Source organism: Sporosarcina sp. G11-34, from assembly GCF_026931025.1.
This window is the reverse complement of sequence record NZ_JAHNZW010000008.1, coordinates 57,672-115,342: the sequence shown is the minus strand read 5'-3', so window position 1 is coordinate 115,342 and position 57,671 is coordinate 57,672. Positions and strand designations below refer to the sequence as shown.

At 38.1% G+C, this 57,671-nt stretch carries 51 protein-coding genes, 1 other RNA gene, 2 pseudogenes and 1 other annotated feature (2 of these 55 cut by a window edge); of the genes and pseudogenes, 36 read left to right on the top strand and 18 right to left on the bottom strand.

Translation table 11 applies throughout. The features are described 5' to 3' along the window. Window positions 1-136: the final stretch of a zinc metallopeptidase gene (locus tag KSU66_RS13250; RefSeq protein ID WP_269051936.1), read on the top strand. The gene continues 533 nt to the left of window position 1, outside the view; 136 of the gene's 669 nt are visible here — the last part of the coding sequence; its start codon lies beyond the left edge, outside the window; it ends in the stop codon at window positions 134-136. Between the two features lie 61 nt (window positions 137-197). On the opposite strand, the gene KSU66_RS13245 is transcribed toward KSU66_RS13250, so the two are convergent. Then, a complete protein-coding gene (locus KSU66_RS13245) occupies window positions 198-1,067 on the bottom strand; it encodes a YitT family protein (RefSeq protein ID WP_269051935.1) in 870 nt (289 codons plus the stop codon). Window positions 1,068-1,175: 108 nt separating this feature from the next. Between KSU66_RS13245 and KSU66_RS13240 the strand changes: the two genes are divergently transcribed. The 7 genes from KSU66_RS13240 to dtd all read left to right on the top strand — a co-directional run bounded on the left by KSU66_RS13240 (window position 1,176) and on the right by dtd (window position 8,579). After that, a complete protein-coding gene (locus tag KSU66_RS13240; RefSeq protein WP_269051934.1) occupies window positions 1,176-1,514 on the top strand; it encodes a nucleotide pyrophosphohydrolase in 339 nt (112 codons plus the stop codon). Then, entirely contained in the window at window positions 1,511-2,311 is an 801-nt protein-coding gene (gene dapB, locus KSU66_RS13235; protein WP_269051933.1) for a 4-hydroxy-tetrahydrodipicolinate reductase, read from the top strand. Before KSU66_RS13240 ends, dapB begins: the two co-directional genes overlap by 4 nt. Window positions 2,312-2,350: 39 nt before the next feature. Beyond that, window positions 2,351-3,484, top strand: coding sequence for an N-acetyl-alpha-D-glucosaminyl L-malate synthase BshA (gene bshA, locus KSU66_RS13230; protein ID WP_269051932.1), 1,134 nt, complete (start codon window positions 2,351-2,353; stop codon window positions 3,482-3,484). Then, window positions 3,481-4,671 (top strand): CCA tRNA nucleotidyltransferase, encoded by a 1,191-nt coding sequence (locus KSU66_RS13225; RefSeq protein ID WP_269051931.1) that lies wholly within the window; start codon window positions 3,481-3,483, stop codon window positions 4,669-4,671. The genes bshA and KSU66_RS13225 overlap by 4 nt, the downstream gene beginning before the upstream one ends. Continuing rightward, on the top strand, window positions 4,649-5,632 hold the full coding sequence (locus tag KSU66_RS13220) for a biotin--[acetyl-CoA-carboxylase] ligase (protein WP_269051930.1): 984 nt from the start codon (window positions 4,649-4,651) through the stop codon (window positions 5,630-5,632). Before KSU66_RS13225 ends, KSU66_RS13220 begins: the two co-directional genes overlap by 23 nt. Before the next feature lie 290 nt (window positions 5,633-5,922). Then, window positions 5,923-8,121, top strand: coding sequence for a RelA/SpoT family protein (locus KSU66_RS13215; RefSeq protein ID WP_269051929.1), 2,199 nt, complete (start codon window positions 5,923-5,925; stop codon window positions 8,119-8,121). 17 nt (window positions 8,122-8,138) lie between these two features. Continuing rightward, window positions 8,139-8,579: a D-aminoacyl-tRNA deacylase gene (gene dtd, locus KSU66_RS13210; RefSeq protein WP_269051928.1), complete on the top strand. Its 441-nt coding sequence runs from the start codon at window positions 8,139-8,141 to the stop codon at window positions 8,577-8,579. 40 nt (window positions 8,580-8,619) lie between these two features. Here the strand turns inward: dtd and KSU66_RS13205 are convergent, their stop codons facing one another. Further along, window positions 8,620-10,149, bottom strand: coding sequence for an N-acetylmuramoyl-L-alanine amidase (locus KSU66_RS13205; protein WP_269051927.1), 1,530 nt, complete (start codon window positions 10,147-10,149; stop codon window positions 8,620-8,622). 120 nt (window positions 10,150-10,269) lie between these two features. Beyond that, window positions 10,270-10,505 (top strand) — a binding site (T-box leader). Between the two features lie 73 nt (window positions 10,506-10,578). Here KSU66_RS13205 and hisS point away from each other — a divergent pair. The 4 genes from hisS (at window position 10,579) to KSU66_RS13185 (ending at window position 14,771) form a co-directional block, all read left to right on the top strand. Beyond that, entirely contained in the window at window positions 10,579-11,853 is a 1,275-nt protein-coding gene (gene hisS / locus KSU66_RS13200) for a histidine--tRNA ligase (RefSeq protein ID WP_269051926.1), read from the top strand. 21 nt (window positions 11,854-11,874) lie between these two features. Next, window positions 11,875-13,638, top strand: coding sequence for an aspartate--tRNA ligase (gene aspS, locus KSU66_RS13195; protein ID WP_269051925.1), 1,764 nt, complete (start codon window positions 11,875-11,877; stop codon window positions 13,636-13,638). Between the two features lie 90 nt (window positions 13,639-13,728). Continuing rightward, a non-coding RNA gene (gene ssrS / locus KSU66_RS13190) (6S RNA) lies at window positions 13,729-13,909 on the top strand. 94 nt (window positions 13,910-14,003) lie between these two features. Next, on the top strand, window positions 14,004-14,771 hold the full coding sequence (locus tag KSU66_RS13185) for a tRNA threonylcarbamoyladenosine dehydratase (RefSeq protein ID WP_269051924.1): 768 nt from the start codon (window positions 14,004-14,006) through the stop codon (window positions 14,769-14,771). A 104-nt stretch (window positions 14,772-14,875) separates the two neighbouring features. Here the strand turns inward: KSU66_RS13185 and KSU66_RS13180 are convergent, their stop codons facing one another. The 3 genes from KSU66_RS13180 to modA all read right to left on the bottom strand — a co-directional run bounded on the left by KSU66_RS13180 (window position 14,876) and on the right by modA (window position 17,077). Beyond that, on the bottom strand, window positions 14,876-15,520 hold the full coding sequence (locus KSU66_RS13180; protein WP_269051923.1) for an ATP-binding cassette domain-containing protein: 645 nt from the start codon (window positions 15,518-15,520) through the stop codon (window positions 14,876-14,878). A 68-nt stretch (window positions 15,521-15,588) separates the two neighbouring features. Then, window positions 15,589-16,263: a molybdate ABC transporter permease subunit gene (modB, locus tag KSU66_RS13175; protein WP_269052050.1), complete on the bottom strand. Its 675-nt coding sequence runs from the start codon at window positions 16,261-16,263 to the stop codon at window positions 15,589-15,591. Between the two features lie 25 nt (window positions 16,264-16,288). Beyond that, the gene (gene modA / locus KSU66_RS13170; protein WP_269051922.1) at window positions 16,289-17,077 is read right to left on the bottom strand and encodes a molybdate ABC transporter substrate-binding protein; all 789 of its coding nucleotides are present in this window, start codon (window positions 17,075-17,077) and stop codon (window positions 16,289-16,291) included. 125 nt (window positions 17,078-17,202) lie between these two features. Between modA and KSU66_RS13165 the strand changes: the two genes are divergently transcribed. The 5 genes from KSU66_RS13165 (at window position 17,203) to KSU66_RS13145 (ending at window position 23,072) form a co-directional block, all read left to right on the top strand. Continuing rightward, complete coding sequence (locus KSU66_RS13165; RefSeq protein ID WP_269051921.1) at window positions 17,203-18,129, top strand: substrate-binding domain-containing protein; 927 nt, start codon at window positions 17,203-17,205, stop codon at window positions 18,127-18,129. A gap of 160 nt (window positions 18,130-18,289) precedes the next feature. After that, window positions 18,290-18,991: a response regulator transcription factor gene (locus KSU66_RS13160; protein WP_269051920.1), complete on the top strand. Its 702-nt coding sequence runs from the start codon at window positions 18,290-18,292 to the stop codon at window positions 18,989-18,991. Continuing rightward, window positions 18,988-20,460 carry a sensor histidine kinase gene (locus KSU66_RS13155; protein ID WP_269051919.1) on the top strand — a complete coding sequence of 491 codons (1,473 nt, stop codon included), beginning with the start codon at window positions 18,988-18,990 and terminating at the stop codon, window positions 20,458-20,460. The genes KSU66_RS13160 and KSU66_RS13155 overlap by 4 nt, the downstream gene beginning before the upstream one ends. Beyond that, entirely contained in the window at window positions 20,453-21,547 is a 1,095-nt protein-coding gene (locus tag KSU66_RS13150) for a LolA family protein (RefSeq protein WP_269051918.1), read from the top strand. The genes KSU66_RS13155 and KSU66_RS13150 overlap by 8 nt, the downstream gene beginning before the upstream one ends. 415 nt (window positions 21,548-21,962) lie before the next feature. Further along, window positions 21,963-23,072 carry an amidohydrolase gene (locus KSU66_RS13145; RefSeq protein ID WP_269051917.1) on the top strand — a complete coding sequence of 370 codons (1,110 nt, stop codon included), beginning with the start codon at window positions 21,963-21,965 and terminating at the stop codon, window positions 23,070-23,072. Window positions 23,073-23,182: 110 nt separating this feature from the next. Here KSU66_RS13145 and KSU66_RS13140 read toward each other — a convergent pair whose 3' ends face one another. Then, complete coding sequence (locus tag KSU66_RS13140; RefSeq protein WP_269051916.1) at window positions 23,183-23,620, bottom strand: peptidase dimerization domain-containing protein; 438 nt, start codon at window positions 23,618-23,620, stop codon at window positions 23,183-23,185. A gap of 169 nt (window positions 23,621-23,789) precedes the next feature. On the opposite strand from KSU66_RS13140, the gene KSU66_RS13135 reads away from it, so the two are divergent. Beyond that, window positions 23,790-25,532, top strand: coding sequence for a M48 family metalloprotease (locus tag KSU66_RS13135; protein WP_269051915.1), 1,743 nt, complete (start codon window positions 23,790-23,792; stop codon window positions 25,530-25,532). A 65-nt stretch (window positions 25,533-25,597) separates the two neighbouring features. Here the strand turns inward: KSU66_RS13135 and KSU66_RS13130 are convergent. Together KSU66_RS13130 and KSU66_RS13125 are read right to left on the bottom strand one after the other, a co-directional pair. Then, window positions 25,598-26,038 (bottom strand): annotated as a pseudogene (locus KSU66_RS13130) (replication-associated recombination protein A); the annotation flags it as partial. A gap of 296 nt (window positions 26,039-26,334) precedes the next feature. Then, window positions 26,335-27,540 carry a DUF3800 domain-containing protein gene (locus KSU66_RS13125; RefSeq protein ID WP_269051914.1) on the bottom strand — a complete coding sequence of 402 codons (1,206 nt, stop codon included), beginning with the start codon at window positions 27,538-27,540 and terminating at the stop codon, window positions 26,335-26,337. A gap of 472 nt (window positions 27,541-28,012) precedes the next feature. Here KSU66_RS13125 and KSU66_RS13120 point away from each other — a divergent pair, with 472 nt between their 5' ends. Both KSU66_RS13120 and KSU66_RS13115 read left to right on the top strand, forming a co-directional pair. Continuing rightward, the gene (locus tag KSU66_RS13120) at window positions 28,013-29,041 is read left to right on the top strand and encodes a DUF5677 domain-containing protein (protein WP_269051913.1); all 1,029 of its coding nucleotides are present in this window, start codon (window positions 28,013-28,015) and stop codon (window positions 29,039-29,041) included. A 103-nt stretch (window positions 29,042-29,144) separates the two neighbouring features. Then, window positions 29,145-29,399 carry a DUF3888 domain-containing protein gene (locus tag KSU66_RS13115; protein WP_269051912.1) on the top strand — a complete coding sequence of 85 codons (255 nt, stop codon included), beginning with the start codon at window positions 29,145-29,147 and terminating at the stop codon, window positions 29,397-29,399. Between the two features lie 310 nt (window positions 29,400-29,709). Here KSU66_RS13115 and KSU66_RS13110 read toward each other — a convergent pair whose 3' ends face one another. From KSU66_RS13110 to KSU66_RS13100, 3 genes are all read right to left on the bottom strand, one after another. Continuing rightward, window positions 29,710-30,006 (bottom strand): hypothetical protein, encoded by a 297-nt coding sequence (locus KSU66_RS13110; RefSeq protein WP_269051911.1) that lies wholly within the window; start codon window positions 30,004-30,006, stop codon window positions 29,710-29,712. 173 nt (window positions 30,007-30,179) lie between these two features. Next, window positions 30,180-31,526 (bottom strand): nucleotide-binding domain-containing protein, encoded by a 1,347-nt coding sequence (locus KSU66_RS13105; RefSeq protein ID WP_269051910.1) that lies wholly within the window; start codon window positions 31,524-31,526, stop codon window positions 30,180-30,182. Continuing rightward, the gene (locus tag KSU66_RS13100) at window positions 31,519-32,628 is read right to left on the bottom strand and encodes an SAVED domain-containing protein (protein ID WP_269051909.1); all 1,110 of its coding nucleotides are present in this window, start codon (window positions 32,626-32,628) and stop codon (window positions 31,519-31,521) included. Before KSU66_RS13100 ends, KSU66_RS13105 begins: the two co-directional genes overlap by 8 nt. Before the next feature lie 796 nt (window positions 32,629-33,424). Between KSU66_RS13100 and KSU66_RS13095 the strand changes: the two genes are divergently transcribed. The 5 genes from KSU66_RS13095 to KSU66_RS13075 all read left to right on the top strand — a co-directional run bounded on the left by KSU66_RS13095 (window position 33,425) and on the right by KSU66_RS13075 (window position 36,928). After that, a complete protein-coding gene (locus KSU66_RS13095) occupies window positions 33,425-33,949 on the top strand; it encodes a DUF2199 domain-containing protein (protein ID WP_269051908.1) in 525 nt (174 codons plus the stop codon). A 151-nt stretch (window positions 33,950-34,100) separates the two neighbouring features. Continuing rightward, a complete protein-coding gene (locus KSU66_RS13090; RefSeq protein ID WP_269051907.1) occupies window positions 34,101-34,529 on the top strand; it encodes a hypothetical protein in 429 nt (142 codons plus the stop codon). 240 nt (window positions 34,530-34,769) lie between these two features. Further along, window positions 34,770-35,525 (top strand): phosphorylase family protein, encoded by a 756-nt coding sequence (locus KSU66_RS13085; RefSeq protein WP_269051906.1) that lies wholly within the window; start codon window positions 34,770-34,772, stop codon window positions 35,523-35,525. 164 nt (window positions 35,526-35,689) lie between these two features. Beyond that, on the top strand, window positions 35,690-36,289 hold the full coding sequence (locus KSU66_RS13080; protein ID WP_269051905.1) for a hypothetical protein: 600 nt from the start codon (window positions 35,690-35,692) through the stop codon (window positions 36,287-36,289). Window positions 36,290-36,430: 141 nt separating this feature from the next. Beyond that, the gene (locus KSU66_RS13075) at window positions 36,431-36,928 is read left to right on the top strand and encodes a GNAT family N-acetyltransferase (RefSeq protein ID WP_269051904.1); all 498 of its coding nucleotides are present in this window, start codon (window positions 36,431-36,433) and stop codon (window positions 36,926-36,928) included. Window positions 36,929-37,215: 287 nt separating this feature from the next. Here KSU66_RS13075 and KSU66_RS13070 read toward each other — a convergent pair whose 3' ends face one another. Beyond that, window positions 37,216-37,455 carry a helix-turn-helix domain-containing protein gene (locus KSU66_RS13070; protein WP_269052049.1) on the bottom strand — a complete coding sequence of 80 codons (240 nt, stop codon included), beginning with the start codon at window positions 37,453-37,455 and terminating at the stop codon, window positions 37,216-37,218. Between KSU66_RS13070 and KSU66_RS13065 the strand changes: the two genes are divergently transcribed. Then, window positions 37,456-37,665, top strand: coding sequence for a hypothetical protein (locus KSU66_RS13065; protein WP_269051903.1), 210 nt, complete (start codon window positions 37,456-37,458; stop codon window positions 37,663-37,665). Window positions 37,666-37,752: 87 nt separating this feature from the next. On the opposite strand, the gene KSU66_RS13060 is transcribed toward KSU66_RS13065, so the two are convergent. The 6 genes and pseudogenes from KSU66_RS13060 to KSU66_RS21335 all read right to left on the bottom strand — a co-directional run. After that, a complete protein-coding gene (locus KSU66_RS13060; protein ID WP_269051902.1) occupies window positions 37,753-39,060 on the bottom strand; it encodes a replication-associated recombination protein A in 1,308 nt (435 codons plus the stop codon). A gap of 93 nt (window positions 39,061-39,153) precedes the next feature. Then, complete coding sequence (locus KSU66_RS13055) at window positions 39,154-39,894, bottom strand: hypothetical protein (RefSeq protein WP_269051901.1); 741 nt, start codon at window positions 39,892-39,894, stop codon at window positions 39,154-39,156. Continuing rightward, complete coding sequence (locus tag KSU66_RS13050) at window positions 39,887-41,623, bottom strand: hypothetical protein (RefSeq protein ID WP_269051900.1); 1,737 nt, start codon at window positions 41,621-41,623, stop codon at window positions 39,887-39,889. Before KSU66_RS13050 ends, KSU66_RS13055 begins: the two co-directional genes overlap by 8 nt. Continuing rightward, on the bottom strand, window positions 41,620-44,976 hold the full coding sequence (locus KSU66_RS13045) for a hypothetical protein (protein WP_269051899.1): 3,357 nt from the start codon (window positions 44,974-44,976) through the stop codon (window positions 41,620-41,622). The genes KSU66_RS13050 and KSU66_RS13045 overlap by 4 nt, the downstream gene beginning before the upstream one ends. Further along, window positions 44,879-46,246 (bottom strand): site-specific integrase, encoded by a 1,368-nt coding sequence (locus KSU66_RS13040; protein ID WP_269051898.1) that lies wholly within the window; start codon window positions 46,244-46,246, stop codon window positions 44,879-44,881. The genes KSU66_RS13045 and KSU66_RS13040 overlap by 98 nt, the downstream gene beginning before the upstream one ends. A gap of 360 nt (window positions 46,247-46,606) precedes the next feature. Next, window positions 46,607-47,458 (bottom strand): annotated as a pseudogene (locus KSU66_RS21335) (AAA family ATPase); the annotation flags it as partial. Window positions 47,459-47,652: 194 nt separating this feature from the next. On the opposite strand from KSU66_RS21335, the gene cymR reads away from it, so the two are divergent. The 10 genes from cymR to mltG form a co-directional block, all read left to right on the top strand. Further along, window positions 47,653-48,072 (top strand): cysteine metabolism transcriptional regulator CymR, encoded by a 420-nt coding sequence (gene cymR, locus KSU66_RS13025; RefSeq protein ID WP_269051897.1) that lies wholly within the window; start codon window positions 47,653-47,655, stop codon window positions 48,070-48,072. Window positions 48,073-48,084: 12 nt separating this feature from the next. Beyond that, window positions 48,085-49,227: a cysteine desulfurase family protein gene (locus tag KSU66_RS13020; protein WP_269051896.1), complete on the top strand. Its 1,143-nt coding sequence runs from the start codon at window positions 48,085-48,087 to the stop codon at window positions 49,225-49,227. Window positions 49,228-49,249: 22 nt separating this feature from the next. Beyond that, a complete protein-coding gene (mnmA, locus tag KSU66_RS13015) occupies window positions 49,250-50,371 on the top strand; it encodes a tRNA 2-thiouridine(34) synthase MnmA (RefSeq protein ID WP_443028973.1) in 1,122 nt (373 codons plus the stop codon). 13 nt (window positions 50,372-50,384) lie between these two features. Beyond that, window positions 50,385-51,044 (top strand): tetratricopeptide repeat protein, encoded by a 660-nt coding sequence (locus tag KSU66_RS13010; protein WP_269051895.1) that lies wholly within the window; start codon window positions 50,385-50,387, stop codon window positions 51,042-51,044. A 12-nt stretch (window positions 51,045-51,056) separates the two neighbouring features. After that, window positions 51,057-53,483, top strand: coding sequence for an SF1B family DNA helicase RecD2 (gene recD2 / locus KSU66_RS13005; protein ID WP_269051894.1), 2,427 nt, complete (start codon window positions 51,057-51,059; stop codon window positions 53,481-53,483). Between the two features lie 339 nt (window positions 53,484-53,822). Then, entirely contained in the window at window positions 53,823-56,456 is a 2,634-nt protein-coding gene (gene alaS / locus KSU66_RS13000; RefSeq protein ID WP_269051893.1) for an alanine--tRNA ligase, read from the top strand. Window positions 56,457-56,537: 81 nt separating this feature from the next. Continuing rightward, entirely contained in the window at window positions 56,538-56,810 is a 273-nt protein-coding gene (locus tag KSU66_RS12995) for an IreB family regulatory phosphoprotein (protein WP_269051892.1), read from the top strand. Then, on the top strand, window positions 56,807-57,226 hold the full coding sequence (gene ruvX / locus KSU66_RS12990) for a Holliday junction resolvase RuvX (RefSeq protein ID WP_269051891.1): 420 nt from the start codon (window positions 56,807-56,809) through the stop codon (window positions 57,224-57,226). The genes KSU66_RS12995 and ruvX overlap by 4 nt, the downstream gene beginning before the upstream one ends. Window positions 57,227-57,237: 11 nt before the next feature. Then, complete coding sequence (locus KSU66_RS12985; protein WP_269051890.1) at window positions 57,238-57,525, top strand: DUF1292 domain-containing protein; 288 nt, start codon at window positions 57,238-57,240, stop codon at window positions 57,523-57,525. Between the two features lie 100 nt (window positions 57,526-57,625). Continuing rightward, window positions 57,626-57,671: the beginning of an endolytic transglycosylase MltG gene (gene mltG / locus KSU66_RS12980; protein WP_269051889.1), read on the top strand. 1,091 nt of this gene lie beyond the right edge of the window; 46 of the gene's 1,137 nt are visible here — the first part of the coding sequence; it begins with the start codon at window positions 57,626-57,628; the stop codon falls past the right edge of the window.

Sequence of the window (57,671 nt, the reverse complement as noted above, 5' to 3'; positions counted from 1 at the left end):
AGGAATTGTCCGTAACGAAGAGGAGCCGGATGCGAAGAAGGTTTTAAATGCAGCGGCGATGACATATGTTGCGGCAGCTGCAGTAGCTGTACTTGAATTAGTACGTCTACTTCTTATCTTTACAAGCAGAGATTGATTATTGAAACACAAAAAGCCTGACTCATTTTTTACGAGTTCAGGCTTTTTGAATAGAGTTCTTACTCAATCGGGCGTTTTTGCTCGTCAAGCGTAAATCCTTCGCCCATGACATCATTTACTTCTGTCACTGAAACAAAGGCGTGCGGATCAACCGATGTGATTGTATTTTTCAAACGGACAATTTCATTTTTGCCGACAACACAATACAAAATCTCGCGGTCGGTTTTTGTGAAATGGCCATACCCGCGGAAAACAGTAACACCGCGGTCCATCTCAATCGTAATTTTTGCGGCAATTTCATCTTGCTTCCCTGAAATAATGAAAGCACCCCTTGCCGCATAAGCACCTTCTTGTACAAAGTCAATAACTCGGGCGCTCACAAAAAGCGCTACAAGTGTGTACATCATGGAGCGATGATTTAGATAGACTGCCCATGAAACAAGAATGACGAACGCATCGAAAAGAAACATCGTTTTTCCCATACTCCAACCGACATACTTATGTACAAGACGTGCAATAATATCAACACCACCTGTTGTGCCTCCGAATCTAAAAATGATGCCGAGCCCGACGCCGATAAACACACCCGCAAAAAGTGCAACAAGGAACATATCATCTTTTAGATGGATATCGATTTCGTAAATCATAAAAACTTTAATGAATATCGAGACAGCAACTGTTCCGATAACCGTATAAACAAAAACTCGTTTGCCTAGCAGCTTCCATCCGATAACGAACATTGGAATATTTAAAATTAAGTTCATCAAGGCAGGATCCCACTTGAAGGCAAAAAGAAGAATTAACGTAATTCCTGTAAATCCACCTTCAGCAAGTTCATTTTGAATGTTAAAATGGACAAGACCGAAACTAAATATTGCCGAACCTAAAAGAATAAAAAAGATATTTTTAAATTTAATTCCTTTAAACATTTGTTCACACCTTTCTGAAACAAACAATATTCCCATTATCCGTTATTATTATTTTTTTGACAATAGTTAGTCTGATTATATACGATGGAAGAGAAGGAGCTGAATAATTTGGAAAATGAACCGACAATGTCATACTTACAAGAAGAAATAGATACATACATAAATGGCTTTGAAGAGGGCTATTTCCCTCCCATGGAACTTTTGGCTCGACTTACTGAGGAGCTCGGAGAACTTTCAAGGGAAGTGCAACATGTTTATGGCGCCAAGAAGAAAAAACCTGAAGAAGCAATTCGTTCTCTTGAGGAAGAGACAGGAGACTTATTTTTTGTGCTTATTTGCTTTGCGAACTCGCAAGGGATTAGCCTTGCACAGGCACTCACATCTGTTTTGAATAAATATAAAGAGCGCGATGCAAATCGCTGGACGAAAAAGGAGCAAACAAAATGACGATAAAAATAGCAATCGCTGGAGCAAGAGGTCGAATGGGAACAGCTGCGGTACAAGCGATAAATGAAGCATCCGACATGGAGCTTGTAGCGATATTGGATTACAAATATGAAGGAATGTATCTCCACGGTTCAGACGTAACGGATACGCCCGGTGGAGTTCCAATTTACGAAACATTAGAAAGTTTAACGGCTGATACATTACCTGACGTTCTTCTTGAACTAACAAACCCAGACGCTGTTTACAAAAATATGCACGATGCACTTACGTACGGCATTCGCCCCGTTGTTGGAACATCGGGCCTATCATTAAAAAGCATTAGCCAACTAGCTGAACTTGCGGATGAAAAACGAATTGGTGGCATTATTGCCCCAAACTTTTCAATTGGTGCCGTCTTAATGATGAAGTTTTCAGCAATGGCAGCACGGTATTTAAATGACGTAGAAATTATTGAAATGCACCATGACCAAAAAATCGATGCGCCTTCAGGAACCGCCATGAAAACAGCAGAAATGATAATGGATGTTAGAGAGCCACATTGCCAAGGTCATCCGGGCGAGAAAGAGACAGAAGAAGGTGCAAGGGGTGCCGACATCGACGGTATGAAAATACATAGCGTTCGACTTCCGGGCTTCCTAGCGCACCAACAAGTACTCCTAGGGGCTCCAGGGGAGATGCTGACGATTCGTCACGACTCTTTTGATCGTAAATGTTTCATGCCTGGCGTTTTACTAGCGATTCGGGAAGTCATGAAGAAAGAAAGCTTGATTTACGGTCTCGAAAATATAATCGAATAAATGAAAGCGTTGACGAACGTTAAGAAAAGGTGGTAGGACATGAGAAAACTAAAAATAGGTGTCATCTGCTACCCCTCACTTGGAGGTTCCGGCGTAGTTGCAACGGAACTTGGTATTATGATGGCGAAACGTGGACATGAAATGCATTATATTACGTCCAGCATGCCATTTAGATTTGATGAAGCACACCCAAATATTTATTTTCATGAAGTAACAATTGAAGGCTACTCCGTATTTAAATATCCGCCATATGATATTGCGCTAGCCAATCGAATTGCGCAAGTTATCGAATCGGAAGGCCTTGATTTGCTTCACGTGCATTATGCGATGCCTCACGCTGTGTCTGCCGCACTTGGTAAAGATATGGCGTCATCGGATATCGGCATTATTACAACATTGCACGGCACGGATGTAACAATTTTGGGGTATGATCCGGGACTTAAGAATACAGTCCGCTACGGCCTTAACAAATCGACAATTGTTACTGCCGTTTCTGAATCCCTTCGGCAAGAAACGATTGAAATTATTAACCCATCAATTGAAATACGTACCATTTACAACTTCATCGATGAAAAAAAATACCATCAAGTAAATCCTGGGACACTCAAAAGTGATCTTCATATTCATCCCGATGAAAAAGTAGTTATTCATATTTCAAACTTCAGAGAAGTGAAGAATATTCCCGATGTAATTAAAGGATTTAAAAAAATAAGAAGTAAAATTAAGGCGAAACTATTGCTAATTGGCGATGGGCCGGAGAAGCAAAAGATGAAAGTACTTACTAGGAAGCTAAACATTGAAGCTGACGTGGTTTTTTTAGGAACACGTGCGGATTTACCAGAACTTCTTGCAATCAGTGACATAATGTTTCATTTATCGGAAAAAGAAGCATTTGGTTTAGTACTTCTCGAAGCGTTGGCTTGTGGTGTACCGTCAATTGGAACAGATATTGGAGGGATCCCCGAAGTGATTGAAGATGGGGTCAACGGCTTCGTTGTTCCTTTTGGTGACATTGATATGGCAGCGGAAAAAGGGCTTCTTCTACTTCAAAACAAGGAATTGCATGAGACGTTTAGTCGAAATGGACTTCTTACTGTTAAAGGGAAGTTTTCTTCGCCGGAAATCGTTTTACAATATGAAAATTTGTATTATGAAGCGGCGGGAGAAAAATGAGCGAACTTTTTACAAAAGGTGCAGGTTATGAAGTAATTTGTGCGCTTGAACAAGCAGGCTATGAAGCTGTATTTGTTGGCGGTGCAGTTCGTGATTATTTGCTCGGTAATGCTGCAAAAGATATTGACGTTGCAACATCGGCTGAACCTTACGAAGTAAAAGCTGTCTTCCGTAACACCATAGATGTTGGTATAGCGCATGGTACCATCCTCGTATTGTTCGAAGGTGAACCAATTGAAGTAACAACTTTTAGAACGGAAGGCACTTACACCGATCATCGTCGACCTGATAAAGTACAATTTGTAAAATCGCTTCACGAAGATTTACTTCGCCGTGATTTTACAATGAATGCAATCGCCTTAACAAAAGAGGGGCAACTTGTGGATCCTTTTGGAGGTAGGGAGGACATGGAGAACCACTGCATTCGGGCAGTTGGAAATCCAGCGGACCGTTTTAAGGAAGATGCACTCCGGATGCTTCGGGCGATTCGTTTCTCATCTGTGCTTAACTTTACAATCGAAAAGGAGACATTACTTGCTATCTGTAATTATGCAGAGCAAATTCGTCACGTCTCCATTGAGCGGTTAAAAATAGAGATGGACAAATTATTCATGGGAATGAACCCAGTAAATGCATTTCAGTATATGGGTAAGTCGGGATTAGATATACACTTACCACTAATTCCTTCTAAACGAGATAATTTGCAGCGGGCGATTCCATTCGCGACAGCCGTTGAAGGTTGGGTATATCTAACGATTGAGGGCGAATTCCACCCGTCAGAAATGGCGAAAGTCTATAAACTTTCAAACAATGAACGGCACATAATTTCTTCTGTTATTGAATTATACGAAAAAAGAACCGTTCGCGCTTTTACAATCGAAGATTATTACTTATATGAATTAGATGAACTTAAAATGGTGGAAAAGTTCTTTCGCACATTTCAACAGAATTGTTCTTTCATAGATGACGATGAGATTGAAAAAAGAAAAACAGCTTTGCCAATTCATTCAATAAAGGATTTAGCCGTTAACGGGACAGACCTCATTCAATGGGCGGCACTAAAAGGTGGACAATGGACGGGCGAATGGATAAAGAAAATCGAATTTGCGGTTTTACATCAAACATGCAAAAACGAACCAACTCAAATAAAGGAATGGTTTTGCTATGAATTTAATCGTGAAAACTGAGCTATTAAAACGACTTTTTGAAGCAAATGGGCAACCTGTATCTGGTCAAGAAATTGCTGATCAATTTCAGTTGTCACGAACTGCAATATGGAAGTATATAAAAGAACTTGAACAAGATGGCTATGAAATTGGGACAATACGAAAAAAGGGGTATTACTTAATAGCAACACCAGACAAAGTAAATGCCGCAAATATAAAAAAGTATTTGAAAGCGACGAAATACGGCCAACAGATTCATTACTTTGAAACATGTGAATCGACCCAGCTAATTGCACATGATGAAGCGCAAAACGATGCACCGGATGGGACAGTTGTCATTTCGGAAGAACAAACATCCGGTAAAGGAAGAATGTCACGCCCTTGGGATTCAGCGGTAAGTAAAGGGATTTGGATGAGCGTTATTGTTCGTCCATCCTTGACCCCGCAACAAGCGCCTCAAATGACACTTGTAGCAGCTGTGGCGGTTACTCGTGCAATTCAGGACATAACCGGAATTCACCCAAATATTAAATGGCCAAATGATATTCTTATTAACGGGAAAAAAGTAGTAGGAATATTAACCGAGCTATTAGCAGATCCGGATCGTGTGAAAGCAATTATTTTAGGGATAGGCATTAATGTAAATCAAGAAGCGGTTAATTTTCCGCCTGAATTACAAACAATAGCGACATCACTAAATATAGAAACCGGAAATCAAGTCGATCGTGCAAAACTAATGGCTAAAACACTGGAATACTTACAGCATTATACCGAGCTTTATGAAAAAGACGGCTTTACACCAATTAAACTTTTATGGGAAAGCTATTCGGATACAATTGGAAAGCGAGTTCGTGCAGTGATGCTGAACGAAACAATCAATGGAACAGCAATCGGCATTACAAGTGATGGAATGTTGGAGCTTAAACTCAATGATGGATCCATCCGTGGAATTTACTCTGCAGATATTGAAATCCACAAATGATTCATCTGCACCATCCCAATAAACTCGATGGTAAAGTAACCACATTAATATATGCATAAGGTACTAAAATAGGGCGGCAATGGATTTTGGTCTACACCAACTTTCAAGCAAGCCCTTTTTTAGCACTTATTCATATGCCTTATGCAATATAAATTGTCTTGCTATCTGTTCTTTGTTAAGATTAAAATCAACTATAAGACAAATTGCGACATCCAATATAAAGTAAAGTTTTTTTATACATATAAATGAATTACTATTTTTGTGTAGGAATTGTCGAAAGGGGTATTACAATGGCGAAAAACAGGAGCATGACGGCAGAAGATATATTCGCGCTCGTTGCAGGTTATATGAATGAGGAGCATGTTGAATTCGTCAAAAAAGCATATGAGGCCGCGAAATCCGCACACGAAGGACAGTTTAGAAGTTCCGGAGAAGCGTATATACTTCACCCTGTTCAAGTTGCAGGTATCCTAGCCGAGCTGCAAATGGACCCTTCGACAGTCGCGGCGGGTTTTCTCCATGACGTTGTTGAAGATACAAAAGTTAAGCGGGAAGACATTATTCGTGATTTTGGTGAAGAGGTTGCAATGCTCGTTGACGGGGTTACTAAACTCGATAAATTAGAGTATAAATCAAAGGAAGAAAAGCAAGCTGAGAATCATCGGAAAATGTTTATCGCAATGGCGCAAGATATTCGTGTCATTCTTATTAAACTGGCTGACCGACTCCATAATATGCGTACGCTCAAACATGTGTCAGAAGAAAAACAACGGCGTGTCGCGGCGGAAACATTAGAAATATTTGCACCGCTTGCGCATCGTTTAGGGATTTCTTCTATTAAATGGGAACTTGAAGATATTGCATTGCGTTATTTAAATCCGCAACAATATTACCGAATTGTAAATATGATGAAGCGCAAACGGGTTGAACGTGAAAATTACTTAGAAAACGTCATGCAACAAGTAAAGTGTGAAGTAGGTACAATGGAAATCGAAGCGGATATTTCTGGGCGACCGAAACATTTGTATTCAATTTACCGCAAGATGGTTATCCAAGGAAAAGAATTCAACGAAATTTATGATTTGTTAGCGGTTCGTATTATCGTTTCAAGTATAAAAGATTGTTATGCAGTTCTTGGTATTATTCATACGCTTTGGAAACCGATGCCGGGTAGATTTAAGGACTATATCGCAATGCCGAAACAGAACTTATACCAGTCACTTCATACAACAGTAGTAGGGCCGGGAGGAGATCCTCTCGAAGTTCAAATTCGAACGGAAGATATGCATAAAATCGCTGAGTTCGGTGTTGCGGCACATTGGGCATACAAGGAAGGGAAATCAAATTCAGTTAATCCCGGGGATATTGATTCTAAACTAACATGGTTTAGAGAAATTCTTGAATTTCAACATGAATCTTCGAACGCTGAAGAATTTATGGAGTCTTTAAAATTCGATTTATTCTCCGATATGGTCTATGTATTTACACCGGATAGTGATGTTGTAGAGCTTCCAGCTGGATCGGTTCCAATTGATTTTGCTTACCGGGTCCATTCCGAAGTAGGAAATCGGACAATCGGTGCAAAAGTGAACGGGAAAATGATTCCGCTCGATACAGAATTGTATACAGGCGATATTGTTGAAATATTAACATCAAAACAATCCTTTGGACCAAGTCGTGATTGGTTGAAAATTGCAAAGTCTTCTCAAGCAAAAAATAAAATTCGCTCGTTTTTTAAAAAACAACTACGCGATGAAAACGTTCAAAAAGGTCGAGATATGGTTGAACGCGAAGTCAAGTTGCAGGCTTTCGATCCAAAAGAGGTACTCACACAGGAAAATATTAAACGTGTTTGTGAGAAATTCAATTTCGCCTCGGAAGAAGATATGTGTGCTGCTGTCGGTTTCAATGGAATCACTGCTCAACAAGTAGTCAATCGATTATCGGAAAAGTTAAGGAAAGAACGCGAGAAACAAGACACAATTGATAAAATTGTGTCAGAAATGCAAGCTCCACCTTCCAAAAAGATGACTGAATCAGGGGTTATTGTTAAAGGAATAGACAATCTATTAATTAGGCTTTCAAAATGTTGCAACCCTGTTCCTGGTGATGACATTGTAGGTTTCATTACGAAAGGGCGAGGTGTGTCGGTCCATCGGGCGGATTGCCCGAATGTGATGTCCAGTGATGACGAAAGTGATCGGATTATTGATGTGGAATGGGCAATTGGCATCGAGGAAGATCGAAAAGAATTCCAAGTAGATATTGAAATTACTGCCTTTGACAGACAAGGATTTTTGAATGAAGTGATGATGGTTGTAGCGGATACAAAAACAACTATCGTCGCAGTCAGTGGCAAAGCCGATCGTGAAAGTATTGCAAAAGTCAATATGACGATAAAGATTACCAATATTGCGCATTTACATCGGATTGTTGATCGGATTAAACAAATTCGTGATATTTATTCGGTTGAACGTGTTATTAATTAATAGGAGTGGCATGACGGATGCGAATCATTTTACAACGTTCTGGACCTGCCTCCGTTCAAGTGGACGGAAAAGTTACAGGTTCAATTGAAAAAGGATATGTACTTCTCGTAGGAATTACGCATGAGGATACGGAAAAAGATGTTACCTATTTAGCAAAAAAAATTGCAAATCTTCGTTTATGGGAAGATGATGAAGGTAAGATGAACAAATCCATTTTTGAGGCTGGAGGGGATATCCTTTCAGTGTCACAATTTACTTTGTATGGGGATACAAAAAAAGGAAGACGCCCAAGCTTTATCGAAGCAGCCCGACCAGAACATGCAGAACCGCTTTGGGAACTACTCAACGAGAAACTTGAAGCAGAAGGATTGAATGTTCAAACTGGTATTTTCGGCGCGATGATGGATGTCGGTCTCGTAAACGACGGACCAGTAACAATCATTATTGAATCGAACTAAAGAAAGGACCTTCCTAGTGACTTAGGAAGGTCCTTTCAATTTAGTTTGAGTTAAAATAATCGATTAACCCTTCATAAATACCTAAAGTTGCCTGTTCCCGGAAAACTTCAGTTGTTACTGTTCGCTCTTCTGCTGCATTTGTTAAAAATCCAAGTTCTATCAAAATTGCATTTTGTCTATTTTCCCGCAGAACAAGATAGTTACCTAATTGAGTTCCGCGATTTTTAACTGTGACAGATGAGGCAAGTCCTTTATTAACGGATTTGGCTAAACTTTTTTGCCGTTCAATTGTGTAATATGTTGTAAACCCTTTGACGGAAGAATCTGTCGTAGCATCATAATGAATGCTTATGAAGGCATCCGCGTCATGTTGATGGCCGACAGCGACACGTTTGCGCAAAGAAACATATGTATCCGATTCACGGGTCAAAAATACGTTTGCACCAGCCGCTTGCAGTTTGGAAGCAAGTAGCTCGGAAGTTAGCAAATTAATGTCTTTTTCATCGGTTCCACGTACGCCCGTCGTTCCGCGATCATTTCCACCATGACCAGGATCGATAACAATTGTAAGTCCGATTAGAGTACCTGGAACCCGTGTTTTTTTCTTCTTCGTCTGTTGTATATTTGTAGCCGCTTCGTTTGTTGAAACGACCCATTTAGCTAGAAATGCTGTTCCCGCGTTTGGCAATGCAACTTCGTACCAATCGCCGGCCTTGGAAGTTATCGTAAAATGTTCGCCAGCATCGGCTCTTGTGACAATACGTGAAGATGTTGTAGCCGATTCACGCAAGTTTGTCCCGTTTGAAAGTATCGTAACGGTATTTGACTTTGGCTTTGACGATTTCTGTTTGGTTGTAGTTGAAGCAGAAGAAACATTTCCGTGAAAGGAGTAAACCCAACCCTCTTTGTTTTTTCCAAAAGAAATCAAAATCCAATTTCCATCTATTTTTTTAATTTTATAAGATTCATTTTTTTTAATGACTCCTACACGTCTTGAAGAAAGATCCGCGTTCTTACGCACATTTAGTGTATCCACGGCAACTGTAAATGTATTCGCTTTTGTGTCAATTGTAGTTTGGGCTGTTTTTTTAGCCGTTTCAGTTATGTAATCTGTATGAACCCATCCTTTTGTTCCATTTACAATAACCTGTGCCCAGTCTCCATCATGGACAGTCATTATCGCTTCATCGCCGGCATTCATTTTGCCAAGTATAGCGGAACTGACTGATGGACTTGTCCTAATATTTAAGCTATCCACACGAGAAACAATTGTTGAATTTGTAGTGCCGGTGTTAGCTTTGTCGCCTGAAGTTGTCAACCACGAAGCAATCCACCCGGACCCGTTTTCCGCGCTTAACTGTAGCCAATCACCTGAAACGGAAATTATTTCTACGCGTTCACCTTTTTTCAATGAACCAATGACGTCATATGTAAGCCCAGGCCCCGATCGTACGTTTAGTGACTTCGAATCGATTGCCACAGATTGTTTTTTTGCATCGGCAACTGGAGCGTTAAGTAACATTGTAAGCAAAAGTGTGAATACAATGACCCATTTTGTCGCTTTTGGCAAACCTATCAATCCCCCTATAAGTCTATTATAAGAGCTTTGTGTACAAAAAACTACATTAAACGTAAAAAGGTTGACACTCCCTTGTAGAATCATTAAGATTATGAGTAATTGACAATAAGTTATTTGCCCAAGACGTGGAAAGTAATTGTATACTAAGCTGGCAAGAGAGGGGAAGGACGTGGCTGAAATCCACCCCACAGACATTTACATTGAAAAACACCACTGAGGCTCTATACTGAAGAATAATTTTTCAGTAGGTATGGACGGAACTGGCCGTTATCCCGGATTACGAGTGGGCACAAAGTGTGCCAATTAGGGTGGAACCGCGGAGGCTATAAAAGGCTCTCGTCCCTTGCATATGCAAGGGATGGGGGTCTTTTTTTTATTGTCTAGGCTATAGTGCTTTTCTTGATAGAAAGGGGAATTATGATGATATTTAAAACGCCAAGAGGGACTCAAGACATTTTACCGTCAGAAACGTGGAAGTGGCAACGAGTTGAAAAAATTATTAATGAGACATGTGATACGTATCGATACAAAGAAATTCGTACGCCGCTATTTGAGCAGACAGAACTTTTTCAACGCCTTGTAGGAGAGACGACAGATGTCGTACAAAAAGAGATGTACACATTTATGGACAAAGGGAATCGCTCAATGACACTTCGTCCCGAAGGTACAGCACCAGTCGTACGGTCGTTCGTTGAACATAAAATGTTCGGCTATCCCGACCAACCGGTGAAACTTTTCTATACGGGCCCAATGTTCCGTTATGAAAGGCAACAAGCCGGACGGTATCGTCAGTTTGTACAGTTTGGTGCAGAAGCAATTGGAAGCGCAGATCCAGCGATTGACGCGGAAGTGATTGCACTTGCAATGGATGTTTACAAACGTGCAGGACTTACTAAGTTAAAACTTGTACTGAATTCACTGGGCGATACGGAATGTAGAACTTCTCACAAAGAAGCACTTATCGCACATTTCGGCCCGCATATTGAAGAATTCTGTGGGGATTGTAAATCTCGACTTGAAAAAAATCCACTGCGCATACTGGACTGTAAAGTGGACTATAAAAACCCGCTGATTGCGTCGGCCCCATCACTTGCTGACTATTTAAATGAAGAATCAGTGGCCTATTTTAAAGAAGTTAAAAGTTATCTAGATGATTTGGGAATTGCCTATGAAGTCGATGCGAACCTCGTGCGAGGACTTGATTATTATAATCACACAGCTTTTGAAATTATGAGTACATCGGAAGGATTCGGTGCGATCACGACCCTTTGCGGTGGTGGACGATATAACGGTCTGGCAGAAGAAATCGGTGGACCTTCAGCACCTGGTATTGGATTTGCGATGAGTATCGAACGCCTTCTTCTTGCGATGGAAGCGGAAGGGAAATCCTTTGTCGATGAGCCAAATCTAGATGTGTATGTAATCACGCTTGGCGAAGAAGCGAAGCATCCGGGTTTCAAGTTGCTAAGCGAGTTAAGAAGCTCAGATATCCGCTCCGATATGGATTACATGGATCGGAAGATGAAAGGCCAAATGAGGTCTGCTGACAGGCTTAATGCACAAGTAGTTGTAATCATTGGTGAAGATGAAGTAGCGGAAAATGTCGCGATGGTAAAAAATATGTCGGACGGCACACAGGAAAAGATTGCTACTGGCGAATTGATTGAAAAGATTAAGGATATTTTGACACGATAACGAAAGGCGGATGAATAGTTAATGGCTCGTACACATTATTGCGGTAACTTATCAGAAAAAGAAGTGGGGTCCACAGTTACTTTAAAAGGCTGGGTCCAAGTAAGAAGAGATTTAGGGGGACTTATTTTCCTCGATCTACGCGATCGTGAAGGAATTGTTCAAACGGTATTTAACCCGGCGATTTCACAAGAAGCATTAGAAATTGCGGAAACAGTTCGTAACGAATATGTACTAAGCATTACTGGGAAAGTAATAGAACGTCAGGAAGCACAAAAAAACCCTAATATAAAAACGGGTTCAATTGAAGTCCAAGTGGATGAAGTTTCGATTATTAACGCAGCGAAAACACCGCCGTTTATTATTGAAGACAAGACAGATGTTGGTGAGGAACTTCGTTTGAAATACAGGTATCTTGACCTTCGACGTCCAAAGCTTGCACGTGTATTTAAAATGCGTTCTGAAATTACGAAAACAGTTCGTAATTTCCTAGATGATGAAGGGTTTTTGGAAGTGGAAACACCAATTTTAACGAAGTCAACACCAGAAGGAGCACGTGATTACCTCGTACCAAGTCGAGTGCATGAAGGTGAATTTTATGCGTTGCCACAATCGCCACAACTTTTCAAGCAAATGTTGATGGTATCTGGCTTCGATAAATATTATCAAATTGCACGCTGCTTCCGTGATGAAGACCTTCGTGCAGACCGTCAGCCAGAATTCACACAAATTGATATGGAAATGAGTTTCATGTCAATGGAAGAAATTATCGAATTGAACGAACGCCTTATGCAAAAAGTGATGAAAGACGTTAAAGGAATCGACGTTGAGATTCCATTTAAACGGATTCCTTATGATGAAGCAATGGCACGTTATGGTTCTGACAAACCAGATACACGATTTGAGATGGAACTTATCGATGTTTCTGAAGTCGTCAAAGATGCACCATTCAAAGTGTTTAGCGGTGCTGTTGAGTCAGGTGGTCAAGTCAAATTAATTAATGTGAAAAATGGTGCGGATAGTTATACAAGAAAAGATATTGACGAAGGACTTGGGGAATTTGCTTCACGATACGGAGCTAAAGGTTTAGCTTGGTTGAAAGTAACTGAAGATGGATTGACAGGTCCAATTGGACGATTCTTTGAAGGCGAATTAGCAGAATCTCTAAAAACTGTTGCAGGCGCAGAAACTGGGGATTTACTATTATTCGTTGCAGATAAAAAGAATGTGGTTGCTGACACATTAGGTGCATTGCGAGTTAAACTTGGAAAAGATCACGGACTTGTGGACGAATCGAAATTCAATTTCTTATGGGTGACGGAATGGCCACTATTTGAATACAATGAAGACGATAATCGTTTCCAAGCTGCACACCATCCGTTCACTATGCCGGAAAATGTTGAAGAGTTGGAAACGAATCCGGATAAAGTTAAAGCACAAGCATACGACCTTGTGTTAAATGGTTATGAGCTTGGTGGTGGATCTCTTCGTATTTACGAACGTGATGTGCAAGAGAAGATGTTTAAAGCGCTAGGATTTAGCGCAGAAGAAGCGCAAGAGCAGTTTGGATTCCTTCTCGATGCGTTTGAGTATGGTACGCCACCACATGGCGGAATTGCATTTGGACTCGACCGTATTGTTATGTTGCTTGCTGGTTCTACAAACTTAAGGGACACAATCGCATTCCCGAAAACGACAAGCGCAAGTGATTTATTGACGTCGGCTCCTGACAGTGTAGATGCTAAGCAATTAGCAGAGTTGGGTATTGGAATCGTAACGAAGAAGTAAGGGATTCTTGAGAATATACCGATAATAATAAAAACTTATTCGGTAAAATCATTGAACAAATTAAAGATCTATGTTAATCTAATATTAATACGAATCCTGAAGTGTTCGTTACTTGCCAATCAGTTTTGACCGAACATTTTTATCGTCGGGAGTCTGCATTTCGATGTGGATGACACGCCTGTCATGGGACGTCAAAAGGGTCGAATAGGACACCCACCTGCTATGAGCGGGTTCAAAACGATACTACAAAAACGGCACATTTGGGATTCGTGCTACTTATGAATTTAATCCTCTCTGACGTAAATGCGGAGAGGTTTTTTATTGGGGAAAATTAATAATTTTGAAGATAGAAGGGTGGAATTCTTTTGTTGCATCAATTTTCACGGAATGAGTTAGCAATTGGAAACGAAGGTATTGAACGGATGCGAAATACAACTGTTGCAATTTTAGGAGTCGGAGGTGTTGGTTCTTTTGCAGCCGAGGCTTGTGCGCGAAGCGGTATCGGACGGATTATTCTTGTAGATAAAGACGATATAGATGTTACGAATATTAATAGGCAACTCGTTGCTTACTTATCCACGGTAGGGCGTTCAAAGACGGAAGTTATGCAAGAGCGTATAGCTGATATTAACAAAGATTGTGAAGTCATCTCACTTCACATGTTTTATACAGAAGAAACGGCGGATGAATTTTTTAGCTATAAACCCGATTATGTGATTGACGCGTCAGATACAATCATTTATAAAATACACCTGATTAAAGAGTGTTTGGAACGCGGTGTTAAAGTCATTTCAAGTATGGGCGCGGCAAACAAAATGGATCCGACTCGGTTCAAAATCGCTGATATATCGAATACGCATACGGATCCTATCGCGAAAGTGATTCGTATCAGACTTCGAAAAGCGGGTATTTCAAAAGGTGTGCCTGTTGTTTTCTCAGATGAAAGCCCCGTTGTTATTCGGGAGGAAGTCGCGCAAACTGTAGGAAAGCCAGATGCATACATTCGGAAAGCGAAAATGCCTCCTGCTTCTAACGCATTCGTTCCATCGGTAGCGGGACTTGTCTGCGCAAGCTGGGTTATGAATGATATAGTTTCAGATATTGAAATTAAGAGAGTGAAAGATAAAGTATAATAAAACAACCGTATGGAAAGTAAATCCATACGGTTGTTTTATTACTGATAATAGTATTATGTAAACTATTGTCGTTTCTTTTCCTGAAAAATAAATTTCACTGTTTATCCAAATTTAGACTGAATCTGTTCGCGCTGTAATTGACCTTCTTCTAAATACAAAATGCGAGTGGCTAGTTTTTCTGCTTCACTGCGACTGTGGGTGACGAGAATGATCGGAATTTCCCATAAACTATGAAGACGTAATAATTCTTCATGGCTTTTTTCTCGTGTAGCGTCGTCCAATGCAGAAAAAGGTTCATCCAAAAGTAAGAGGTCAGGCTCGGTCGCCAATGCCCGTGCAATAGCAACCCTTTGTTTTTCACCACCGGAAATTTCGTTTGGGTATTGATCCGCGAGATGATCGATTCGCAGTTCTTTCATTAATTGTTTTGCAAAGGGTTCTGAATTCATCCCATATGCAATATTTTTCCAAGCCGTTAAATGAGGGAAGAGAGCATAGTCTTGAAAAAGATAGCCGATTTTTCGGCGCTGGATTGGGATATTGATTTGTTTTCCTTGAAATAATGAACGATTATTCAGTTGGATTAACCCGTCAGTTGCTTTCGTCAGACCTGCAATGCAATTAAGGATAGTTGTTTTTCCAGACCCCGAAGGACCAAAAAGGGCGATAATTTCATTTTTTGCGACTTTGAAATCGACGTCCAACTCGAAATGCGCTAGTTTTTTTTGAATGTTTACAGAGAGCATATGTAACCTCTTTTCTACTATACGTTGAAATAAGGAACCTCTTCTAATCTAAGCAGGTTGTTTCAGCATTATCTTTCCGAGTAACGCATCATGTTCCGTTTACTCCACCAGTTTAGCCAAAGGATGGCGCTAAAACCAAGAGAAATAATAATTACTACCCAGAATGTTGCCATTTCCATATTGCCGGATTCGACAGCAAAGTAGATTGCTAATGGAATCGTGTCTGTCACATTTGGAATATAGCCAGCGAGCATAAGGGTCGCACCGAATTCACCAAGTGCACGTGCAAACGATAAGACCAAACCCGCTAATAATCCTGGCCATGCAAGTGGAAAAGAGATTGTCCAAAAGACCTTCCATTTAGAGGCACCCATCGTATAAGCCGCGTTTTCGATGTTTGGTTCATATTGCTGAAATGCAGCGGCAGCGCTTTGATACATAAGTGGAAAAGAAACGACAACCGCGGCGATAATGACCGCATACCAAGAGAAAATAACTTGAAAATCGAATACATTCATTAAGAGTTGTCCTAGAAATCCATTTTTCCCAAACAGGTATAATAAACCGAATCCGACAACGGTCGGTGGGAGTACAAGTGGTAATAGAATAATTGCTTCAACTATGCTTTTACCAGGGAATGAATTACGCGCAATTAGTCGCGCAAGTAGCCCGCCAAGGATAAATACAATAACGGTGGCGATTGTTGCTGTTTTAAGGGACAGCCATAAAGGAGAAAAATTCATATCAGTCATCGAAAATCACCTCAAATCACTTTCTGAATCCATGTTTCTGCAAAATAGTTTGTGCTTGTTCCGATGCCATGAATGTTAAAAAGTCAGTCGCTTCTTTTTCATGTTTCGTATCCAAAAGGACTGCGCCAGGATAAATAACGGGATCATGTGTGCCGTCTTCGGCGGTTGCTATAATTTGAATCTTGTCTGAAGAAAGTGCATCACTTTCATAGACAAAGCCGACATCGACATTCCCTGTTTCAACGTAAGTCAATACTTGCCGTACATCTTTCGCAAGTACAAGCCTATCTTCCAACCCCTCCAACTTATTTAGCTTTTTCAAGACTTGTTCGGCATATTCCCCTGCAGGCACACTTTCTGGATTCCCAATTGCGATTTGCTCGATATCTTCAGGCGAGATGTCATCAACAGATGAATAGTTAATGTTTGATGAGGTTCCTGTTATGAGCACGAGTTTATTACCGGTAATGTCTTGACGAGTAGCTGAAATAATAAGTTCTTCGTTTTCAAGCGTGTCCATCCACTCTTGGTTTGCGGAGATGAACACATCCACTGGGGCACCTTGTTGAATTTGTTGTGCTAAACTACCGGATCCCTGTAGATTGTAAGTTAATTCTACAGCATGATCTTTTTCATACAGCTCTTTTATTTCTTCAAGTGCATCTGTTAAGCTAACTGCGGCTGAGACCATTAAAACTACTTTTTCTTCTGGTTTTGGTTTAGACGTTTCATCTTTTTTAGCGGTACATCCGATAAGGACAAGAGACATAACGAGTAGTAACGAAAAGAATATTAACTTTTTCATATAAAACACGCTCCTTACTATACTTAGTTATATCTAAACATAATTAGATATAACTAATTATAATTCGCTTTCCACTCGAAGTAAATGATAAGCTAGAATTAACTAAATATTGTCGAGGTGTTGACATGTCAAACAACGAATCGTATACGACAGAAGAAATTTCAAATCTTTTAAAAGTGTCTAAATTAACGGTGTATGATTTGATTAAAAAAGGCGAGCTTCAAGCGTATCGCGTAGGGAGACAAATGAGGGTAGATGCGAGTGAATTGGAAAATTACAAAGTTCGAGGGCGAGAAGTGAAAACAAGCCCTTCGCAGCAGAATAGTGAAGAACAAGATTGCAATGCTTCAATACGTTCAATAATTATTAGTGGTCAAGACAATAGTTTGGATATGTTAGCTAGGCAACTCGAAATGAGGACGAATGACTTCCGGCCACTCCGATCTTATGTAGGGAGCTTGGATAGCTTGATTGCGATGTATAAAGGCAATGCAGATATTGTCAGTACCCATTTATTCGATGGGGATACGAAAGAATACAATGTTTCCTATATTCGCAAGTTATTAGTCAGTAAATCCTTTATTGTCGTTCAATTCATTCGCAGGCAAGCAGGTCTATATGTGGCAAAAGGAAATCCGAAAAAAATAAGCACTTGGATGGATTTAGGGAATGCGAATGTAACGATTGTGAACCGGGAATCTGGAGCTGGAGCCCGCGTGCTGTTAGATGAGCAGTTACGTCTTCATGGTATTTCTAGGGAAGAAGTGAACGGTTATGAAAACGAGCAGACAAGCCACTTATCAATTGCCTCGGTCGTTGCAAATGGTGGGGCAGACGTCGGAATTGGAATTGAACAAGCTGCAAAATGGGCAAACATCGACTTCGTTCCGATGATTAAAGAAAGCTATGATTTAGTTATGTTGAAAAGCGAGCAGAACGAAAAATTGAATTCTACTGTTTTAGATATTTTAAATGATCCCAATTTTACTGAAAAACTAGATTCACTGGGATATGATATTGAAGGGATTGGAAATATTATTTGGGAGCACTAATGAATTGAAATATAAGAGTGATTTGAAAGATTGGTGGGAAAGTCCCAATCTTAGATCACTCTTTCTTTATGTTATCGAACCTTTCAATAGTAAAGAAACAATAAAATCGAATGGATGATTAGTTAGTTATGATACATTGAATTCACGGGAGGAATTGAGGATGCAATCGCGACTTTTACTTGTAGAAGATGACCCGGAAATTGCACGCGTTGTGCGAGATATGCTCCGCTTGGAAGGATATGAAGTAACGTGGGCAACGACCGGGCTTGAAGGATGGGAAGATTTTCAACGAGGTTCATATGATCTTGTTCTTGTGGATTTAATGTTGCAGGAAATGGATGGATTTACTCTATGCCAAAACATTCGATGGAAAAGTGATGTTCCCATCATAATTATTAGTGCGCGAAAAGAAGACGAAGACAAGGTAGAGGGACTACAACTAGGGGCAGATGATTATTTGGCGAAACCATTTAGCTTGGTTGAATTGAAAGCCCGTATTGAGTCTCAACTTCGTCGATGGCGGCGCTATAAAGGTGTGCCTGTCAGTGAGAATAAAACGAACTATACGCATGAACTCACTGTCTTCTGGGATCAGCGGAAAGTTTTGCTAAGTCAAAAAACAGTCTCGTTGACGGCAATGGAGTTCGATGTACTTAAAGTATTGGCACAAAACCCCGCACGTGTTTTTTCGAAAAGTGAACTATATGAACATGTTTGGCATCAAGTAGATGAAGAAGGATTGCATACGGTCACTGTTCATATTCGGTCTTTACGTGGAAAATTAGAAGACCCCGTGAAAAATCCTAAATTCATTCAAACGGTGTGGGGGAAGGGCTATCTTTTCATCGGTGAACCGTTATGAAAATTAAGACATGGTTATTGACGACTTATTTAATCGTTATGATTCTTCCTCTCGTGATGGCTTATTTTTTATTCGCTTGGATTAATTCATACAACAATGACCAGAAAGTGCAAGAGTTTTTTGCGACATCTATGGAATTGACAGATATAAAGTCTGTCTTGAACAATCCTAAACTTTATCAAATGAAAATAGATCGACCAGAAGTTGATAAGCTTTCAAGTGAGAAATTGTCGATTTATCTCTACAACCCCGATGGATTTATTGTCTACTCATCAAATCCAATGTACTCAATACAATCCTATACAAATCGGGAGAAACTATATGAAAACTTATTCTCCCTAAATCAAGGTTTTCGTGCCTACAGCTATAAACAGCCGGTATTCGATAAAAATGAACTTGTTGGATTTTTCCAAGTAGAATTAGCCAGAAGTGAATGGATGGCGGGTGTATCCGAACGAACATGGTTTATATTCGGGCTATTTATTACATCCTTTTTACTTATCTATCTAACAGTAATGGTGTTTGTAAATAAAAAATTGAACAGGCGACTTGTAGATTTGAAAAATGAAATGACGGCATTTGCTGACGGACAGATGTTTGAAGAAACAGCAACGAATCAGGATGAAATTGGTGAATTACAACGACATTTTTATGACATGCGAAAACAAATCAATATTGCAAGGGATATTATTGAACAGGAACAAAGAGCCAAGGAATATATGATTGCAACAATCTCCCATGATTTAAAAACACCGCTCACGTCAATTCGTGCGTACGCGGAATCGCTGGAATTAAATCAAAACCTGTCCGTTCAAGAGCAAAGTGAATACCGACAAGTTATCGTGGAAAAGTCGAACTTTATGAAACAAATGTTAGATGATTTATTGACATATACACTGATGCAGTCGCCATCGTATGAATTAGCGTTTGTTCAAGTGGAGGGCGGAGAATTCTTTGACATGTTAGTTTCGGATTATGAACCGTTATGCGAAGAGAAAAATATTCATCTTGACGCATTTTCCGATGTGACAGGATTGTATAAGGTGCATCCGAAGTCAATGATGCGAGTTGTTGATAATTTAGTGAGCAATGCAATTCAGCATACAAACAGTAGGGGAAAAATAAAGATTGCCACAATATCCAACACAAAGTCACAACTTGACTGGCTGTTTAATTTTGTGCAAACGACCTACGTGTTCAAGTGTAAAGAATATGTTTATTTGATTGTCCAAAATACCGGAAAAGGAATTGATCTCACCGAAATAAACCAAGTGTTTGATCCGCTTTTTCAAGCAGACGAAGCAAGAAATAAAAGGAATTCAAGTGGCACTGGATTGGGACTAAGTATTACAAAACAAATCATCGAGAAACATGGTGGCACTGTGCAGATTTTTTCGGAAAAAGAAGTAGGGGTTTGTGTTATCTGCCGTTTGCCAAAAATAATAAAAGAAGGTGAACTTATTGAATAGAATTAAACGACTGGGAATAACTATTGTAATAGCAATGGGTTTATTTGGTTGTTCATTGGAAGAAAGTCAATATTCACCTGAGCAGGTCGTTAATAATGCATTAAAGGAAGTGACTACGCCAGGTTCATATTATTCAGAATCTGAAATGATCTATAGCGAAAATGGACAGGAAACGGAATATTCTATATCGAAAGAGTGGCATAGTAGCGATGGGAAAATAAGAATCGAATCAGAAAGTAAGACGGGTGAAAATAAATCGACTGCTGTGAACGATGGAACTATATTTGTAATGCATATTGCTGATGAAAATCAAGCGTTTATTTACGAAGATGATTTAGAAATGCCTTCATTGACACCACCTTCACTAAAAGAACAAGCGGATATGTTGCTTAAAATGGTGGAAGACACGCACAAATTATCCATTGAAGGCGAAGAAAAAATTGCGAATCGTATGACCCATCATCTTGTTGCGAAACCAAACAAGAAGAACACTTTATTTGGTGATATGGAACTATGGATTGATAAAGAAAATTGGATGATATTGAAATTAATTTCAACTAATGGTAATAACTCGTTGGAAATGATCTATACAAAAATGGAGTTAGATGTAGAAATTCCATCGGAGAAGTTTGTGTTGGATCTTCCAGAAGATGTTGAAGTTTTAGATATGGATGCGATAGACAACACAACGGAAGTTACATTGGCCGAAGCGACCGACAATATGGAGAAACCATTCCTTTATTTTCCCGAAAGCAATCAATGGGAAATCGGGAAAGTTGAACTATCAAAATTAGAAGGCGAGTTTAACAGAATAGAAATAAACATTGATTATGTAAAAGATGACCTCCCATTATTCACACTATCCGCATTTGAATCGCCCGAGGAAGTGGATGATGAAGATTTAACGAATCCGGGTGAAGAATTGGTCATAATACGAGAACAAGAAGGGGCCTTTATGGATTTAGCCAATTTCCGCATAATTTACTGGAAGGAAAATGGTATTAGTTATTCAGTCATGCCAATTGATCCGAATTTGAGTATTGAAGAAGTAATCGAAATGACAAAAGAAATGAAGCTAACGAAGTAATACACCCGGAAAGAATGGTGTACGGTTGTGATTAGAATAAATCAAAAATCGGAGAATAGAGACAAAACAAGAAAGTATTAAGTAGTTGACGGATATTCCTAAGCCTTCTGTATATCACTCTTCCAAAAGGGAATTATTTATGGATGAAAAAAAACCCTGACTCAATAGGTTTGAGCCTGTTGAATTAGGGCGAGATTTGAATAATAAAAGTAATTAAGAAGTTGAGCGTAGCCCTAAGTCCAGATCAAGTCCCGACTTAGGGCATTTTTTATGTGTGACGTGTTCAAAAAGCATTGACAATGAATAGTCATGTGCCTAGGATTATTTATACACATTTATTTGGAAGCTAAATTGGGGGCGGATTATTAACGCACGTATTGCAATCGTTGTTGCAGTAATGATAGGAGTGTTTTAATTGGAAGTTAAAGAAAGAATTGGCGAATGGTTTGAACATTTTCATGCAAACCCGGAAGTAAGTTTGAAAGAATTCAAGACAACTGCAAAACTTGTGGAGATTTTATCGGGCATGGGTGTGGAGCATAAAACCTTTGAAGATGTCACAGGAGTAGTTGCAGAAATCGGAGAAGGCGATGAGATCATTGCAGTCCGGGCGGACATCGATGCGTTATGGCAAGAAGTAGGCGGTGTATTCAAGGCGAATCATTCATGTGGACACGATGCGAATATAGCGATGGTTTTGGGTGCCTTAACTTATTTAAAAACTGAGGATTTGGGTGGACGTATCCGGTTTATCTTCCAACCGGCAGAAGAGCAAGGAAATGGTGCGGTATCGATGATTGAACGGGGTGCTGTAGATGGGGTATCGCATTTGTTTGGTGTGCACCTTCGTCCAATAGAAGAAATTCCTTTCGGTAAAATTACACCCGCAATCCATCACGGTGCGGCAGTATTCCTTGAAGGTAAAATTACGGGAGTCGATGCGCACGGGGCACGCCCACATCAAGGGAAGAACGTAATCGATCCGTTATTTGCAATTAACCATTTCTTGAAAACAATTTACTTTTCTCCATACGAAGCATACTCTGTTAAGTTGACAAAAATGCAAGCCGGAGGGGATAGCGTCAATATTATCCCTGGTTCCGCTACGTTTGCACTCGATGCACGTGCGCAGTCAAATGCAGTATTGAATGAGTTGATGGAAAGAATAACCGAAGGTATCCTTGCCGTCGGTCAGATGTATGGTGTAGAAATTAAGACGGAATGGACCGACTATACGCCGGCTGCGGAAGTGTCTAAGGAGTCGGTCGAAATTGCAAGGACTGGGATTTTGGAAACCGTTGGCGAAGAGGGGCTTGCACCTGCAGTAATTACTTCGGGTAGCGATGATTTTCACTTTTACACGATTCATCGACCCGAGTTGAAAGCAACAATGATTGGAATTGGAGCAGATCTCCAACCAGGGTTACATCATCCAGACATGACATTCAACTATGAAGCACTCGATGTTGGTGCGCGTGTACTTGCAGCAACGTTAAAAAAAGCAATTCTCTTAAATAAAAAATAAAAGCCCTCCTACCTTACGCAAATATACGTGGGTAGGAAGGCTTTTATTTATTATATATATTTATTACTTATTTCTACGCTTCGAAAAATGTTGCTGCGAATACTTTGGCGTCATTTCCATTGCCAGTTCATGGGGATAAAGTTTTCCGTGATGATGAGGGAATACATGCTGTTCGTCGTCCATTTTAGCGCCAACAAAAAAGTATGCGCCGGGGCGATTCTGCATGTCACGAACCCGGCGACTGGCGAGTTCCGTAGTTCCGGATTGAATACGCGGATTGTACCTTCCATTTTCGCTTCGTTTGGAATGACATTATCCGCATGCCCTGAACGGAAACTTCCAATGGAGACGACTAGTTCTTTCAAAGGGTTTGCGTTGCGGCTCACAATCGATTGAAGTGCAATCATAATATGGCTCGCTGCTAAAATTGGATCCATGCCTGTATGCGGTTCTGCACAATGTGTTCCAAATCCTGTCACAGTAATTTTAAGAGCATCCTCAGAAGCTTGAAGAAAGCCGTCGCGGACATATACTTTACCCGCGTCCAACGACGTTTCTGCGCACTTCGATAGATTGATTATACTACCTCTGGGAAATACAAACAAAAAACTACGATTATTCTTTCTTTTGAATAGTAAAGAAAGAATAAAATCGAAATGGATATTTTTTTACTGTGATAAATTGAATATATAGTGAAAGAAAGCGGGGGTTGTGAATATGATGCAAATATTTCCAAATGAGCTACTTGTCTTATTATGTGTATTTGTAGGATTAGGGATTACACTTGTTACGTTCTTTCTTTCGAAAAAAGTTGGAACGGCCGTTGAAGTAATATCATTAATTGCCTTCATTTCTTATTTTTTCATCATTTTTCCGTTTTGGGAAGCGATGATGCTGATGAGTTACGTAACTATTTCTTATGGGATTTTCGGGATAAAGTTAGACCGTGAAAAAAGAGCAAAGCGAATAGAACTGGAGTCGAAATTGAAAGAAACCACGTCCGTCGAATTAATTCAAACGAAAAATTTCAAACGGATTATAGCAGATTTTGCGCTGACCTTATTTGTTATTTTCGGCGCACTTCTATTTTATTTGTTTGCGCCAGAAATATATGCGGTTTTGAAGTTTCTAATCGTTCTAATGTTTATTGGTGTGTTAGCGCAAATGATTGAAAGAATCGGTAATTATTATTCAACGAAGTCCTATTGGTTGCCCGAAGAAAAACAATTTATTATTTCATCGTTTTTTCAATCAAGGGAATTTCCAATCGAAGACTTAAAAGAAATTACTCAGGAGTCCGCGCCTGATTTATTAAAGCTCCATCCATTGTTTACGATTTTATCCGCAAATCAAGATTATACAAGTTCATTTCAATCAGTATTGAAATTGTCATTTCCAGGTGAAAATATTTATATAACACCGAGTGAAGTGGAGAAGTGGCACACTGTTTTTCGAGCGTATGTAGCTGAAGAAACTGAAAGTGAAGTGACAAAAGTCTTACCATTATGGCATCCGAAAGTGTTGAAACGATTATTTTGGAAAGGCTATTTTGCCATTACTGTGAAAGGAGTCTCGGCTTATACGGGGTTGTTATTTATACTCATATGGTTAGAGGTACCTTCATTTGTCATTGTTGGTTTTGTTCTTTTTTGGTGGGTGTTCAATCTATACGTTTCAGACCGTGTTCTTGTTACGGCGATGGATGCGGAAGAACTTACGGAGGGAGATATTTTCGAACGGTCGCGAATGATTTTTCGAGAGGCGGGCATTCCTAGCGTGAAAATATTTCTAGTTGATTCACCTATTCATAATGGGTTGGCGACGGGAATGAATATTGGACGCGGTACGGTGATGATAACGAAAGCGACTTCACAACTCTCAATAGAAGCAGTTGAAGCGATTGTGGCCCATGAAGCGATTCATATTAAAAAACGTGATGTGCTGATGATCCAAGTTGCGCGGCTCGCTTTCTTAGGTTTTGTCGCTGGAGTTGTCTATCTTTTTTTCGATCAACTCGTTGCATTCGCTGATAATTTATTTGTTATCCTTCCATTCTTTTATTGTTTGATGTTGGCATTCCCGACTTATTTATCATTTGTTGAGCAGTGGGCAGAAGTACGAGCGGATCATTTGGGGGCGGAGTTATTGGTAGGTGGAAGAGCACAAATGAAAAGTGGACTTCACGAGTTGGGGGAAGCGCTTGATAATACACAGGCGAAGACAGTTGAATACGGTACGGTAAAGGAAAATTCTTCAAAAGTAATCAAAATGAAAAATTTAGAACGAAGTCCTTGGTTCATTCGTCTTATTGAATTTCATTTTCTGGCTCATCCACCATTGTACTGGCGTATTCATATGCTGTCTTTTCCGTTGTCATGGAAAGGTGCAAGAAGGAAATGGATGGTTGGGAGACTTAAAGAATCTCTGCCAAATGTCCGTAAGATTAGCACTAAAAATTAAGAAGAAGGCTTTATTTACAACAAAAACTCCGCACCCAGTGTCACAGCAGGGGGGCGGAGCTTCATTTATTTCTTCTTCCGAAATTCTTTCATTCTTTCATATATCGCCGCAAGCTTTGCCTCTTCCCCGGCAATAACGGGTTTGTAAAACTCAGTGCCTTCAACCTTATCCGGTAAATATTGTTGGTCTACCCAACCACCGAATGATCCGAGTGGTGTGTCGTGTGGATATTTGTATCCTACATGACCAAGTACTGCGGCCCCTGCATAGTGACTATCTCGAAGATGCATCGGAATGTCACCCGTTTTGCCGTCGTTAATGGCCTGAACTGCCGCGTCAAATGCTTGATAAGCCGAGTTGGATTTCGACGCTAAGCACATTTCAATCACCGCATTTGCAAGTGGAATACGTGCTTCGGGCATCCCAAGGCGGACAGCCGCTTCAGTTGCTGCAAGAACGTGGGGACCGACTTCAGGGGAAGCGAGTCCAACATCTTCGTAAGCCATTTATATCCCTGAAAAATGGGGGGATTATTAAAAGGGTTATGGGGTTATTGATTTATACGAATTACTCCCCATGTTTTATTGGGGAGTAACTTACTTCCGGGTGCTTTTGTTTAAGATAGGGGTTGCTGCGGCATCCCCTTTTCTTATTTGCCAACGGGGCAATGGTTGTCGTGTTTATATTGTAATATTGGATATATATAACATGGAATGTAGGCTGATTTTGAAAGTTTAAGATTTCGGAAATAACCATATTGTTGTTAAAAGCCAACAAGTAGTTAGCATAAATTCCCGTACCATCACTCAAATACATGTATTGTAGCCATGTCATTTTGCACATCGTTGAAGACGGTTGAGATATCTTCAACAGAATGGTGGAATACTTCTACATCCAACAAATCATAGATAAAGTCAGCAAATTCATCTTTAGCATTTCTAATGTCTTGTTGTTGATTTTGCACATTCAGCTTTCTGTTTAGTGCTCCTGCATATAAATCTGCTATTTGAATCATCCTTGAGGTAGCAGAATCTACAGATTGAAGATAGTTTAATGTAAGTTTACTTTCGTATTGAATTTTAAATGAATCCGTTAAAGACTGTTCGATTTCTTTAATTCTTAATGAGCTTTCTCCTGCTTCCGAATCTTTGAAGTAAACCACTTGCTGTGGAAAGGAAATTCTATTAGTACCAATTTCATGTTCTATTCCTAATCGTACATGTTGATAGAACAAGTCATTAATAATTTCATCAATGGGCTTGTTCAGCATCGAACTTTTTACTGCAATAGCTTTAAAGCTCGCCATTTCAGAGTTCTGAATAAAAAACTCGAAAAAGTCTTTATATACAGCTAGGTCCCTTCCGTTGTTTCGTATTTTGGAGAAATGAAACTCTTTTGGGCAAGTATTGTCTTGTTCCATCCTTTCATGTACCCAATTTATAAGCTTAGAGAGATGATTATTATTGTGTTCTTCTTTCAAAACCCAAACACCACCCACAATTACATAATCATCATTTTTTCCAGTTTCATCAACATAGATAGAAATAATTGGAGCAGGTGGGGTGTTACTTAGTTGTATCTCTTTTTGAATTTCCTCTTCATCTCTTCTATAACGTCGAATTTTTTCATTTGCCCTAAATAACTTATATTCATTTTGTATTTTTGCCCTGCTTCTAGCTATTGATGTTAACCTTTCTATTTCAAATAATTTTTTTAACGTAATCTGATTACCTACAATACCATCATAGGTTTGCCAATACTTTATTTGCAGTGCTATATCCGAATTTCTTGTATCAGGATACCTATTCAAAATGGAAGCTACTCTGGTTATTAAATGTTTATCATTACCGTTTTGTACATCAGTCCATAGTGCTTGGGCTTTCTCTTGTCTTTGTTTCTCAAGTTCCTCGTCATCAGAATCTAAACTTTCATTTTGGTCCAGGCTTCCTTCAATCTCACTAATTAGTTCCTGTTCTATCTCATCTAAAATAGCATTCTCTCTTACCATCGAAGATATCACTCTCCAAGCGAATTTTAGTTTTTAAAAATAATTAAATTTGGTGGAAAAAACGTTAATGGTATTAGCTTCGATAACGGGATGTGGACATACATGTTATATTAATCATATCATATAAATATCAGATAATACTGTATATTCAATCTGGAAGGTGTTAAGCGAAGAATATCCTGGTTTGATGATTACTTGTAACTGTACAATATAAAATAGCTGCCTTTGAGAGAGATTACTCAGGAGATTTACTACAAATACATATGGGTGTTTTATGTGATTCAGGGGCAGGTCTAACTGTCCTTTTGGATATTTCGTAGAATAAACTGTTTAATTTAAGTAGAAGTCATACTAGCTCGTTCATATACAATGATTCTATATGTCTTTCGGGAGACGGTTTATATAAAAATAATATACAATGGCTAGTGTACGAGGAATATAAAAACACTAAAATGCTAAAAGGGGAATAAGTATGAGGAAGGAAAAATATTTAGTGAATAAAATGGAGGAAATAATTCAAGAGATTTTTTCAGAATTAATTGACACCGATGGGAATGCTCCTATAGAAAAAGTAATGCCGTTACTTTTATTTCGTAAAATCATAGAAAAAATAGATGCTATTAATATATTGTATGAACAAGAATCCGGCGAACCGGCTTTGTCATTATCTAGAAGTGTAATAGAGAACTATTGGTACTTTATGTTTATGATTGAAAAGGATACAGACTTTAGGTCTCTATCTTACTATTACTATGACAAGAGAAATACTGCAACAAAAGGTTTGAGTGAATTAGATTATCACATTGATGGATTGCAGAAATATATAAAACGGAGAGAGGATAATATTCAAGCATTCAAGATGGATATTGCCTTTTACAATACACAAAAAAATAAGTGTATTACCCATAAAGGTCTTTCTAAAATTTTGAAAGAGATTCCTCATGAAATGCAATTAATTTTAAATACTTATGACGAATATATCGAGGACTATAATAATAAAATAAATGTTGTTGAGTCCAAAGTAGCTGAATTTAAAAATCAGATAAATGAATTGCAGAAAAATGTTTCGTCTGCTTATAGTAATAAAAAAAAATATCAAAATACAATTCAACGCTTGAAAAAAAATTCTCAGTTTATAGACGTAAGAATTGAAATAGATAATGCGAAGAGGCAATACAAAGATATGAATATAACTTGGTATACCCTTAGGACAGGCTTCTCAAGCATTAAGCAGCTATCTAGCAGCTTGAATTTAGTTCGCGAGTACATTCCATATTCGTCATTATCTCAAGAAGTACATTCATCGAATGCTTCTAGACAGATTATTATAGAAGATGAAAAAATCAGTTTATCTAGTTTAAGGGATAAGGATGGTAGTGGATTGGCATTAGGAATCGCAACTAACTTTCTTTCTTATTCCATTCAACCTTTTTTAGTTTTTTATAATAAAGAGAGTTATTTTGAAGAAATAAGCCTCAAAATGAACGCTTATATAAAATAGTCCACCCTATCGATAAGATATGCCAATAAGCAGTGTCATCAACACACATAGTTGTAGACGTGGTTCTGACAGTATTGAACGACGACAAGTAAGGGCGATGTGCTTGAGCTCTCTACTGCAACTGAAACAGCAACTTGGTGAGGAAAGGCTTTTTGATTCTGAGAGAATAACTGATATTACTTGGAATGAAATTGATGATAAGTACAACATAACAATCCAAATTGTTACTTATAAAGGACCGATGATGCCTCCTTATGGTTTCGATACAATAACTTTACAAATACCAGGTTTTGAAGTGGTAAGATACGAACATAAAGATGTCTCGGATATCGATAAAATACCTTTAGAATTTGATTAAATTTAAATATCCTTCTTGAGCTAACGGGTGCTTTAGTTCAAGTAAAGGAGCTCATGAGCTCCTTTTTGTGTTGCAATAAAACGGTTTATATAGCTACACTACAACTACAATTTTGCTAGTATTAGGGATAATCCGTTACTAATTGTATTGTCACTCTAGTGTGGAGTCTACTTGTAAGGAACAGGTTTAATATACTTTGTATGATAATAAACAATCCACCTCTTCGTTAAGACTATTGTCTTAACGAAGAGGTCTATGGGAGGTAAGTAAGGGCAAGCCTCTTTATAAGGAAGGCTTGCCCTAAAATTACTTAAATTTTGTAGTATGTTTTACTATGAGAAACGCTAGGAACAAGAACCTCTTCTTCAACAAGTTTTTTTAGTTCGTTTTCTGTGAGTGCTTCGTAAATTTGCTTTGTGCTTAGTGCAACAATGCCATTCTTTTCAGCGATGTGCTTGTTGTTTTCAATCATAAGGTCACGCAATTCATCAACCGTGTATTTACTATCATCAGTCACATCAATGACTGTGCGCAATTGATTTATCATATCCGCAGCATCAGCCATTCTTACAATTTTTGGTTTGCTATTTTGGTTATCGTTTGTCATAAAAATTACCTCCTCACTTTAGATATAGGAAAATATTAGCATAAATACTCTCAAAATAGAACCCCTACAATGCAAACCCCTCACAGATAGAACCAGGATTATGCTCAACAAATACTTGAAGATTTTATTAAAGATTTTTCTGAAGTAATAACATTCAAGTGTTCTATAATATCTTATATAACTTGAACTTCAACCGTCCTCTTGATAACTGTATGTCCGTTCTTTACAATACTAGCAGTCATCGTATGGGTACCTTTGAAAGCAGTAGATTCCCAGTTGTAGTTTCCCTCACTGAAGTGTTTTCTCCTCTGATGATATAATTGTGCGGCTTCGGTAGCTTCATCACCTGAGTTATTAACTTCCCACAAAATCTCGTAAGGTGCAGGAACGTTGTGAATCGCTTCAAACATCAGTTTACTCATTTTAGGACTAAGTTGCTTACCTTTTCTTGATTGTTTGTATGTTATTGGGTGAATCTGGTTTTCACTATACATTTGGAACCTAACATCAAGAGAATAAGATTCAGGGTATTGGCTAGCAAAATGAGCGCTTTCTGTAGCTGCACTTTTTTGGATACTATCAGACCAATAGGTATTCTTAAAAAATTTCCCCCATGCTTTTTTCGCCTGTTCATCTGTACAATCTGTTTTAAAAAGAACGTCTAAATATTTCAGTTTGTCTTCTAGGTAATCTTTTAATTTCGTTACTTTCTTTCTGTGGCTTTCTTTGGATGTAAGAGAAAGGGTTGAATCAGTAGGATTATCTACGTTGTTCGACAAAATAATTCTGTTTTTAATTGCATTTAAGGTATCGTAAAGGGATTGGTCATCTCGTGTGTTGTGTGGAACATAACATTCTTGGACCAACGTGGACAAAATGACCCCGCCCGGTAAACTCCAGTTGCTTCGGGAGCGACAAAACATCTTAAATATACGAACAATTCTTCTCATTTGATTTTTCTCGACAGTAACCCAATCATTATCTGGATTTGGACTGTTAGTAGCGACGCTTGTATTGAACCAATCACGAATTGATTTTGGGTGACGTTTACTCCACATGGGTCCTGCATGTTCATAATCATATTCATCATGCTCGTTTTTGAATCTTCGATATACAGCAAAGTCAATGTGATACCCTTCTTGATATTGTACACGTACAGCATTTTTTCCAGCTTTCGGCGGGTTCACAAATTTCGTACATTTTTTTGCAAGTGCTTCTTCCACAAGCTTTCTGCTATCAAGCGCAGATGCTGGAAGATTCTCTTTATCAAAAATAACAGCCACATCAATATCGTAATCGTATTCATCGTTTTGAGTTACCGTTCTCATGGAGACACTACCTTGAACAACGTGGTCAGCCAAAAAGTAGTTTTTACTTTTTTCCTTATTAATTTCAGCCAGACCATCCTTAAGACGCTTAATGTTGATGTCTTTAAAACCGGTTAAACGGCTTTTTTCACTCTCTGATAGTTTTACTTCATCATTATGAAACTTTAACATTGTTGAATGTAAATCACGCATTTTCTTCCCCCATAATAATATTTATTTGTTCATTTAGTTTGTCTTTAGATATATTCTTGTGTGCTCTTAATCCCCATGGATATTGAATTGTGCTATTTATTTCGAAGTTATAAACCCAAAATTCTGCATCATTACGGTTTAATGAGCTTCCTAAGTTAAATACAAGTGATGTTTGGGCAGAAATAAATACATGAACCCTTTTTAATCGGGGGTAATCAGGCTTAATATTATCTATTAGATTTCTAAACTGTTCTTTATACTCGTTAAGTTGGTCTAAACACACTATGGCGTGGCGTTTGCAATTGCTAAGTTTAAGATGGTAGTGATTGTAGTTGTAAGCATCCATTCCTTCTAGTTGGAAATGGTGTATTTCTGTTGTAAGAGAGACCAATATAGTAACATCTTTTGCTTCTTGCTTACTTTCGTTTACCTTCTCGTACATTTCTAATGGCGGATAATTTCCTTCAATTGATTGAGGTAGTTTCCCCCACTTTTTTTTGTTTTCGTCCCATTCTAAAAAGAGTAATTTTCTTTTGTCTGACAATTGATATCCAAGCAAAAAGACAAAAGGAATGTGAGCTAATCCTTCATAATGAAGGGTCGGTTGGTCCCATCTTTCTACAACATAATGAGTATCGTTGATAATCTCTTTCTGTTGAATTATACTTCGCCTTATCCACTCCATCCTAGACTCGCCATCAAGCCGTCTTTGGTCTAAGTGAATATACTGGACTTTTTTAGGTTTACTAGAAATGAAATTTTTCTCGCTAGAATCAATTGAAAACTGTTTTACTGTAACTATTGCTTTTTCCTGGCTGTTTTTTTGATTATTTGCCATAAGTCGATGCGCCCAGTAAGCAGCAAAAACAATTAAAGCGAGACCAACCACTTTGGTTGTAATAGAAACGCCAATATCTAATGGTGTAAAAGTTGATGTAGCTTTTGTTAAAAAGCAAAATATATAATTCCAATAGTCCGTTCCTAACAGTCCCACCCCAGCAAATAAAAAAAGTGAAGGAATTTTAATTTTTGCCCTGTTTTTAAATAGCGTTTTAACATATGGAAATCCCTTATACTTCAAAAATCTTTTTATTCGACTCAATAAATCGCCCCTCTTCTAAACGTGATGAAATAAATGGTGTCATAGGAATACTTTATCACCACTATGTGGCTATGTCTTATTTATGCTCTAAAAATTGGGGAACGATGTATCTCTATGGTGCGAAAACAGGCAACAAAACCAAACAACAAAACTTATAGAAAGAATACCTAGAACATATACGCTCTTATGTCTCGATTGATGCTTTTCAAACGTCTATCTTAGCAACTTGTTTAGCGATTAAAGCACTTTACGGTAAAGTAAATGGAAATCCGCTAATTCTTGGAAAGGCAAAGGAGATGAAGTATTGGCAGCGGGGAAAGAAGTAAGTCTAAGATATTCATTTACAAGCGAACAGTTGTATGAAAGTAGATACAAATATTCTGTTGAAAACTGTCCTGTTTGCGGGGGGGTAAAAAATGATATTAAGTTGGGCTAGTAATTAAATTAATTGATACTGTTCTCTCAGTGTTATCGGCAATTTGAAAAGGGAGATACAGAAGCCGGTGCAACCTTATTAGGGCGTTTTTATTCTGTGCTAAATCTAAAAACTTCAGTTCTTAATGATTTTGAAAAAGGCTCTGTTAAAGGAAAGGGTTGATTAATCGTTAATGAATGGTAAGAATTGGTTTCCCTCTATATTTTGCACTGGATATTTATGTTAAAATAAATTCAGGATTGTGAAAGTGTTCACTTAAACTAACGAAGCAGGTTAGTTCAAGAAATAAACTTTATTGATTCTTTATTGTGTTTTAGGGTTACTATTGAGAAGAAACTTTTTTTCGTGGAGGATTATATAATGAGCAATTGTCAAGAAGGGTATTTATGTAGATGTTGCGGAAAGTATCACGATGAACTTCCAATGAGTTATGGAAGTCCTGTTCCTGATTATGGTTACGATATACCATTAGAAGAACAAGAAAGCCGAATAGAGATGAATGAAGATTTGTGCATTATTGACGATGAGTATTTTTTTATTCGTGGATGTATCGAGATTCCTGTAATTGATGGGGAGGGACCATTTAATTGGGATGTCTGGGTTTCATTAAGCGAAGTAAACTTCAATAAAACCAATGATTATTGGGAAGTGGAAGGAAGAGAAAAAGAACTAGAGCCAATGTTTGGCTGGTTATCAACTTCAATTCCTTGTTATCCTGAAACAACAAATTTAAAAACAATGGTTCATACTCGTTCGGTTGGAGTAAGTCCTTATATTGAGTTAGAACCAACTGAACATACCTTAGCTATGGAACAAAGAGAAGGTATAACAATAGAGCGTATAAAGCAGATTGCAGAAGATATATGCGATGAAGAGGAAAAATAATAATCTTTCTTATTGAACTAACGGGGCAGGTTAGTTCAATAAGAGAGCATGAAAACATTAGAAAATATACTTTCTAGATTTTCTAAAATGAAACCATTATGAATAAAATCACGTAAATATAATTATTAAATCGTTATAGGGATGTGAAAAAATGTTTTATATTATGTTAATAGTAGGGGCTTTGTCAGTTCTAATGGCTGCACTTATATTTGGTTTTATGTACGTTGAAAAGGACTTTACATTACTAAATGTAGTCAAGACCATTGGAGCTCTTTTATTTGGTGTTTTTCTTTTAGTGATTACTCTACCAAGTCTTAAATACATACTACTAAAGGAATATGATGTTGTCAGCGGGGACTGCACCATCGAAATAATTTCATCAGGGCGTTCTACAGAATCGACCTTTGAAATGCTTGATACAGGTGATTGGTTTACTTTTAACCATATTCCTGCACTTGATGCTTATGGAGAGTCAATCCCTTACCATTGTGAGGTGACAGTTACAAAAGACCATAAGTTTGAAATTAGTTATAAAATTTATGATGTCAATTCGCGAGAGCTTATATTAACAAGTGAATAGCCTATGTTTACAGTTGATAGTATTAAAAATAATGAAATTGAAGAAATGACACGAAGAGAATATATCGTTGGCTACCCTTGAAAGCTAATACTTGAATTTGAAACAGAAAACGAACAAAAATTCTTATTTCACTAACGGGGCAGGTTAGTTGAAGAAGAACACTAAAAATTGCCCGCCATTTGAAATGATTTTAACGTAATAATTTACTTTATGAGTGCAGGAGAATGAGGAGATGATGTAATGAAGTTATATGGGGAATTTACCAAGCTGGATTGGTTGGATGCACTTGGGATAGATGAAAATAAAGTTCCTACCTCTTTTATTATACATGGAGAGTGGAATCATGAAGAGAACTTAAAATTGTGGAAAGAAACGCTTAAAAATGAAATGTTGTTACCAAAGTGGAATGCTGTTATAGGAAAGTATAATCAAAAGAATATAGGCTTTGCGAATGTTTACGGAGGTCCAATGGCAACAAATATTATTCATCAATTTGCTTCTATTGGCACAGAGCTATTTATACAAACAGGATATTTTGGTGGTTTGTCCTTTGATGTAAATTATGGAGATATTTTGATAGTTACTGAGGCTGAAATGAATGATGGTGTTTCACAATGGTATTTACCAAATAACAAGTCAGTTAAATCTGATGAAAGGATAGTAAATGCAACGATTGATTACTGTGAGAAAAAAGGATATAAATATGTGACAGGTTCTGTCCTTTCAACAAGTGCGATGCTTCTTGAAACAAAGGATATAGTAAATGATTGGGCATTAAATGGACATTTTGGTGTAGATATGGAAACCGCAACGACTTTAGCAGTGGCTAATAAATTTAACAAGAGTTCTATAAGTTTATTAAATCTTTCTGACCATTTAATACAAGGCGATACGATTTACTCATATACGAAAGAAAGAGAAAGAATTGAAGCTGAGACTGATGAAAAGATTAGAGATATTGCATTATATTTATCTGTCAATGCTTCTTTGTTTTAGCAAGTAACCTATTAAGCTAACGGGTGCTTTACTTCCATTAGGGGTTAAGCACCTTTTTCTTCTTCAACTAAAGAAGCAGTTTAGTTGAATAAGGATTCCACCAATTTTCTCTTGAATATATTCTATATTAGTCTCAACAAATAAAATGTGGTGGTGAAAGATTTATGTTATCTAAGATTTCAAAGGCTTTACAGGATGGTAAATTTTCAGGTGATGTATATCTAAGTTTAGATGAAATAGAAATAAAAGATGATGAACTAATACTGACTATTCAAGCCACTTATGAAGATGATGATGAAATATTACAATTATGGAAAGTTACCTGCACAGATTTTAAAAGCCATAAATTAAACGTCGATTTCTTTGAAGAATTTGACGTTTTAGATGAACACATTTTTCTATGGGAATACAATAATAGCTCAGCAGATTTGTTTATTAAGGGACATTCTAATGATATTAACCAAGTCATTGGAGAACTGTTTTGTACTCATTCAAACATTGTGAACGGTCAATTACCTCTAGAACAGTATTTAAATATCAATCATAACAATAAAGATATAGTCGGTTTATTAAAACAAGGAGAAGGGTTATTTAGTAAAGGACCAGTTAATTTAATAAAGGTACACGGTAAGGTTTTGTCAGGTCACGGCTATAAAACATCTATAATTGAATTTTCTACTAAAGAAAGGACCAAATACAAAATCTTTACTTTTGGGGAATCTTTTGTTGTTGCCAAAGATTTTCAGGCTTTTAGGGTATTGTAGATAGACAAACAGAGTTTGGTGCTTTTTTTATTTCAATATCCTTCTTTGAATGACAAAATTCTTCTAGTATGCTTAAACTAACGAAGCAGGTTAGTTCAATAAGATATTGTATAATAATGAAAAATCGAATGGGGGATTCCAATGTTAATCAGAGAAATAAAACCTGATGATGCTGAAAGGTTAGTAAAATTAATTAAGCTAGTTGAAAGAGAGTCACAATATATGCTTTTTGAATCAGGTGAACGAAACACTGGACCTGAACAACAAAGAAAAAGGATAGAAGTTATGAAAGAAGAAGGTAATTCAACTATTTTTGTAGCAGAAGAGAATGATGAATTAGTTGGATACCTATTTGCTATGGGAGGCAATGCCAAAAGAAACAAACATTCCGTATATCTTGTTATTGGCATCTTAAGTGAATATAGGGGGCTGGGGTTAGGGACAAAACTATTTAAACAATTACAGGAGTGGGCAACGAAACATAGTATACATCGATTAGAATTATCCGTTGTAAATCGTAATGAAGCTGGATTGAAGCTATATAAAAAAATGGGATTTGATATTGAAGGAACAAAAAGAGATTCGCTTTACATTGACGGCGAATTTGTTGATGAATATTATATGTCAAAACTTTTATAGTGATTAGCTTGTTAAACTAACGGGTGCTTTAGTAAAATAAGGATAGTAAATATACGTCAAAAAACGCTCAGAAATCTGAGCGTTTTTATTTGCCATTTATATTGTTAATTTGCTGTTGAAACATATGCCCATTAGTATGATATTTACACTGTCAATAGCGGTTTTCTCCCCAGTAACCCAACCCGTTATGCTATAACCGAGGCTGTTTTGGTCGTTGAAAGGGGTAATCGTAGTAGTGACTATAACTATAGAGTTGGTCTTTTATGACCAATTATTCAATGCCGGCATTACTCCTTATTACTTTCACAAGACAATAAATCTTCTACTTCTTTTATTAATTTACTCGGTCTTTCGTTTAGGGGTATTGAAATAGCAAAAATCGTATTAATTGTTGGTTTCCTTTTGCCACGTTCCAGTAGACTAATATATGTTCTATCCAGACCGCTTTTAAATGCTAGCTCTTCTTGAGAAATTCCTCTTTGAGTTTTATAGGAGTGAATATTATACAGTGGGGTGGAGGGAAGAATATGATTTTATCATTTCAATTAAACGGTCTTGTCGAAGAGCTTGGGGATAAAAAACTAACTGAAAACGAAAAGGATTTGTTCGAAATAATAAAATTGCTGGTAAAGTATCGGGAATATGATACAGATAGCGCATTATTTGAGTTAAAAACAGATGTGAAGTATTTCTGGCAGCGACTAACCCATTTAGAAGAGGAAATCAGGAAAGTCTAAATGTCCAAATTCCGGAAAGTGCTATAACTAGTGCTGAAATAAAGTAATATTGAAACTGAAAGACGATACTTTTTTAAGTATCGTCTTTCAGTTTTGGTTTTTATTTATTATTTTTGATTGTTCGGATTTGAATTTGTCATTAAGTTTTTTTAATCTCTCTTCTTCACCAATTTCATCTGGCTTATAAAACCTAATATTCTTTAAGTCATCTGGTAAATATTGTTGAGCGACCCAACCTCCAAATTTGCCAATAGGGTAGTCATGAGGATATTTATAATTTATCCCATTTCCAAGTTCCTTTGCGCCCTTATAATGGGCGTCCTTTAAGTTATTAGGGATATTTATCTTACGCCCCGAACGCACAATTGCTATAGCCCTATCGATTGCTTTTAAAGCATGATTTGATTTTGGGGACAAACATAAATCAATTACTAAGTTCGACAGGGGTATCCTAGCTTCTTTCAAGCCCACCATTTCTGCCGCGTTAATTCCTGCCATGACCCTTTCACCTAAGCTTTGTGCCAGACCCACATCCTCATATGTTACCGCAATAATACGTCGATATATTCCTTTTAGGTCTCCAGCTTCTAATAACAAAGCCAAGTACAATAAGGATGCGTCAACATCTCCGCCGCGCATAGATTTATGAAAAGCGCTTAATGTATTAAAATGACCATCTCCATCTTTATCAATATGAAGATTGTTTCTTTGTACGGCGTTTTTAACGTCATCAAATTTTATCTTAGCCGCACCACTGTCGATGTCAGAAGAAATTAGGTATGTTAGCTCCAAGTTGTTCAAAGCAGTCCTCATATCGCCTCCCGAGCTGTTAGCGAGAGCGCCTAATGCTTCCTCTTCTATTTCTATATCAAGATTACCGAAACCGTTCTCTTTGTCATCTAAAGCTCTTTGGAGTCCAAATCTAATATCTTGCTCGGATAAAGAGGTGAGTTCAAATATTAAACATCTTGAACGTATAGCTGGATTTATATTGTGATAAGGGTTTTCACTAGTTAATCCGATAAGAACCAATAACCCGCTTTCAATATATGGAAGAAGGAATTCTATTTGTGTTTTGGTAAACCTGTGCAATTCGTCTACACAAAGGACTATTGTGCTACGTATCATTTTAGCCTCGGCTACTACGGCTTCAAGGTCCTTTTTATTATCTGTTACTGCATTTAACTTCCGAAACGTCAATTTTGCTGTCCCGGCAATTGCACTAGCGATAGATGTTTTACCTATACCGGGAATGCCATACAAAATTATGGACGAAAGACGTCCTTTTGTTAGCATTTCGTATAAAGGTTTACCCTTATCTAGAAGGTGCTTTTGACCAATTACTTGGTCAATCGATTTGGGTTGCATTCCGAATGCTAACGGTTTATGTCTCATACAATTTACTCCTTTGCGCTTTAAAATCTTAATATTAATATAGAAGAGAATAGAGTACGGAAAAAGGGTGCCCATAGGAATTAGTTCTTTACTTTACAAACCGTAGGTGTCAGTAAGATTCTTCTTTCTTTCAGCAATATTTATAACATTTTCGGATATTGCTTCGTTTTTATTCTCTTCATAAAGAAATTCCATAGGATTAATAAATATATTTTCCAGTGCGTCTGCGACTAATTTGCTCTTACTTGTTCCGGTATTCAGCACATTCTTTAATAATCCTTCATTTGAGCGACCATACCTAGCTAGTTGAAAAATAGCTTCTTCTTGTTTCTCGGATTTATTCTTGTAGTACTCTAAATCTGCTTTCAACTTTACCATTTCAGCAGATAAAACTGACTCCTTTTCAATAAAGTCTAAGCACAGTTTTTCCAAGGGTTTTAAAGATTCAATAATATCTTCTTTCGAGTGTAATTTATAAACAGTATCTTCGACATTGGGGATTTGTTGTTTTTTATTTTTCGAATCAGTTATAAAATACCCTTTTATTTTGTTCGTATCATCAATTAATCCTTTGCCAGGATTCGGTTCGCCTGTTTTCCGGTTATTTTTTCTCCATAAATCCTCGGAAGTATACTTTTTAAGGTCATTTAATTCATTAGAAGCAAAATCCTTATCCTTTTGAGCTTCATACCAGATATTCTTCGCATAATTCCAAACGGAAGAATAGCTGATATTCCCGTTCGGTTTTTCATAAGACTTATATTCATAAATGATTTGTTTAAGAATACTTTCTGAATAAGTCTTTTTAGGGGGACCTACCTTTTTATTAGTCATTAGTTATATTTGCCTCCTCAATCAAACCCATCTTTGCAACTTTTTGAATAGCATCATCCAACATCATTAGTTTTTCATCCAAAGCATTTTTAATATCGGGATTTATCGCCGCAAATTCATCAACGTTAAATGCCTGCATTGTATTTAAAATATCAGTTAATAAACCGTTTGCTTCCTGCTTCTGTTGCGATATTTTTGTTTGGATAAGATGCTGGTTTTCATTAAATTCTTCAGTAGAAATTCGCCAATGATTACAAAACACGCAATCTGTGAAACACCTTTTTAGATTATCGGTGCAGTAACCAAGTTCCTTTTTTTCTCGAAACTCACTAGTAGGGGGTTTTAGTAACGCCCTATTAGAAATTTCGGACCAAAGGCTTTGTTGTTTTTCAACATTACTCTCATAACTTTTGCTTTTCTCTTTGTGAAACTTATACATTAATTTTTGGACTTCTAAGTCAACCCAGTAAGCTTTATGATTTGAATAATGAAAATAAGAATTCAAAGTTGAGTGTCCCGCTAGTCTTGCTACTTCAATAGGATGATATTTCTGGTTAATTAGTGACAAAATCGCTAAATGACGCGTATCTCCAGGTGAAATTCTCTTGCTTATTTCATAAGTCTTCTTGTCTTGGTCAGGTCTATCTTTCGGAAGGGGTATAACGCTAACATTATATTTATTTGCTAGAATTTCATCATGGAATAAGTCAATTGCGTACTGCAAATCGGAATAGTTAAAGACATTAAAATCAAATTTCGTGAATTTCGTATTATCCTGGTATTGACTTGAGTAGGTAGAGTTAATAGAGCGATACGATATTAAAGTATCAGTTCTTCCGAATTCATTTGTTAGTTCTATATAATTACTTATGATGTCCCCTAATTCTTTACTGATTAGAATATCAGTAATTATTTGTGTGTTTTTCTTATTCTTTACCCTTGGAAGTTTAAGGTAGTATTTTTCGTTTACAGTCCTTAAAGCATTTCTTTTTATTTTGCAAAATTCTGATGGGCGTAGCGGGATTATACTAGTTAGTTTCCACCAAATAATTACAGGATAAAAACGAATAAGTAAAGGACTAACTTTATCTTTCGCAAACTCATCTTTGTAAAAATGTTCTAACCACATAGAGAAAGTGATTACTTCTTTTACAGGGGGCAGGCTTCTGCGATTATCTTCAGGTTTCAGTGACTTTGAAATTACGTAAAAATTTTTATCATACGCGTCAAATAAATCGCTAAGTAGGTTGAAATCTAAGTAGTTTAAAGTCACTTGAATTATTGCAACTTTTTCATGATTGCTATGGTCGGTTGTTGTTCTTAAGAATTCGGCGAAGTCTTCGGAATTATCTTTGAGAAAGAAATCAGTTTTTTCTATTGCAAAAAGTAGTCTTCTATAAAGGGCTCTTGCATGTTCAGATGAATGTGAACGTAATCGTGAGGTTATCCAACATTTTATCCTTTTGATGCTTTCGGTTTTATTGAATGGGCTGTTAGCTAGTAAAGATTCTAAATTGTTAAAGTTAAAAATTATCGTACCACCCTTATTGTTAGGTACTACCCAGACATCTTTATCAAAATCTAACCTTAATCGGGAATCATATAAATCATCGCTGACTAGATTTTTTAAAATGGATTTTGCTTCATATACACTTTGCATTAAATCAAATTGTTCATCCGAAATCGACTCTATAGAAATATCTTCAAAAGCTAATGCATAGTTACTCAAGGTTCTATCCCCAGTCTCTTTTGATAAGAAATATATTGTTGATAATTGGGAAGAGAGGATAATAAGGAAATAAAATCTTCTCTCTCTATGGAAATAAGATTGTAAACTTCTTCTTCGTCGTACTCCGAGAACTGTGAAATGCAAGCACCGAAATCTAATAAACGTTGATGGAAATTGTTCGCTAGAACTGTTCTTTCCTGAGTGTTGGCTCCATCAAATGTATTTTTTATCTCGTGCATAGTTGTCATTATGTTATCTACTATTCTCATTACTGCTAAGTAAGTAGGTATAGATATAGGGCATTTCGAACAACTTCTACCTGGATATAAGCATCCTTTCGGGTAGTTTAAACATTGATAGTCTTTTTCTTTTGCCGTTAGGGTATTGCAATTTATTTTATTGAAAATGGATGCAACAGCATCAGTGTCCAAACCATAGATAATTTCACGTACTGCGTTATGTTCCGAGGCAAGTTCATTTATAACGCCAGATACACCCTCTATTCTTAAAGCACTGCCAAAACGGTCTTTAAGAGCAACTATCCTGTCTGTTTGTACTGCTCTGTCCTTTGTTTCGCCATAAAATATGTTCGAAAGATTATGATAAACATTACCGAAAAACCCTCTTGAAAACAATTGTTTGCTTAAAAAGTCTACATGCTCCTTTGGGAGTTGAACATAGACGTTAGTCGATTCCATTTCAGTATGTCCTCTGTCATGTTTCAAGGATTCATCATCCGGTTCTAGAAACTCTGTTAATATAACATGTTTATATGAAATGATGCTTCTTGCCAGTTTTAAATTTTCATATCGAAAATCGGAATTAAAACCAATAAAAAATTCTTTATATGGTTTATGAGTATGTTTAAGTTTTTGGGAAGACGTTTTGAAGTCTATAAGCTTATCAATAAGCGGGACATTTTCTTGGTCATTTCTTAATTTACAGATGGCTGCGGCTGTAGCAAATGATTCTAGTAATTCACTTGAAATGTGAAAGTTCTGTTGTACACCGGTTTTTAAACGTTTAGAATCCCATAAACTATATTGCGTTAATATTGATTTAGCATCCTGTAAATCAATACTGTTGTTTTCAAGCCAATCTAAGCTTTTTATTTTTGTTCTAGATAGGTCAATGCTAGGTAAAAGGGTAATCTCTCCATGGTTCCAAGGGTTGTTTAGATTAACAAGCATAAATAACCACATTGAGTCATACCGAGAACAGTTTTGTCCTTGTATATTTTTTCGAGCATCATCAATTGCCTTTTTTTTATGAAAAGATATATCATTTGCGTAATCGTATAGTTGAAGATAGTGGGAAAATGGATAAATATCCTTTGTTCTTTTTTTTATAATTTGGATATCAGTAATATTAATCACATTATTTATATTAAAAGCTTTTTTTCCAACTGACTTTGCAAGGTTATCCAACTGGTTGTACAAAACTTGAATGAACTTATAAAAAATTCTCTTATAATCTTTAGGGATATCCTTTGGTCCCATGAAATACATATTCATTTCATTTGAAGAAAAGTTAAATATCTCTTTCTTTGTGTCTGCAGTTGCTTGAATTAATAGTTCTGTGCAGAATATGAACTGTTTGATATAACTTCTTGTCGCATGTTCACTGCGATTCATTTCTAATAATTCTTTTTTAGCGAAGTAAAACCAAATTTCAGCGGTCTTTAAAGCCGTTGGCTGGAACTGAAGATTATAAATTTCATTAATAGCTATGTCCAAAACAAGGGCGGGTGCCGAGATATCGAGACTATCGAATTGTTGGTTTCGTTCGATTTCCAGGTGCAAGTTCTGAACATCTTTTTTGTTATATAGATACCTTCCCGTAGGTGCATAATTCCTTGCTAGGACAGGTATTTCGATGCGTTCAATTCTTTTCATTTTGAGGGTGTAGTAATCAAGCATTTTCACAGTGAAAAATTTATGGGCTAATTCGGGAGAGAGCCAATCACTAAAAATAGTGTTTTGCATCTTAACTAAGTCCCCAATAGTAGATTTAAGGTAATAGCTTTTCCCCCGAAGAGGGGGCTTAAGAATATGTTCGTTTTTTATGAGGAATTTTCTAATTCTCTTGAAAACGGCTACACTAACACCCAATTGAAACATAGCCTCTTCGGTAGAATAGTAGAATTGTTGCTTATACGCTTCAAATGAGAACTTTTCTATAAGACTGAAATTCAATTCATTCAAGATGATTAATTCGATATTATTTGTAGTGCAAAACCTGAGTGCTTCTTCATCAATGACTGGAACTTTTACGTATTTTAATGCTAATTCTTTAATAGCATCGGAACTTACACAGATTTCTTCTTGAAAATCAACCAATGTAATATTACTTGCTTTGCAAAGAGATAGACAATCGCTATCATTATCAATCGGGATTTTGGCTTTTTGCAACATCGCAATCGCTTGTTGCAAATTAATTAATTGCTTAGCCAATTGTTTTTCCTTTATTGCATCACTCTCTGCTTGTGCGGCTGCTTCATTTTCTTCTTTGATTCTTTGTTTTTCTTGGCTAAATTCTATAAAAGCGACTTCAAAAGAAGAAAGATTGAAAAGTATTTTTCTATTCAGCCTAAGTGGTTTAATATTGTTCATTTTAATAAACTCTTGCAATATTTGTTCTGTAGTATCCAAACTAAGAGCCGTCTCCTGAAGGGGAGTCCAAGTTGTATTAAATTCAGCGATAAAGGATTCGAAAGACTCGATATTTAATAAAATAGTATTATTTCTTTTTTCATACTCGACTCCGTTTTTTAAAGCGAAATCAAAAAATCCTCTACTAAGTATGTCTTTATACTTTTTAGACTCTCTAAACTTATCTTTAGATATATATTTATTGTCATTTTCAGGTATATATTTAGTAGCATTTTCTTGTAGTCTCTTTAAATATGAATTTAAAGAAGTCAGGGTTACCGCTTTAAATCCCCTGATAGTCGTAACTTCCTCTAGCTCACCATTCTCAATTAACAATTTTGTTTTGTTCCAATGCAAATTATGATGTTTGTACTGGATATCGGTCTCCAATGTATTTACTGTAACGACAGTTATGGCTTCATTCTTTTCTTGTTGAACAATCTTTTCCAACTCAGATAAAGAGACATAGTTATAGCCTCTTTTATTTTGATGTATTTTAATGTGACCATTTTTTTCGAGATTATAAAGTTTGTCGTGAGTCATTCTAACGTGGTTATATTGAGAATTTGTCCTGATTTGATTTAGTGAAACTAAGTCATGCGGTTCAGACGATTTTTGTATAAAGTTCTTTGAATGTTGAGATGTATTGTGGGGCAAGGGTTGAAACTCCTTTCTCAAAAGCCTTTGATATGGCAGTGCCATTTATCTTTTCTTCTGCAATGCGTTCTTTGTAGTCTTTATAGATTTCGGCTATAATTTCTGAGCCTTTTCTTAGAGCGGCTTGAGCGTTTAACTCCTCGATGTAAGCAAGTAAGGATTCTGGACTACTATCGCCACGAGCGATTGAAACCTCTGTCAGTGGAGTGCCGATTGACAACAGAAAGTTAGTGAATACGCCGCGTCCAATATGATTCGACCACCTTACACCTTTTATATATTCGTAATCCGCCCTACGGTCTAATTTTCTACTTAGTACTTTCTCATACTCGACTCGAATTTTGTTGAATTTGTCTTCGAAACTCTTTCCTGTGATAGGATTACCATCACGATTAACGAATAAGGCATTTGGATTGTTTGCTTTTCGCTTTGATAGAAATTTTAATTGTGATTCATAAAGAGCGTCGATAATAGGGTTCGTCAGTATAATCTGGTCTCTCTCAATCTTGACTTGGTTTTTAGAATTGTTCTTTATATGGGGAAATAGGAGCATTGTTCGATTTCTAATTTCTACAATGCAATGTGAGTTTTGCTTATATCTAACACTATCCCTTGTTAGGTTAATAACTTCACCACGTCTTAATCCACCGTAGAACATGAATGCAATACCAAGAGCGATTTCGGGATATAAACTGTTGGCAACTCCAATAAATTCGCTAACCATAGTCAAGCGATTCCCCCCAAAATCCTTGAGTTTTTTGAAGCTTTGTTGAACTTGATTTTTCGTAGGTCTAATCGGTGGCTCTGGCGCATCATTGAAGTTGACATATCTTTTTTCTCTTTCGCCATAGCGAGTCATTACTTTTCCATTTATAATTGAATAGCCATTCGTTAAACCTTGTGTATGTAAAAAGAGGTAAAAATCACTTAGGTAATTTTCGTAATACTTTATCGTTTCTCTTTTGTTGCCCTTTGTAATTGCTTGGTGGGTTAAAAATCTACTACCATGTTGGAGGTTTAGTCCTCGGATTCCTAGGTGTCTTAGCTCCTTAAAGTCCATGTCATTTTCTTCAATCTTCAAATTAACAAAGTTTAAGAACCTTACTATTAAATCGGCTGGCGCTTTACTGGTATTTAATCTACTGCCTGCTGATTCATAATGCTTAATAATAAAATCAGTTAGTGGGGAAGCCGCAATTGTTCCATCGACTTTGTTCCTAATACCGATATTAATAACAGCTCTTTCTTCGCTAACATTGCCTTCAATCAGCTTGATTTTTGTTTCTCTAACAAAATACTCATAGTCAGTTAGCATCAAATTCCCCCTTTATAAGTGACTTGCTTATCCCTATATAAAATAGAAGCGCCAAAGGAGATATCTAACTGAACTCTTACATCTGCGACGGCACCCATATTTCTATATTATTATGGTTAGTAATATTCTGTTTTTTATTAAAAATATCGAAAACCTTCTATAAGAACATATTTGGTACTTTAATAATCGATTTACAAACACCTATCTAACTTGAAAAACTTTATATGTTAATATTAAATCATATCCCCCTATAAAACAAGCTTTGGGGAATTAAAAAAGCCTTCAATATCTATTGATACTAACGGCTTCTTAACTAAGTATGGGTAATGTTTTTAATTCTCCCTGAGGAAGGTTATATAAAGCCATAACTAGTAATCTTCTTGACACGGCAACAAGATCCCCAGTTTCAAGTAAGTGTGCAAGATAGTAAATTGACGCGTTCACATCACTTCCGCGGACTGACTTTTGTAACGCGGACAATAAATTATAAAAATGTGTCCCTTTATTATCGCCAAAGAGTCCAATTCGACCGAGTAAGTTTTCAATTAACCAATCTTCAACAACTGTTTCGCCATCCACTTCATCACTTGCGTTGACTATCGATTCTAAAACGTTAAGGGCTTTTCGTGCATCGCCGTTAACGCCTTCGGCAATTGATAGCAATTGATCCTTCGAAATGCGAATGGTCATCTTCCCAAGTCCGCGTTCTTCATCTTCAAGTGCTCTATTTAGCAAGCTTAATAAATCTTCGGGTTCCAATCTCGTTAGCTGTCTAATTTCCCCACACCTGGAACGTATCGCCGGGTTCACGTCATGGTAGGGGTTTTCGGTTGTGGCTCCAATAAGAACGATTGCCCCATTTTCGACATGTGGAAGTAGCGTATCTTGTTGTAATTTATTGAAGCGATGAATTTCATCAAGAAATAACAATACTTTCCCCGTAATCCTCGATTCTGCCACAACCCCTTCGACGTCTTTTTTACCAGAGACGGTAGCGTTTAGGGCGATGAAGGGAAGACTACTTGTTCCAGCTATTGCGTGGGCAAGCGAAGTTTTTCCGATTCCGGGTTCGCCGTAAAGTAACATCGACGGAACATGGCCGTTCTTTATGAGTCGGTACAAGGCAGTATTTTCACCTATAATTTCTTTTTGTCCAGCTATTTCTTCAATTGTTGTTGGTCGCATACGGTACGCCAATGGTTCATTTCTCAAAATAATCCCCTCTTCCGTACATTCGTTCCTTTATTATACACATTATGTGCATGGAAAGCATTTCTAGGAGGGCGGAGTATACTTCGTATCAAGTTAATTTATGCTTGTTGGGGCTGAACAGTAGCCTACACTTTTTGTGAAGGCATGTGTTATAATATTTTGAAGCAATTGTGAAAAGGACGGGGTTATAAATTATGAAAATATCAACAAAAGGTCGATACGGATTAACGATTGTCGTTGTGCTTGGAACGAAGTATGGGGAAGGTCCTATCCCACTAAGACAGATCGCCGAAGAGCAATCATTATCTGAAGCGTATTTGGAACAACTAATACCACCATTACGTAATAACGGAATTGTAAAAAGTGTCCGTGGGGCCTACGGTGGATATATGCTTGCGAAGCCACCTGCTGAAATTACATCTGGGGATGTTATTCGGGTACTTGAAGGACCCATTCAATTTGTAGAAGGGCTTGAAGATGCCGACATACCACAGCGCGAACTGTGGAAACGAATTGCTGAAGCAGTGCGCGATGTACTGGATACAACTACAATTGAAGACTTGATGAAATCGGAAGCAACGCCCCATCCAGACGGATATATGTTTTATATTTAAAGGAGTTTTACTATGACACCAATCTATTTAGATCATGCAGCGACAACACCAATACACCCAGATATAACGGCAAAATATGCAACACTTCTTGGAGCGATTTTTGGCAATCCTTCGAGTATTCATAGTTATGGAAGGGAAGCAAGAAAGTGGTTGGATAGTGCGCGGAAAACGATGGCGCAATCTGTCAATGCGGAGCCCTCTGAAATTATTTTTACATCGGGAGGAACAGAAGCCGACAATCTTGCTATTTTTGGAACAGTTACCGCAATGAAAAATAAAGGCAATCATATTATTACAACGAATATCGAACACCACGCCGTGCTAAATCCTTGTAAACAACTTGAATTAGACGGATTCGACGTTACATTTTTAGAAGTAGATAAAAACGGTCGGGTTCATGCTGAACAAGTTCGGGCGGCACTCACGGATCAAACCATTCTCGTTTCAATTATGTTTGGGAATAATGAAGTAGGAACGATACAACCAATCAAAGAAATCGGCAAAGTGGTTAAAAATCACCAAGCAATCTTTCACACGGATGCTGTTCAAGCGTACGGACTAGTTCCACTCGATGTCGAAGAACTAGGTGTTGATCTATTATCGGTTTCATCACATAAATTAAATGGCCCGAAAGGTGTCGGGTTTCTTTATCAACGAAAAGGAATTGATACATCCGTTCAGATGTACGGCGGTGAGCAAGAAAGGAAACGCCGTGCTGGTACTGAGAATGTGCCGGCAATCGTTGCCTTTTCAGATGTGGTGACTATTGCTCGAAATACGATGGAAGAAAACGGAGTCAAATATAAGGAGTTTGCCAGAAAGATAACGTCTATCTTTGATGATCAAGGCTTAACTTATGAAGTAAATGCAATGGAATCCGTGAAGCTTCCACATATTTTGAATGTTAGCTTTCCGGGAACGGATATTGAATCCCTTCTTGTCAATCTTGACATGGAAGGCATTTGTGTCTCTAGCGGATCCGCCTGTACGGCAGGTTCACTAGAGCCTTCCCACGTACTTACTGCAATGTTCGGAGAAGGTGCACCGCAGCTTCGTAATTCAGTCCGCTTCAGTTTTGGACTCGGACTTGATGATGAATTAATTGAAAAAGCCGCGGAGAAAACGGCAGAAATCGTCAGTCGACTTGTGAAATGACATATATAAAGGATGAAAAACAATGAAAATAACAAAAGCACCATCAGAAACACGCGTCGTCGTCGGCATGTCGGGTGGCGTCGATTCTTCGGTTGCTGCACTTTTACTGAAAGAACAAGGCTATGACGTTATCGGTATATTCATGAAAAATTGGGATGATACAGATGAGTTTGGTGTCTGTACCGCAACGGAAGACTATGAAGACGTTATTAATGTTTGTAATGATATAGGAATACCGTATTATGCAGTTAACTTTGAAAAACAATATTGGGACAAAGTGTTTACGTACTTTTTAGAAGAATATAAAGCTGGACGTACGCCAAACCCTGATGTGATGTGTAATAAGGAAATTAAATTTAAAGCATTTATGGAGCACGCAATGAGTCTCGGTGCAGATTATCTTGCGACAGGTCATTATGCACAAGTTGTTCCAGTTGACGGCGGTGTTGCAATGCTCCGGGGGAAAGATGAAAACAAAGACCAAACGTATTTCCTCAATCAATTGACACAAGAAATGTTAGAGAAAGTAATGTTCCCAATTGGTCACCTTGATAAAGGGATTGTTCGTGAATTGGCGCTTGAAGCGGGTCTATCTACTGCGAAGAAAAAAGATTCAACAGGAATTTGTTTCATAGGAGAAAGAAATTTCAAAGAGTTCTTAGGTCAATATCTTCCAGCACAACCGGGCGCTATGAAAACAATGACGGGCGAAACGATGGGTCAGCATGATGGACTTATGTATTATACAATCGGACAGCGTCATGGTCTTGGAATTGGCGGAGCCGGAGAGCCGTGGTTTGTTGTTGGAAAAAATTTAAAAGAGAATGTACTTCTAGTAGAGCAAAACTTTCATAACGATGCCCTGTTCTCGGATAGTCTAACAGCGGTCGATATTAGTTTTGCAACAGCGCGTAAATTGCCAAAAACGTTCCAATGTACTGCTAAATTTCGTTACCGTCAATCGGACACGAAAGTAACAGTTGAGTTAACAGGTGATGACACTGCAATTGTAAGATTCGCAGAACCGGTTCGTGCAATTACACCAGGCCAAGCAGTTGTCTTTTACGACGGAGACGAATGTCTTGGAGGCGGAACAATCGATACAGTTATTAAAAATGGCAAACAACTTGATTATGTAGGGTAAGGGGAATATATAGATGGAATACAACGAAATAGGTATAAAAGCTTTGCAAGAAGGTGCTTATGAAAAAGCGGTTGAGGCATTTATGCAAGCAATCGAAAAAGAACCAAAAGATGCAGTCGGCTATATAAATCTTGGAAATGTGTTTGCTTCACTCGGTGACGCTGAAAAAGGAGAGCCCTTTTTCCAACAGGCAATTGTACTAGATCCCGAAGCGGGAACGGCCTATTACGGACTCGCTAATCTTTATTATAATAAAGAACGATATGAAGAAGCAGCGAAATTGTATGAGACAGCTATCCGTAAAGGTATCGACCAATCAGACGCGTATTTCATGTTGGCTAAAAGCCTTGAACGAATGGATAAAGTAAAACTTGCCCTACCTTATATGCAAAGAGCGGCAGAATTAGCGCCTGAGGATCTTGAGATTCGTTTATCTTATGGCATTATTTTAGCGAATATGGAAATGTTCACTGAGGCAGGAGACGAATTCCGTTTTATACTCGCAAGTGATGAAAAAAATGCGGATGCTCATTATAACCTTGGCTTCTTGTATGCAGTTTCGACGGATCGTAAAGAAGATGCGCTTATGCATCTTAAAGAAGCATTTACGCTTGAGCCTGACTATGAACAAGCAAGGTATATTCACGACATGATTCAACAAAGTGACGAATAGGAGGTGTTGGGTGTGGGAGGACAAGAAGAGATATTTCTACTCGGAAGACCTGTTGTAACAATCTTCCATAATCCCGACAACCTTTTTACAATTGTTAAACTGAAAGTAAGTAAAACAAACAGTGGTTATGAAGAAAAAGAAATTATCGTCAAAGGGAATTTTCCGCAACTGACCCCTGATGAAGAGTATAAATTTACGGGGCGACTTGTGAATCATCCAACATATGGTGCACAGTTTGACGTTCATACGTTTGCGAAAGAAATGCCTGCAACAGAAACCGGACTTGTCCATTATTTATCGGGGGACTTATTTCCTGGAATTGGTATGAAAACAGCGGACTCAATCGTCAAGGTTCTTGGAACGGATGCCATTAAAAAGATACTAGATGATCGATCTGTTCTTGATAAAGTACCAAGACTTTCAGACGAAAGAAAAGAAACAATTGTCACAGTACTTGAAGAAAACATGGGACTTGAGCGGACGATTATCCAGTTGAATGAATGGGGATTCGGTCCGCAAATTGCTATGCGAATTTATCAAACTTATCGAGAAGATGCCTTGAGGCTTTTGACAGAAAACCCATATCGGCTTATAGAAGCAATCGAAGGCGTTGGATTTCAAACAGCAGATGAACTCGGAAAAAAGCTAGGACTAACGGGTGACCATCCGTCCAGAATAGAAGCTGCCGTTCTTCATACGATGAACCAATCTGTACAATCAGAAGGGCATGTATATTTAGAAGGTGAGTATGTACTTCCAGAGGTGAAGCGTCTTTTAGAAATGAGTCAACCAATCGATATACCGTTTAGTAGTATTTCAGAATCGATTATTAAACTTGTTGAAGAAAGTAAGCTAGCGGGAGAAGGACGTCGATTATATATCCCATCTCTTTACTTTTCTGAAATCGGGTTCGCTACGAAAATTAATCGGATTTTAGAGAACGAATTAGATGAACAATTTCCAGTGTCTGAAATTAGAAAAGCGATAGGTGAAGTTGAAGAACGACTTGAAGTGAATTATGCGGAAACCCAAGTGGCGGGAATTGAAACCGCGCTCCATTCGCCCGCGATGATTCTCACTGGAGGTCCTGGAACTGGGAAGACGACAGTTATACGCGGATTTGTTGAAGTCTATGCGGAACTGCACGGCTTGTCACTTGACCCTGCGGAATACGCGAAAAAGCATGAAAAGTTTCCAATTGTTTTAGCGGCACCTACTGGACGAGCCGCTAAACGAATGTCTGAATCAACCGGACTTCCGGCGATGACTATTCATCGGCTTCTTGGGTTTACTGGCCAAGAAAAGGAAGAGGAAACGGAACGTGAAATCGAAGCAAGGCTTGTCATTATCGACGAAATGTCTATGGTCGATACATGGCTTGGTCATCAGTTGCTGAAAGCTTTACCCAATGATGTGCAAATTTTATTCGTAGGCGATCAGGATCAGTTGCCTTCTGTAGGACCCGGGCAAATGTTAAAAGATATGCTCGATTCGAAAAAAATTCCAGTCACTGAACTCACCGAAATCTACAGACAGAGTGCTGGTTCAACAATTATCGAAATGGCCCATATGATTAAACGATCTGAGTGGACCGATACGATCATTGACAAGACATCCGACCGTTCTTTTGTGAAAGCGGGCGGCGACCGGATACTCGAAGTCGTCCAACAAGTCGTGAAAAACGCAATTTCAAAAGGGCATCATATAAAAGACATTCAAGTTTTGGCCCCGATGTATAGAGGGCCAGCTGGTATTGATAGTTTGAATACAATGATTCAGGAAATGGTCAATCCGCCAGGTCCGAAACGGAAAGAAGTTACGTTTGGTGACGCAACTTACCGGATAGGTGATAAAGTACTTCAACTCGTCAATCAACCCGAAAGCAACGTGTTTAACGGGGATATGGGCGAGGTCATTGCGATTTTTAAAGCAAAAGAGACCGTGGATAAGAAAGAATTACTTGTTGTTTCTTACGACGGGATTGAAGTGAATTATGAACGAAGTGATTTAAATCAAATTACACTCGCTTACTGTTGTTCCATTCACAAATCCCAAGGTAGTGAATTTCCGATTGTCATTATGCCTATTGTGCGAAGTCAGCGAAAAATGTTGAAACGAAATCTATTGTATACGGGCATTACACGGGCGAAAAACTTTCTTATTCTTTGCGGCGAGCCCGCGGAGTTTAAAGCGGGAATTGCACGCGCCGACGAACTTGCAAGACAGACGACCTTGAAAGAACGTTTAAATGGAAACGTCCCGGGAACAGTGGAAAGTGATGCACTTGAATCAAACAATCCAGCTGAAGCTCAGGTAACAGAAACAGGCAATGATAAACCAATAGTTTATGAATTGACAACGGAAACAGTTAGTGCAATCAATCCTTTAATAGGCATGGAAGGTATTACGCCGTTTACCTATCTTGAGGCTTCCGATTGACAGCGACGCTAAAATTTTCTATAATTCATGTAATCATATGAAACACGTTGACGGAGAAAGTACGTACTTCTACTTGCACAGAAAGGAGTCCCTAGGCTGAGAGGGCTACCGTAGATAGAGTGCCGAAAGCTACTCCCGAGTGCAGTTCAAAACTGCCGTCCGCCGCGTTAAGGCAACCAGAGATGCCGGGGTTTACACTTTCCGGTAATTAGGGTGGTACCGCGAGATAAAAATCTTCGTCCCTTATATGGGGCGGGGATTTTTTTGTCTATATATGTTGAACATACGAATAATCGAGGGTACGCGACAGGCTACTTATATATATTAGGAGGAATTCACATGAAAAAGTTAACAGCATCCGAAATTCGTACAATGTATTTAGAGTACTTTAAAGTAAATGGTCATAGTATTGAACCATCTGCACCACTCGTTCCAATTGATGATGCATCATTATTATGGATTAATAGCGGTGTCGCAACGTTGAAAAAGTATTTTGACGGTCGCATTGTACCAGATAATCCACGTATCGTTAATGCACAAAAGTCCATTCGTACGAATGATATCGAAAACGTCGGAAAAACAGCTCGCCATCATACATTTTTTGAAATGCTCGGTAACTTTTCAATCGGTGATTATTTCAAAGAAGAAGCAATTGAATATGCATGGGATTTCCTAACATCCGAAAAATGGATTAATTTCGATCCGGATTTACTGTATGTTACAGTTCATCCAGAAGACGAAGAAGCTTATTCCATTTGGAGGAACAAAATTCAACTTCCTGAACATCGCATTACTCGATTAGAAGGAAACTTCTGGGATATAGGAGAAGGCCCAAGTGGTCCGAACTCTGAAATTTTCTATGACCGCGGACCGACATATGGCGATGATTTCACAGATCCTGAACTGTATCCGGGCGGAGAAAACGAACGCTATCTTGAAATTTGGAACCTTGTGTTCTCGGAATTTAACCACAATCCCGATCACACATATACACCACTTCCGAAAAAGAATATAGATACAGGTATGGGGCTTGAACGAATGGCTTCGGTTATTCAAGATGTTCCAACAAACTTTGACACAGATTTATTCATGCCGATTATCGGTGCGATCGAAACAATTTCGGGTGATAAATATCGAACGGACGAAGAAAAAGATATGGCATTCAAAGTAATCGCCGATCATATTCGAACGGTTGCATTTGCTATCGGAGACGGGGCGCTTCCATCGAATGAAGGGCGTGGTTACGTCTTAAGGAGATTATTGCGCAGAGCAATCCGCTTCGCGATGAAACTAGGGATAAACAAGCCGTTCATGTACAATCTCGTTCCAATAACGGGCGATATTATGAAAGACTTCTATCCTGAAGTAAGTGATAAACAAGAGTTCATTATGAAAGTAATAAAAAATGAAGAAGAACGATTCCATGAAACGCTTCACGATGGAATGACAATGTTTAAAAGTGTAATTGACAAAGCAACAAAGGCAGGTTCGTCAGTTGTAGCGGGTTCAGATGCATTCCGTCTGTATGACACGTACGGATTTCCATTCGAGTTAACAGAAGAATTTGCAGAAGAAGCGAACTTTACTGTTGATCGTAAAGGTTTCGATGAAGAAATGGAAAACCAAAGACAAAGGGCTCGTGCTGCACGCCAAGATGTCGATTCGATGCATGTACAATCCGGTGTACTTGGAAATATCCACGTGAAAAGTGAATTTGTTGGGTATGATGTTCTTACAAGTGAAGGAACAGTACTTGCGCTTTTACAAGCTGGAAACGAAGTAACAACTGCTTCAGAAGGTGATGAAGTCCAGTTTATATTAGACCACACACCGTTTTACGCAGAAAGTGGTGGGCAAGTCGCAGACACGGGTACCATCTCTAACGAATCGTTCATTGCAGACGTTAAAGATGTTAAAAAGGCACCAAACGGTCAAAACTTGCACTCGGCAGTTATTCGTTCGGGCGAAATGAGCATCAATTCAACTGTTCATGCTGAAGTAAATAAGGAATCGAGAAAGCTTGTTGTTCGAAACCATACAGCTACACATTTACTCCATAAGGCGTTGAAAGAGGTCCTCGGAGAACATGTAAACCAAGCGGGATCTTACGTTGGCCCAGATCGTTTACGTTTTGACTTCTCTCATTTTGGTCAAGTGATAAAAGAAGAGCTTCAACAAATTGAACGGCTTGTCAATGAACGAATTTGGGATGATATTTCTGTAAATATTTCTGAGAAACCAATTGATGAGGCAAAAAAAATCGGTGCAATGGCGTTATTCGGAGAGAAATATGGCGATATCGTTCGAGTTGTGTCGATTGATGACTATTCAATCGAGCTCTGCGGTGGGTGTCATGTAAAATCAACATCGACGATTGGGCTATTTAAACTCGTTTCGGAAAGTGGTATCGGTGCTGGAACACGCCGTATTGAAGCATTGACTGGACAAGCGGCATACTTAGCGTTCAAACAAGAAGAAGCAGTGCTTGAAAGCGCGGCAGAGTTGCTTAAATCCAATCCGAAAGAACTTGTTACTAAAGTTGGTTCTGTTTTAGCAGATATAAAAGAATTACAACGTGAAAACGAATCGCTCGCTTCAAAACTTGGGAATAGCCAATTAACAGAAATTATGGAAGCGGCACAAGAAATCGATGGTATCACAGTGATTTCCGCGCGAGTGGATGTAAAAGATAATAATGGTTTACGTCAAATGATGGATGAAATGAAACAAAAGTTGTCTAAAGGTGTTATTGTTTTAGGAGCGGCTTCAAATGAAAAGGTCTTATTAGTCTCTGGTGTAACGGAAGATTTGAAATCCGGGAACTATCATGCGGGTAAGATCGTCAATCATGTAGCGCTTCAATGTGATGGTAAAGGCGGAGGTCGTCCAGATATGGCGATGGCCGGAGCGAAAGATGTGTCGAAACTTGATGAAGCCCTTCAATCCGTGTATGATTATGTGAAATCTGTTTAAAAGAAATCGCTAATCGTGTATAATAAAGTTGTTATATACTCAACTAAGTAAAGCGGTAAAATTGAAAGCGGGGTGTCGGTCATGGATTCATACGACAAGACCATGAAGTTTAACTTTCCAGAAGAATCGATGGAAGAGGAAGTAAAGCAGGTCATGATTCATGTGCATAAAGCACTCGACGAAAAAGGATATAATCCAATTAATCAAATCGTTGGTTATCTTCTTTCAGGCGACCCTGCCTATATTCCTCGCCATGAAGATGCACGCAATCTGATCCGAAAGCTCGAACGGGACGAAATTTTAGAGGAACTCGTAAAGTTTTATGTCCGTGAAAACGGAGGTAAAATTGATTGAGAACAATGGGATTGGATGTTGGTTCTAAAACGGTCGGTGTCGCAATTAGTGATGCACTTGGGTGGACAGCCCAAGGCATTGAGACAATCAAAATTGACGAAACGACTGGAAACTTCGGAATACCTAGAATCCGTGAACTGATTGCTGAATATGAAGTAAGTGGATTTGTTGTCGGTTATCCGAAAAACATGAATAACTCGATTGGCCCCCGTGGTGTGGCTTCGGAGGATTATGCAAATCTTCTTAAAGAAAAGTTTAACCTTCCCGTCACATTATGGGATGAAAGACTTACGACGATGGCAGCCGAACGTACATTGATTGACGCGGATGTAAGCCGTAAGAAAAGAAAGGCTGTTATCGACAAAATGGCAGCAATCATGATACTTCAAGGGTATCTTGATTTACAAAATAGATGAGGTGAGTGTAAATGGAACACGGACAAGAAACAATGACAATTGTAGACGAAAACGGCGTTGAACATGTATGCGAAATAATTTTCACATTTGAATCGAAGGAATATGAGAAGTCATATGTCCTTTACCATGTTTTAGGTGAAGATGACGTAGAAGATGAAGATATTGAAATTCATGCATCATCATTCATTCCATCTGAAGGAAACGAAGACGGCGAACTTTCGCCGATTGACGACGACGAAGAATGGGAAATGATCGAAGAAATGCTGAATACATTCCTTGCAGAAGAGGACGAAGAATAAAAATAGGCGCACGGACGGAACGGTGCATAACCGTTTCGTCTTTTTTCGTATTGCGTTTTTTAAAAGCACGATGATTTAGGTCAGAAGAGGTGGGTCCCAAATGGATAGCGGTAATGGATCGAAAAAAGAAGTAATGTTTAATCGAA

Bases quoted from the DNA above. Each gene is read 5' to 3' on its own strand.
- KSU66_RS13065 (WP_269051903.1), top strand. From the start codon at position 37,456: ATGATTTTATCATTTCAATTAAACGGTCTTGTCGAAGAGCTTGGGGAT.
- KSU66_RS13165 (WP_269051921.1), top strand. From the start codon at position 17,203: ATGTCAAACAACGAATCGTATACGACAGAAGAAATTTCAAATCTTTTA.
- KSU66_RS13020 (WP_269051896.1), top strand. From the start codon at position 48,085: ATGACACCAATCTATTTAGATCATGCAGCGACAACACCAATACACCCA.
- KSU66_RS13040 (WP_269051898.1), bottom strand. From the start codon at position 46,246: ATGCTAACTGACTATGAGTATTTTGTTAGAGAAACAAAAATCAAGCTG.
- cymR (WP_269051897.1), top strand. From the start codon at position 47,653: ATGAAAATATCAACAAAAGGTCGATACGGATTAACGATTGTCGTTGTG.
- KSU66_RS13080 (WP_269051905.1), top strand. From the start codon at position 35,690: ATGTTATCTAAGATTTCAAAGGCTTTACAGGATGGTAAATTTTCAGGT.
- mnmA (WP_443028973.1), top strand. From the start codon at position 49,250: ATGAAAATAACAAAAGCACCATCAGAAACACGCGTCGTCGTCGGCATG.
- KSU66_RS13215 (WP_269051929.1), top strand. From the start codon at position 5,923: ATGGCGAAAAACAGGAGCATGACGGCAGAAGATATATTCGCGCTCGTT.
- KSU66_RS13155 (WP_269051919.1), top strand. From the start codon at position 18,988: ATGAAAATTAAGACATGGTTATTGACGACTTATTTAATCGTTATGATT.
- KSU66_RS13010 (WP_269051895.1), top strand. From the start codon at position 50,385: ATGGAATACAACGAAATAGGTATAAAAGCTTTGCAAGAAGGTGCTTAT.
- KSU66_RS12995 (WP_269051892.1), top strand. From the start codon at position 56,538: ATGGATTCATACGACAAGACCATGAAGTTTAACTTTCCAGAAGAATCG.
- KSU66_RS13095 (WP_269051908.1), top strand. From the start codon at position 33,425: ATGAGCAATTGTCAAGAAGGGTATTTATGTAGATGTTGCGGAAAGTAT.
- KSU66_RS13220 (WP_269051930.1), top strand. From the start codon at position 4,649: ATGAATTTAATCGTGAAAACTGAGCTATTAAAACGACTTTTTGAAGCA.
- KSU66_RS13110 (WP_269051911.1), bottom strand. From the start codon at position 30,006: ATGACAAACGATAACCAAAATAGCAAACCAAAAATTGTAAGAATGGCT.
- modA (WP_269051922.1), bottom strand. From the start codon at position 17,077: ATGAAAAAGTTAATATTCTTTTCGTTACTACTCGTTATGTCTCTTGTC.
- KSU66_RS13135 (WP_269051915.1), top strand. From the start codon at position 23,790: ATGATGCAAATATTTCCAAATGAGCTACTTGTCTTATTATGTGTATTT.
- KSU66_RS13125 (WP_269051914.1), bottom strand. From the start codon at position 27,540: ATGGTAAGAGAGAATGCTATTTTAGATGAGATAGAACAGGAACTAATT.
- KSU66_RS13245 (WP_269051935.1), bottom strand. From the start codon at position 1,067: ATGTTTAAAGGAATTAAATTTAAAAATATCTTTTTTATTCTTTTAGGT.
- KSU66_RS13060 (WP_269051902.1), bottom strand. From the start codon at position 39,060: ATGAGACATAAACCGTTAGCATTCGGAATGCAACCCAAATCGATTGAC.
- hisS (WP_269051926.1), top strand. From the start codon at position 10,579: ATGATATTTAAAACGCCAAGAGGGACTCAAGACATTTTACCGTCAGAA.
- KSU66_RS13085 (WP_269051906.1), top strand. From the start codon at position 34,770: ATGAAGTTATATGGGGAATTTACCAAGCTGGATTGGTTGGATGCACTT.
- KSU66_RS13045 (WP_269051899.1), bottom strand. From the start codon at position 44,976: ATGGCACTGCCATATCAAAGGCTTTTGAGAAAGGAGTTTCAACCCTTG.
- modB (WP_269052050.1), bottom strand. From the start codon at position 16,263: ATGAATTTTTCTCCTTTATGGCTGTCCCTTAAAACAGCAACAATCGCC.
- KSU66_RS13105 (WP_269051910.1), bottom strand. From the start codon at position 31,526: ATGCGTGATTTACATTCAACAATGTTAAAGTTTCATAATGATGAAGTA.
- dtd (WP_269051928.1), top strand. From the start codon at position 8,139: ATGCGAATCATTTTACAACGTTCTGGACCTGCCTCCGTTCAAGTGGAC.
- KSU66_RS13090 (WP_269051907.1), top strand. From the start codon at position 34,101: ATGTTTTATATTATGTTAATAGTAGGGGCTTTGTCAGTTCTAATGGCT.
- KSU66_RS13160 (WP_269051920.1), top strand. From the start codon at position 18,290: ATGCAATCGCGACTTTTACTTGTAGAAGATGACCCGGAAATTGCACGC.
- alaS (WP_269051893.1), top strand. From the start codon at position 53,823: ATGAAAAAGTTAACAGCATCCGAAATTCGTACAATGTATTTAGAGTAC.
- KSU66_RS13055 (WP_269051901.1), bottom strand. From the start codon at position 39,894: ATGACTAATAAAAAGGTAGGTCCCCCTAAAAAGACTTATTCAGAAAGT.
- KSU66_RS13120 (WP_269051913.1), top strand. From the start codon at position 28,013: ATGAGGAAGGAAAAATATTTAGTGAATAAAATGGAGGAAATAATTCAA.
- aspS (WP_269051925.1), top strand. From the start codon at position 11,875: ATGGCTCGTACACATTATTGCGGTAACTTATCAGAAAAAGAAGTGGGG.
- KSU66_RS13225 (WP_269051931.1), top strand. From the start codon at position 3,481: ATGAGCGAACTTTTTACAAAAGGTGCAGGTTATGAAGTAATTTGTGCG.
- KSU66_RS12985 (WP_269051890.1), top strand. From the start codon at position 57,238: ATGGAACACGGACAAGAAACAATGACAATTGTAGACGAAAACGGCGTT.
- KSU66_RS13075 (WP_269051904.1), top strand. From the start codon at position 36,431: ATGTTAATCAGAGAAATAAAACCTGATGATGCTGAAAGGTTAGTAAAA.
- dapB (WP_269051933.1), top strand. From the start codon at position 1,511: ATGACGATAAAAATAGCAATCGCTGGAGCAAGAGGTCGAATGGGAACA.
- bshA (WP_269051932.1), top strand. From the start codon at position 2,351: ATGAGAAAACTAAAAATAGGTGTCATCTGCTACCCCTCACTTGGAGGT.
- KSU66_RS13180 (WP_269051923.1), bottom strand. From the start codon at position 15,520: ATGCTCTCTGTAAACATTCAAAAAAAACTAGCGCATTTCGAGTTGGAC.